Here is a 57,671-nt window from a genome sequence, read left to right as displayed (position 1 = left end):
AATAAAGTTTTTCTTTGCCTACGGTTACACTTTTAAGAAATCCTTTTTCTTCCAAACTTTTTAAATAAGATCCCGAGGTTTTGATATTACCCAGCCCTGCGGTTTCTATAAAATTTCGTTTTGTGTAGGGCAGCCGAAATAGTATTTCCAAAAGATCTTTTGAATATATTTTAGGCAGTTTTTTTTGAATCTTGCCGCCCATTGATTTCATTAATGTTTTCGTTTCCTCAATCCGTTCTCTTCCTTTTTGAGAAGTCACCTCTATCATATCAAGCATGTAAAGGATCCAGCTTTCCCAATCATTTTTTTCGGTTACATTTCTTAAGTTGACATAATATGTATTTTTGTTTTTCAAAATATAACTACTTAAATAGAGCGCCGGCAAGTCCATTAACCCGCAAATTTTTAGATAGAGCAAAAGAATGATCCTGCCGGTTCTTCCATTTCCATCAAAAAAAGGGTGAATCGCTTCAAACTGATAGTGAATCAAGGCCAATTTAATCATAGGGTCCATACCGTTTTCGGTATTAATGAATGTTTCCAACGCTTTTAGTTTATCTCTTATAATGCCTTCTCCTTCGGGCGGCGTATAAATTATCAGGCCGGTAACCGGGTTTTTTAATTGTGTTCCCGGTATATTTCGTATGCCAGACCTGTTTTCCTTTATGATCCGCATGATCTCAATGAAAAGATTGGTAGTCAGGAGCGGTTTTTTTTTAAGCTGCTCTATGCCAAACCATAAAGCGTCTTTATAATGAATGACTTCTTTTGTCGCAGGGTTTTCAATTTGTTTGTCTGCGACGGAGGCTTGAAAAAGCGCGTCCTGAGTCGTAATGATATTTTCAATAGCTGAACTGGCCCGGGCTTCCTGCAAGTGGATAGTGTCAACAAACAAAAGGGGATTAGGTAAATTAGTGATGGCTCCCTTTAATTCAGAAAGTGATCTGCTTGCCGACAGGGCTTTCTTAAGGATTGCTTTTGTTTCAACCTCTGCCTTCGGGGGCAAATCAGGTAATGTATTGTGTGGTTTTAACGGATGATACTTCATTTTTTTCAATTTTCAACGAGGGTAACATTTACACTCGTTCGTCAAACGAGGGTAAAAAGAACGATAAATTGCCTTTGTCATAAAGTCGCGGGCAAAACTTACCTCTCTTCAAAAAACAACACCTAATTCTGTCACGCCACATTCTGTGGTATTTCATACGGCGCGAGCTGATTGGCCATTTCCATTTTGATGCGCGCATATTCTAGGATCTCGTGATTCTCCAGCGCCTGTTCCTTCAAACCGTCAGCGGCGACCACATATTTATTCTTTGCAAGGGCTTCTCTGATAAAGGTCAATGACGTGAAGGTTTCGCTGATGATGCTCTGCAGTGTGAAAGAATAAAATGTTCTATAAAGCTGTTTTTTATCCATACGCTCGATCTCCTCGCGCGCCGGAATAAGATAGTCGGGAAATTTTTCCGGCGTGATCGTGTAGGTCTTTTCTGCTTCTTCGCCTGTTTCCTGATCGATGAGGGGCTTACCGCTCTTGTCCTTCTTTATGACCTTTATGTCGATCTTTCCATATTGACCGGCGAAGGCATTATTAAGGATAGTAGAGAGAGCGAGCGGCTCGCGCGATGCCTGTAAGCCCAGGTCGGCTTTGAGTCTTTCGACCAGTTGTTTCACGCCGAGTTCGACCTTGAGTTCATTCGAGCGCAGTTTGGTCGAGGAATAACTCAACAGCGCAATAGCTTCATCGGAAAGCCCGTTAAGTTTTTGAACGGTTCGCGCTTCTTCTTTCACGGAACCATTAATGAAGCCGAGCAACTGTTCGCGCGCCTCGGCCTGTTTGCTAAGCGTATTGACGTCGATGTTTTCACGCGCTTCTTTGTATTCGTACTGTTCCAGCACGCGTTTGACGTCGATGTTCTTGATACTGCGCAGCAGTTCCGTCTGGGTCATGCGGATCAGCGGTTTCTTGCCTTTGCGTTTGAGTTCGTATACTTCTACGTCCCACGTGGAGGCTAGAAACTGCGCTATGAGCAGACTGCGAACTTTTTCGTATTTCCCGTAATAGGCTGCGGGAAATTCTCCGCGCGACTCCGCAACGCGTTTATCGTGCTCTTCTTCATTACTGATCAGATCGAGAAATTTATCATCGAGTATTTTATATACCTTTCCGCGTAATTCCATTCGCGCTTCTTCAAGCTCTTCAGCCGTGTGCTTTGGATTGGAATAGATGTAATCGAAGAGAACTTGTTCGTCGATAAGGCGCAACGCCTGCTGAAGTTCTTTGTTGTTGATAAAATGGTAGAGCATGATCCACTGTTCGTCGAAAGGCCGGTCTTTAAGCGGCGTATGTTTTTCTTTTTCAGGTATTTCAACATGTTGTTTATCAAATCCGTTATAATACAACGTTTCTCTGTCGCCGTGCGTACCGTCAAATTCGTACCGCAGTTTCTTTATCTCAAAAAACAAATTAATCCGACGCGTAAAACTGTACGTCAGGGAAAGGCGTCCCGCCAGAACTTTGATCAGCGGATCAGGGAATACATCGCCAATGTCATGCGCGAGCCAGGCGAGAATATAAAATGACATGAGCGCCGAGGCGTGGCGTTTTTCGGCTGCGCGTTCGATATACATTTCGTGAATCAACGGGAAATCCTGCTGATTGGTCAGGTACTGGCGAAACTGATCCTGCAGTTCTTCAAATCTTTCCAACGTTACGGTGCTCGTCATCATGCGGTTCATGAGAAACCGCACTTCCAGATCCGGAACGCGCTGACGGTACTGTGCAGGCAGATTATTCATCACCGCATCGCTGTTGATAGTTTCCAGACACATCTTTGTTTCCTTGCAGAACATCTTAAGCGACGATTCGTCCATCTTGACCTTGGATTTCGGAGCAAGCAAAAGTTTCCCCAGCGCGTACATGACGAAATGTTTGATCTTCGGGCTGTAATCTTTCATGATACGGAGCGCCGATTCGTACAAATCAGCCGTGTTGGTATCTTTCATGGCTTTATGCAAACGTCGGTCGTCAAAATAGAAATAGATGATGCCTTCCAGTTTTTCATAGGCGGTCAGCTCCTTAACGATTGCGCTCTGGGCAAACGCGCTGAGCGCTTCGCCTTTCTGTTCCTGAACAAGCTGTATCGTTTTTGAAATTTCAGTGGCGAGCATTTCGTCAGCGGCTTTGATCTCATCGCGCAACTGGGCGCCACTTGCAAGGGATTTGGAAAACTCATACAGATCGGGCAAAACAGTTTCCGCCTCGCCGACTTCTTTTAACCGGTCATATAGAAAATGAACGACGTATTCAGAATATTTATACGGCTCGACTTCTTCACGAATGATCTGTTCAAAAAAAACAGGATAAACCTCGTTATCCAGATCGAGTTTTCCGCCCCAGCCGTCGTTGGTTTTTTTGTAACCGGCCATGTAGATTTTGTCGGCGAAGCCTGAGAATTGATGGATCAGCGTCACCATTGCGCCAACGTCGTTTTGAGTTTTCAGGAATTGGGTATATAAGGCGATGACCCGGTTAAACCGGTCGGCGTCATCGTCTGCATCGAGAAAAGGCTGCAACGTCTCAAATACGCGCGATATAGCGTCATTACAAAAAGTCAGGAATTCTTCATTTGACGGCAGAGCCAAGGGCTGGTCATTAAACAGAAAATTATCAATGTCCTCCGGCGAGAATTTATTCTCGGTCAGGAAGTCGAATAATTTCATGTACAACATACGGTGCGTGATGAAGAAGGACGGAAGCGAATCGTAGCCTTTACGGATATTCTTATTTTCCTCGAGAGAAATGAGAATATTCATCAATCCTTTGAACGCCGTTTTGGCATTGGCCGGAGAAATACTGATTTTTTGATTCAGGTTGTCAATATACTCGTCGTAAATGGCCTTGGTATCGTCGTCAACTCCGACCGTTAGGATATGTTTAGTATCGATCATGTTCTTTCAATGGTTAGTTGGTGCTGTCACCTTCGTTTAATTTTTCGGTTTCTTTATTGTAAAGCGATTCAATAATGCTCACAAAGTTCTGTGTGATCACGTTACGTTTGATCTTTAATGTCGGCGTGAGTTCGCCGCTCTCGATAGTGAAAGCTTTCGGCAGGAACGCAAATTTACGAACCTTCTCATACCGCGCAATACCTGCATGATCCTGGGCTTCCTGGATTAGCTTGTCAACCATGTTATAAACATCTTTGTTGCTGATCAACTGCTCATCGCTGTTAAAAGCAATCTGGTGGTCGTTGGCGTACTTCCGCAGTTGATCGAGATTAGGTACTACCAGCGCGCTGATGAAATTGCGGTTATCGCCGATGACCATAACCTGTTCAATGTAGGGAATCGTAACGAGAAGCGTCTCGATCGGCTGCGGCGCAATATTCTTTCCGCCGGATGTTACGATCAGATTCTTCTTCCGGTCGGTAATGACGAGATAATTATCATGATCGAAATAGCCGATATCTCCGGTATGCAGCCATCCGTCCTTGTCGATCATTTCGCGTGTTGCTTCTTCATTTTTATAATAACCCATCATGACGTGAGGGCCGCGTGTCAGAATTTCTCCGTCCGGAGCGATACGCGCCTCCACTCCGTCAATTATGCATCCGACGGTACCGAGCTTAAATAATTCCGGTCGATTGACCGTAATGATAGGAGAGGTTTCCGTCAGTCCGTATCCTTCAAGGATCATCATGCCCATGTGAGCAAAGAACTCTCCGACCTCTTTGGATAACGGCGCTCCGCCGGAAACGAAAATCCGCAAACGTCCGCCAAATCGCGCATGAAGCTTAGAATAGACGAGTTTGTGCGCCAGTTTATAGCTAAACCCTTTTTTGCCGGTATCGCGCGCTTCTTTGCCGACCTTGATCGCCCAGCCGAAAATTTTCTTCCGCAATGCCGGAGCCGTTAAAAGCCCCTCCTGCACCCGGTTATAGATTTTCTCATATAATCGGGGAACGGCCGTCATAATGGTTGGTCGAACTTCGCCCATATTTTGCGGTACTTTTTCAATACTCTCGGCATAGGCGATAGCGCAGCCTTGGGAGATCGGCATAAAATGTCCTGCCATACGCTCAAACACATGCGCCAAAGGCAAAAAAGACAGGAAAATATCGTCCGGCCCGATCTTCGCAACCGTCACCGCCGTCTGAGAATTGGTCAGAAGATTATTATGCGACAGCATAACGCCTTTGGGTGTGCCGGTAGTTCCGGATGTGTAAATAATCGTCGCCAGATCTTTCGCAGATATTTTTTTGAGACACTCTTCGATATAATTCGGGTGGGAGGCGCCGAATTTTTTTCCAGCTTCCTGCAATTCACTGAAATGCATCACATAATCTTTTTTCTTGTCGTCTGCAGTCACCAGTACGGCATGCGTCAGCGAAGGACAATTATTTTTTATCTCGATAATTTTAGCTAATTGTTCCTGATCCGAAACGAAAACCGCTTTTGCATCGGAGTTCTGTATAATGTACTCAACTTGTTTTGCGGGCAGGTTTGGATAGATCGGAACGGTGACTGCGCCGAGGGAGAGAATGGCGAAGTCTGCAATTGCCCATTCTTCCTGTGTCGGGCATAAGATAGAAACTTTATCATCTTTCTTGACTCCAAGTGACGCAAGGCCCAGAGCAAGGTTACGGATGATGACCCCGGCTTCGTTATAAGTCAGAGTGCGGTAGGCGTCATTACGTTTACTCATGTACATTGCTTTGCTTCCGAAATTGGCCTCGCTCCTGTAAAACAATTGCGCCAATGAAGTGACGGCGGCTTGCGTTGATGCATTCATCACATAACTCCTGTTAATGAAATTAATAGATAGGTAAATAGCTTGCTAAAAAGTGAGTGATATGTAAAAGAGATGATAATCTCGGTAATTCAAAGAGTTATATCAGATAGGAACTATCAATCAAAGTAGGCAAAATCAAAAAAAAATGCAAAGGTTTTAGCAGGAAATCATAATTCCACGATCTGATGACCGATGGCAGAAACGTCCATGTTTTCATGTAGGGTGTTGAGAAAATCGAAGCCGTATTTGTTAACGTAGTACAAGGCATTGATCTCTCTTTCCTGAAATTGATCCTGGGGCAAAATATGACGTATGGCCTTGGTCAGTTGGCTGTGCGTGAGTTCATTTTTTCTTTTTTCAGCATCGCCCGTTTTTTCCTTTAGAACTTTTATAGCTTTTTCAATTTTATCCAGCGCCGTTTCGGAAGCGCCTTTCAGGCTGGCATCAACGGACACGAGGCTTTTTTCAAGCGTGGAAAATTGGCTGTGAATCTGGGTCAGCAATGAGTCAAGTTGACCTGAAGCAGATGATTGCGAGTCTCCTGTCGCCGCTTCATCTACAATACGGCTTTTCTTATTAAAGATATCCGTTACGCTTATGCCGTATTTGTCTGTCACTTTCTTGATTTTCTTTTCGAGGATCGTTATAAAAGGACGCGGAATGATCATCGGTTGCGGAATTTCGAAAAATTCGTAAATGGTTTTAAACTGTGCAAAATAAGCAATCTCCGATGGCCCGCCGACATACGCGAAGGTGGGTAACAGGTGATCTTGAACGATCGGGCGCAGAATTACATTAGGAATGAAACGCCCCGGTTCGGTTTCTATCAATGTCATCAGACTGTCCCGATGAGACACGGCGTCTTCGGAGCGAATCTTAAATTTGTTAAGTCCGTTTTTGTTAAGCGGATGCTTAGAATTTACTTCGTCTCGCAAAAACAAATTCGTCGGCTCGTTTTCAACCTGCACATCATAACCGCTTGACTTGAGAGATGCATTTTGTGCCATAAGCAGGTTGTGTATGGCAGCGGAATTTTCTAATTCTTTTTTAAATACGGGAATCGCCATTTTTTTGAATACAGCGTCGGATGGATCCATCAGAACAAGTCCGTATTTACCAAGCAATGCAGCCATCCAGAGGCCAAACGCCTCGGAGATGCTTTTCCCGTTTTGATAGGCGGATTCTAATTTTAAAAATAATTCACCTGAAAAATCGGTCGGATTAAGTGTAGATTTTATTTCCTGCATCATGCGCTGAATGTCTTCATTCAGGACTATCGAATTGACCGGGCTTCTTGATTTGTTCTCTGCGTCATCGCCGTCATATGCAATGGATTTGATCTCGTTGTCAATGTTAAATAGTTGAATAGAACGAATTTCCTCGAAATCGTGATCTTCCAGTTCCATCCAAAAAACAGGAATGAAATTATAATCCGGAAATTGCTGCTGAAACGATTCACACAGTTTGACCGTTCCCATGGCCTTGTATATTGTGTATAATGGACCGCCGAAAACACCCATTTGCTGGCCCGTGACGATAGCCACCGTATTGGCTTGTTTTAGCAATTCAATATTCTGTAACGATTTTTCTGAGTTTCCAAATAACTTATTTTGCTTAACCAGCGTCTCTGTTAATAATAGCCGGTTTACATGGTTTTTTGAACTGATCTCGCTGAGTTTACTCTGAATCGAATCCGTATTTCTGAAATCACCGGAATAAAAATTTTGGACTTTAGAAAAATAGTACAGATAATCCAGAAATAATTTAGACGTCATTTTCGGCATGTCTTTAAAAGATATCGTCATAGGGTTTCCTTAAATAACTAAAATGGATAATTACACACGAAACACACACAAAAAATCTATTTCGGAATTCCCCAACTCAAAAAGTTATTCGTGTCATTCGTGGCTTAATATACGCTTTTAAGCATATGATACTATTCTTTCAATATCGTCCGAACATTTATTGAGATAGCCAAATTGAACATGAGGGAATTGATCGCGAATTTTATTCATCAGCGCGTGAACGCCAATGGGTTTTGAGTAATAATCGTAACAAACGTCTGTGAGGTAACATTCCGGGTCGATATTAAAATTACGCCATTGAATAAGATGAACCTGCGTCCGGTTTATTAAATTCAAAAGCGCATCCGATTCTTTTTCACTGTCCGTGATGCCTGGAAAAACAAAATAATTAATGGATGCAAATTTGCCGGATGAACGCGCAGCTTTAAGGGACGTTACTATGTCTTCGAAACGGTAATTATTGGGTTTGTAATAACGATGGTATAATTCCGCCTGCGCGCTATTCGTGCTGACGCGAATGCTGTCCAGCCCGGCTTCGAACAGCCGTTCGATCACATCCGGCTTGCTGCCGTTGGTATTGATATGCAGAATGCCCCGCGCAGTTTGTTTACGAATTTCACGAATGGATTTTTCTATCAGCGCGCCCTGAAGCAAAGGTTCGCCTTCACAACCCTGGCCGAAACTAATGATCGCCCTCTCGGCTGTCTCAAGATGAGGTACAGCTAACTCGACGATCTCTTCCACGGTCGGAACAAAATTGAGACGTTGCTGCGGAGATGAAACGGATTCCTTCGGCTGGAAGGAAATACATCCGATGCAATTTGCATTACATGCCGATGCGACGGCAATAGGCGCTTCCCACCGGTTAAGAAAAAAATTTTTGGCATTGGGACATCCGTATTCGATCGCACACACCCGCCCATGATGGGCGATAAGCCGGTTGCCTGGAAATGAACGAATGGTATTATTTACTTTTTCTTTCACATCGTCATCATCAAACGACGTTGGGAGCTGTTTGATGTCTTGGTCGACATGAACGGCCGGAACATAAAATTTTCCGTTGAGCCAACCCACGGCGGTATAGGAGTGAAGCGGAAGACGCGGAGCTTCCGGAGTCATCACATACGCGGCCATAAGAAAATGAGTGTACGACGGCGGAATATAGGCCGCAACGGCGAAGTGATCGTCAATCACCGTTTTACGTCTGGTCTTGGAATGGTATCCGACGGCCTTTCGTCCGGGCAGAAAAAACAATTGCGATCCCTGCGGTAATTCGATCAATCCGTTTGGATCAATTTCAACTGTGTCGCGCGCGCTTCGTCCCGCCATCCGGTAATTCGGAAGATCAAAAATATTTCCTTGATCATCGCTGACCAGAATTTGAGGTGTTTTCATACTCTAATGGTGGGAAAAAACGTGGTCAAGTTTTTTTATTCAACTGTTCGAGTTGTGTTTGAACCCGTTTGAGTTCTTCCATGGTTTGTGTGAGCCGGTTAGCTACTTCGCGGTTACGTTCAATGAGGTGTTTGTTTTCGTCGACGAGTTTAGCATGGGATATGTTCTCTTTATACTTTGCTACGGCCAGTTGGAGTGTGTCAAGCAGATCCTGAAGCTCCCACGGCTTGCTGATATAACGGAATATTTCGCCGTCATTCACCGAACTGATCAGCGCGTTCATATCCGAATAACCGGACATAATGATCCGCACGACGTTCGGATGCTTCTCTCGAACACTTTTAAAAAACTCCGATCCCGTCATCTCCGGCATACGTTGGTCCGAAAGAATGACCTGCACTGCATCGTCGATCAAGTCCAAGGCTTCTTTGGCGCGCGCGGTCGTGACCACTTCATAATCGTCTTCCAGCGTTTTGACAAGAACTTTTAGAATTTCGACTTCGTCGTCAACGATCAATATTTTTGGTTTTTCCATAACATTATTCTAACTCAATTGAATTCGTCCCGGATTAACCGCATTTTATTTATATTTAATTATAAAATCAATCATTTTTGAGATACCGCGGGTGTCACTATTATTTACACAAACGTTTTAACCCTAAAAAAAAATTGACTTTCAAGACTTCAGTCTCTATATTTTTGACCGACTTTTCAAAATCTCATTTCTTGTTGATTACTGCATTAAACAACCCGCCTCTGGGTTATTCCAGTAATGAAAATTTGCAACAAAATACCAATCTAATTGAAGGAGATGAACATGTCTGATAGTCAATCATCGGGAGGGCAGGGAGTCAAATTTAAACCATTTGTCGCAGCGGAAACTTCGATGGCGGAGTTTACACTGCGCGCGTTGATCATCGGTCTGGTGATGAGCGTTGTTTTGGGCGCGGCAAATGCCTATCTCGGTCTGAAGGCCGGCATGACGATCGCGGCAACGTATCCCGCGGCCGTTATCGGTATGGCCCTTCTGCGTATTATGAAAGGAACGATCTTAGAAGAAAACTTTGCCCGAACCGTAGGATCGATCGGTGAATCGATTGCGGCTGGAGCAATTTTTACGATCCCGGCATTTTTTATTGCAGGTATCTGGCTGGAATTTGACACCGTTCAAAATTACCTGATTGCTTCCGCGATTATGTTTGCAGGCGGTGTACTAGGTATTATGTTTGTTGCACTGCTGCGCCGGGTCATGGTGGAGGATGTGGAGCTGCCATTTCCGGAATCAGTTGCAGCGGCGGAAATTCACAAAGCGGGCCGCAGCGGCGGCACCGGCGCGAAGTTTCTTTTTGGCGCCATGGGTGTCGGCGCGCTTGTCCAGGTTTTGGGACAACTGAAGTTTTTTGCTACGTCGTGGGAACACTTTCTTTCTTTCGCTAAGACGGCGATACCTTTGCGCGCGAGCGGAAATGCCACTGCAGAGGGCGGTATGGTATTGAGTTCGCCCGGCGTAAGCCCGGCATACATCGGCGTGGGATATATCATAGGGCCGAAACTCGCATCGCTTAACTTCAGCGGCGGACTACTTGCATGGGGGCTTCTGGTTCCGATCATTACCTACTTTTTGGCTCCGTCACTTATGCCTGCGTTATTTCAGGCGGGTCAATTGCCGGACGAAGCTTCCTGGATCACGATGTCAACCAATGTTTGGAAATTTATCGTTCGTCCGATTGCGATCGGCGGCATGTTGGTCGGCGCCGGTTATACGCTGTTTAGAATGCGTAACAGCCTTATCACCGGTATTAAACGTTCCGTCAGCGACGTGAAAAAGGCGGCCACCGGCGGACAAACGGCGATCCGTACTGAACAGGACATTAAATTTAACTGGATCATTTTTGGAATATTAGCCTCCGCGGTTGCGACCTTTTTCATTTATTATTATTTTGCACAAGATGTTGTTGCCGCATTAGTCGCAACGGTTGTTATGATCGTTGCCGGATTCTTCTTTGCCGCCGTGTCAGGTTATTTAGTTGGAATTATCGGTTCCAGCAATAATCCGATTAGCGGATTGACATTATCCACACTGCTGGTTGCCGCGATCCTGATGGTCGCGCTCGGAATGAAAGGCATGACCGGCGTTGCAGCCGTGTTGGGCGTTGCGGCAGTCGTTTGCGTATCTGCAGCCGTTGCAGGCGAAATGTTGCAGGATCTCAAGGTGGGGCACATCCTCGGCGGCACGCCATGGAAAATGCAGATGGGCGACCTCTTGGGCGTTCTTCTTTCTTCGTTTGTAATGTTCCTGCCGTTGGTTGTGTTACAGCAAGGCGATATTAATGCCGGAAGAATGGCCGATCCGCCATATGAAGGCGGATTTGGCGGCGCTAAATTACCCGCTCCTCAGGCAAGTTTGATGGCTCTGCTGTCGCAGGGAATCGTTCGCGGTGATATGGCTTGGCCGTTGATCATCGTCGGTATGCTTATGGGCGCTGCGTTCATTCTGATGCAGGTCAAAAGCCCGATGCTGGTCAGCGTCGGTATGTATCTGCCATTGGAAACAACGTTTGCGATTTTCATCGGCGGCCTTATCAAAGGCGGCGTGGAAAAGTTTAACGTGAAGAGAAACCATAACGACGCGCAGAAAGCGCGCGTTGAAAATACGGGCGTATTGCTCGCTGCAGGACTCATTGCAGGAGAGGCGCTGGTTGGGCTGGTCTTTGCGACGCTCGCGTTTCTCGAAATTCCGCTGTTTGCGATATTCCAGCAGCCGTCATTTATTACCAGTCTGGCTGTGTTTGCGTTTATTACATTCATACTTATTCAGATTCCGATAAAGAATGCAGGTAAACCGGATGAACCTGCGCCACCTTCGGCCGTATTTTAGTACTTCATAATTTAATGAATATATTTTTATAATTATTTTGCTACGTGTCTGAATGCAAATTCAGGCGCGTAGCAATTCTTTTTATAGGTTATGACAGAATCACAAGAAAAAACAAATTTGCTGGAACTTACGCCGACGCGTAACGTTCAATGGGAGTTCGATGAAAATCAGCTGGTGGTTTTATTGATTCCTAAATTCAAGAACCGATTTACCGTAAAATACTTTGAGCCCTTGCTTGCCAAAAAACATTTTCGGCTTAAGCTGGACACCTTCGGCAGTTTCGTATGGAATCAAGCGGACGGCAATGCCACGGTGATGGCTATTGGCGACAAGATGAAAACACACTTTGGAGATTCGGTCGAACCGGTATATGAAAGAGTCGGGAAGTTTATCCACATGCTTCAAAGGGAAAAATTCATAACGCTTAATCATCCGAAATAAATAAAAGTTGTTATGTGGAAAGAATGAATGCCACAAAGACATAAAGCCACGAAGCTTCCACGAAGCCTATAGTTTTCTTTATAAAATACTTTGTGCCTTAGTGACTTCGTGGCAAGAACTTGTATCCTCCGTAACCTGAGCACCTTAATTATCATTATAACTAAAGGAATAAAATATGTCAGCAGCAATTGAAGGTTTAAAACCGGAACTGGTTTGGAAATATTTTGCAGAAATTTCCCGCATACCTCGTCCGTCAAAGCATGAAGAAGCGATGACCAAGTACGTTGTCGATACGGCAAAAAAACTCGGTCTCGCGGCTAAAACGGATTCTTTCGGGAACGTAGTCGTGAAAAAGCCCGCGACTTCCGGCCGGGAAAACGTTAAGAGCATTGCATTACAAGGGCATTTAGATATGGTGCCGGAAAAAAATTCGGATAAAGTCCATGATTTTCTGAAAGACCCGATCGAACTCGTTCGCAAGGGCAATGCGCTCATGGCTAACGGTACAACCCTCGGCGCAGATAACGGTATTGCCGTAGCAACCCATCTTGCGATCATGGAAGATCGAACGCTCGAACACGGCCCGTTGGAATTTTTGTTTACGGTTGATGAAGAAACGGGTTTGACGGGCGCGAACAATCTCGGCCCCGGCTTTCTTGAAAGTAAGACGCTGATGAATTTGGATTCCGAAGAAGAAGGCGCCGTATATGTCGGGTGTTCCGGCGGTAAGAATACGGTCGGAACATGGAAAGTGGAATTTGACAACACGCCTGCCAATGTGCAGTTTTTTGATCTCAAAGTCAGAGGCCTGCGCGGCGGACATTCAGGATTGGAAATTGACAAAGGAAGAGGAAATTCACTTAAAGTAATAACGCGCGTGTTATTGGCTTTGACAGATATCGGCGCGAGAATGTCGTTCATTCAGGGCGGCAATAAAAGCAATGCGATTCCGCGTGAAGCCGATGCCGTCGTAGCGATCCCGAAAAAGGCCGTTGACGAAGCTAAAAAGATTGTCGCGCATTTTTGTGAAGTGATCAAGCCGGAAATGGCAACCGTCGATCCGGATCTGTCCATCACACTTTCCGAGATCAAATCGAAAAAAGCGAAAGTATTAAAAAAAGGGTACCAGAAGAAAATTCTGCAAACGCTTTCAGCGCTGCCGCACGGCGTGACCAAGATGAGCGCGGATATTCCCGGATTAATAGAAACATCAACCAATGTTGCCATCATTGAAACCAAAGGAAAAAAAGTAAGCATCATCACCAGCCAGAGGAGCTCCGTTGCATCGGAAATCAATGAAATATGCGAAACGGTAAGAAATATTTTTGATCTTGCCGGCGCGGAACATGAAACGCAGGAAGGGTATCCGGGATGGAAGCCTAACCTGAATTCTGAAATCCTGAAAACGGCTAAAGCAACCTACCAATCGCTGTACGGCAAAGAGGTTTTAGTCAAAGCCATTCATGCAGGTTTGGAATGCGGTATCATCGGTGAGAAATATCCCGGGATGGACATGATCTCTTTCGGCCCGACGTTGGAAGGCGTTCATTCACCGGATGAGAAAATATATATCGATACCGTCGAGAAATTCTGGAATTTTTTACTCGCCATATTGAAGAACGCGCGTTAACAAGTTAGCCAAAAAGGAATTCATGACCTCTGAATTAAAAAAACAAACAGAAAAACCGTTACCGCCGCGCCTTTTCCGTTGGGCTGTTCTGGTGTTTATCAGCCTGGCGATGTTTGGCAACTATTACGTCTACGATTGCATCAGCCCGTTGGCCGACCTCTTAAGTAGTCAACTCGGGTTTTCAGACTCCGATATCGGTTTGCTGCAGGCGATTTACAGTATTCCAAACATTTTTATGGTATTGATCGGCGGCGTGATCATTGACCGCATCGGCACGCGCAAAGCGACTTTCTTGTTCGCCGTTCTGTGTCTTCTGGGCGCCGTGATCACCGCGGTGTCGGGGGAACTTTGGATCATGGCGTCAGGGCGGCTTGTATTCGGCCTTGGCGCGGAATCACTCATCGTAGCCGTTACTACCGCGATTGCGAAATGGTTTAAAGGAAAAGAACTCAGTTTTGCGTTTGGCGTTAATCTGACCATTGCACGTATGGGTTCGTTTGCCGCGTTGAATTCTCCGTCATGGGCGTCGGATTATTATTCGAGTTGGCAATGGCCGCTGATCATTTCCGTTTTCTTCGGCGTGTTTTGTGTGGTAGGCGCTTTGTTATATTGGATCATGGAAGTCAAATCGGAAAAAGATTATTCTTTGGGCGAGGCAGGGGCAACGGATAAACTGGTATTCGCCGACCTTTTTAAATTCAGCACTTCCTATTGGTTCATTGTCGCGCTTTGCATTACGTTTTATTCCGGAATTTTTCCGTTTCAGACGTTTGCCGTTAAATTCTTTATGGATGCGCACGGAACCACACGGGAATTGGGCGGATTTCTTTCCAGCATGCTTACTTTATTTGCCATGATCGCAACGCCCTTGTTTGGCCTGTTGGTGGACAAAGTCGGCAAACGGGCGCTGTTTATGATGTTTGGATCGCTCTTATTAATTCCGGTCTACCTGATCATGGCTTACACGCATGTGTCATTATACGTCCCGATGGCTATGATGGGCATTGCATTTTCGCTGATCCCGGCAGTGATGTGGCCCTCGGTTGCGTACATCGTAGACCAATCGAAACTCGGAACGGCATATGGCCTCATGACCTTGATCCAGAATATCGGATTGGCGGGTTTTAATCTTATGATAGGTTGGGCAAATGACTTTTCAGGCGCCGGAGCGGCAAATCCGGGAGGCTACACTCTCGGTATGTTGATATTTTCGTGTCTTGGGTTCTTCGGATTATTATTTGCCTTCTTACTTCGCCGGAATGAGATGGGGCCTAATGCGCATGGATTGGAAACTATCACCACGAGTCATAAGTAGAAGTACGGATTTCAAACGCTTATAATTAGTAACAAAAAAAGCCTGCTGTTCAGATTAACAGCAGGCTTTTATTATATAAAAAAAACTCAATTTATAATAATATCGATGATCTTATCTTCATTCAGATCAAAGTGTTTTTCTTCTTTTTCACCTTCCGGCGTGGTGTATTCGATGGCAAACACTTTGTTGTATTCGTCTTTCAGCGTGATAATGCCCTTCTTTGACACGCCTTTTCCTTTGTAGGGATCATAATACGATACGGATATCGTGTCGCTGTGATCAAGGGCTTCAAGGATTTCTACGATCGCATCGATGGACATATAACTTTCCGTTTGCGTTTCGTCGATATCGATACTGATGGCAATGCGCTTGATATGTGCAATGTCTCCGTCTTCGACCGAGAATTCCATCGACTCGCCGGAACCCTCATCCACAACACCGAAGAGGTCATTATTACTGCTCACATGGCTGACGCGGCCGGAAACCGTGCTGGTTGAGCCGTCCCAATTAATACGGTCAACGGTAACGCCGTCATTTACCACGAGTGTCTTAATCGATTCCATAATCGATGCGTCATCCAGTGCGCCTTCTCGTCTTTTCTTATTTTTTCCGAAGAACATATATGCGGTCCCTTAATGTTGGTTACTTTAATTCGTCCGGCGCCGGCTCGTCCACCGCTTCACTAAATTCGAGTTCTTCCCCTTTTAACTCGACTGAAATATGGCTTCCGTCCGTAAAGACTCCTTTTAATAAATCTTCTGCGACGGGATCTTCTAGATATTTCTGAATAGCCCTGCGCAATGGCCGCGCGCCATATACAGGATCAAAACCTTTATCGGCAATAAATTCTTTCGCCTCTTTAGTCAGCGTGATCAGAAGATTGCGCTCTTTAAGTTTTTGTTCGACTTCACTCATAGATACGTCAATGATCTTCAGCACGGCTTCTTTGTCGAGCGACTTGAATACAATGATTTCGTCGATTCGGTTAATAAATTCCGGATTGAATAATTTTTTTGCCGATTCTTCCACCTTGGATTTCATCCGGGTATATTCATCTTCACTTTCATTTTTTGCAGAGAAGCCGAATGCGCCGGTCTTATTCATATCCCGTGCGCCGATATTGGACGTCATGATTATCACGACATTTTTAAAGCTGACCTTGCGGCCTAAACTGTCCGTCAGGATGCCGTCGTCCAGAACTTGGAGAAGAATATTGAACACGTCCGGATGCGCCTTTTCTATTTCGTCAAGAAGTACCACGCTGTACGGCTTACGGCGAATTTTTTCGGTGAGCTGGCCGCCTTCTTCGTAACCGACATATCCTGGGGGCGGGCCGACCAAGCGGCTCACGGAGAATTTTTCCATGTATTCCGACATGTCGATGCGAACTAGCGCATCCTGGCTTTCAAATAAATAATGGGCAAGTTCTTTTGCAAATTGCGTTTTGCCGACGCCGGTTGGCCCTAAGAAAATGAACGAACCTATAGGGCGATTGGGGTCTTTTAATCCGGCGCGGGTTCTGCGGATTGCGCGCGTAACGGACTGGATAGCTTCGTCTTGCGCAATGATACGTTTCTTCAAAACTTCATCCATGCGCAGTAATTTATCCGATTCGGATTGCGCCACGCGGCTGACGGGAATACTGGTCATCATCGAAACCACATGCGCGATCTGTTCTTCGCCGACTTCTACAACCTGATTTTCTTCGCGCTTTTCCCAGTCTTCTTTCGCGGCGCGCAATTGTTCGTTTAGTTTTTTCTCCACATCGCGTAATTCGGCGGCTTTTTCAAATTTTTGGTTCTTGATAACGGAATCTTTTTCGATCCTTACTTTTTCGATCTCGGTCTCAATATCGAGAATACGCTGAGGAACAACAATATTCATAATATGCGTACGTGAGCCCGCTTCGTCCATTACATCAATGGCCTTATCCGGCAGATACCGGTCGGTGATATATCGATCAGAAAGTTTGACTGCCTGAACGAGCGCTTCGTCCGTGTACTGAACATGGTGATGTTCTTCATATTTAGATTTGATCTGCCGCAGAATTTCAATCGTCTCTTCAACGGTCGGCGGATCAATAATCACTTTTTGAAAACGGCGTTCTAATGCCCCGTCTTTTTCAATATACTGACGGTATTCGTCGAGCGTCGTCGCGCCGATGCATTGCAGTTCGCCGCGAGAAAGCGCCGGTTTGAACATATTCGAGGCGTCAAGTGAGCCGCTTGCGCCGCCCGCGCCGACGATGGTATGGAGTTCGTCTATGAACAAAATAACATCGTCCGTTTTTTCCAATTCCGTCATGATCGCTTTGACGCGTTCCTCGAATTGTCCGCGGTATTTAGTACCGGCAACGAGAGCGCCGACGTCAAGGGTTACCACACGTTTCCCGTGAAGCACGCGGGGAACTTTCTTCTGGACAATGCGCAAAGCCAACCCCTCTGCGATCGCTGTTTTGCCGACGCCCGGTTCGCCGATGAGAACAGGATTATTTTTCTTGCGGCGGGATAATATCTGAGCCACGCGTTCGATTTCACCTTCACGGCCGATGATCGGATCGAGTTTTCCTTCTTCGGCATATTGCGTCAGATCGCGTCCGAAATGATCCAGCGCGGGAGTTTTGCTTTTGCGCGGTTCTGTTTTTTTATTAGTGGAACTACTTGGTGTAAATGTACCACTCATAATATTCGTCAACTCCCTTTTGATAGTTTCGTAATCAATATTGAACATGCTCAATACTTGCGCGGCCAGACAATCTTTTTCTTTTACGAGAGACAGCAGTAAGTGTTCGGTGCCGATCACATCGGATTTATAATTTTTGGCCTCGAGATACGTTGACTTCAGAATTTTTTCGGCGCGTTTGGTTAACGGCGGATTTCCAATGATGGTGTTTTCCGTTGTCGGCTTAACCATGTCTTCAATAGTGCGCTTAAGTTTTTCAAGTTCAACGCCTAAGTTCTTTAGAACTTTTACCGCAACCCCTTCACCCTCACGGATCAAACCCAGCAACAGATGTTCCGTTCCGATATAATCGTGCCCTAGCCGAATCGCTTCTTCTTGAGAAAGTTTTACAACAAGCTGGACACGGCTTGAAAAATTATTCTTCATATATGCTCCGGAGTGCGCCTGCGGAATAAAACAGCAGAACGTAAATTCAAAAAATCGATCATCTTTATGTCATATAGAACAATAAAGATACCTAACTACGTAAAAAAAATATAGATAATTAACCAACGATAGTCAAGATATTTAATAGCCCACAAAACCTATACTTACAATGTTTAGCCGTTGTTCTTGTAACGCGGGGGCCCATAATAAATTCGTCATGATATTGTACAAAAAAACAAGACAAGCGTTTAACTATTTAAAATTTATTGCTTTTATGGGGCTATCATTTTACCTTTACCGTCAATTGGTCATGTATACGGCTTATTGAATAATTAATTTTGGGAGGAATTATGTTCAAATGTTCAGGTTTTATTGCGTTTGCGATGTTGTTTTTATTTGGTTTCTCATTACATGCGCAGGGATTTGGTGAGAATATGGGTGGAAATCAGGTGACAGTACCGATCGGGACGACAATCATTGGAGGAAAAACTTACATAAGCATGCGATTACAGCCCGAGTTGGCCTTTGGGAAATTCGGCGTTGGATTGGACGTACCGCTGACATTCAGTACGGACGGTAAATTTCGTAAAGACGAATACCAAGGCGGTATCGGCGCCTTACGCGTGATTCGTTACGTTCGTTATGGAGTCAAACACGAAGATCCCGTGTACGTTCGTATCGGAGATATCACCGGCACATCGCTCGGCTACGGATTGATCATGTATAATTTTACCAATGCAGTCAGTTTTGATAAAAGAAAAATCGGCGCCAATATTGACCTGAACTACGATTTACGTTTTGGCTTGGAGGCAGTCTACAGTGATTTCAATCGATTTGCCGTTTTTGGTATGCGTCCGTACGTGCGTCCCCTCAAAACAACCGATATGCCTATTTTGAAAACGACGGAATTCGGCGTCACCTACATCACCGACCGGGATAAGGACGCGTTGTATAACATTACCGAAGTTGGCGCAGACGTAGGCGTGAGCGTGGTCGAGACCTCATTTCTCAAAATCACTCCCTATATGGAGTATGCCGCAATATTAAAAAACGATAAGCTGGCCCAATACGCTGAGGATACATTAAACTCTTCCTACGGCGGCGGTAAAGGATTCGCGATGGGCGTGAATTTCAAATTTAATTTCGTCGCCGATGTGTTCACACTGAACGCAAAGATCGAGAGACGTTTTTACAGCGACAATTTCCTGCCGCAATATTTTGATGCAACTTATGAAATCGGCAAATTAAACGGTTCCCCCAAAGCGCTCGGTTTGGTCGCGTCAAAAGGCGTTCAGGGAACGTATGGCGAACTCTTGGCTAACCTGATCGGAAAGATTCAGGTGATCGGCGGAATGTCCATTCCGGACAAACTAAAAAGCACCGACGGCGCGATTGTGCATTTAGGAATGGCGGCGCCGGATTTGATTCCAAAGGTTACCATCAGCGGAACGTATGATAAATCCAATCTGGATAAATTGGGCGACGCGTTCAAATTGGATCAGCGCTCCATTGCGCACATGATTCTGGCGTATCAAGCTTATCAAACGGGTCCGTTCGTTGTTCAGGCAGGAGTGGACTATAAGTGGACTTTTGTTGAAAATAAGAATAACGACGGCTTCAAAGCTAAACGTTATGTGACCCCGTTTGTGGGAATGACCCTGCAATTACCGACAGGCTCGAAATAATTTTAACATCTAATTTTGCTTTCAAAGGCTATTCCTGAATCAGGAGTAGCCTTCTTTTTTGAGTTTGAATATGAAAAAAACATCACTTCAAAAAAAGGAAACGGCAGCCAATGAAAAGCCGGAGGAATCGTTACGCTGGGTTGACCGCGGATGGTACTTGGTAGTGGAATTTGAACTGGTTCACTCGCCTAAACTGGACGCCGCGCTGGAGTTGGCTCAAAAAAACGCGTATTATGCGGAACTCGTAGACGAACGCGGAGTGACATTCTACCGTGCAATTTATTTCAAAACGGATTTTCCAAAATTTCTGGAGATCTACGACATCGTCGGGATGTGGAAAAACACAAAATTGAATTTCAAAGGCGACGATATTGCAAAAAATGATTTTGAGATTTGGTATACATCCTACAAACAATATTGGGGACACCGTAAGACGCTTAATTCTGCCGATTACTGCGGAGTGAATAAGATGAGCCATTATCCCGATTTTTTGGGATGTTATGACCGCTGCATCGAGTTTCGCTGGCGGGATCCGCTGTTTACTCATTACCAATTCTCATCAAAAGTCTGGTACAGCTTCGGTAAACGGGTAGGGCATGTGTACGTGCTGGATAAACAAGCTATACTTAATCACCTGAATAAGGTCAACAAAGAGTATCATGCCTGCCCCTGTTACGGGCACAGTTTGATTGATTTGTATGTCAATAAACTTCCGAAAGAAATGGATCCGGTGCTTCACAAGGAATGGCAGTTTAAGGAAGATTATCTTAAACTCAGCGCCAACAAATCTTTTTTTAATTATGATATCGCGCTGTCGACGATGACGGAAATATGTCCTGTAAATGAAAAAGCGTATTACAAGTTTATGGACCGAATTTTCAGCAGTTGAGAAACATTTTAACTAAACAAATCTTTAATTTTTGACCATCGTGGTGTAGGCGCTAAAAGGGGACATTTCGAATTCCACTTTGAGGAATGGAAACGGCGGCTCTGCGCCGATCCAAAAATAGAGACGGGTTTTGCTGGTGGCAACACGGCGAGTGAGAATATCTGTGTGTTTTCGCTTAAATTCTTCCTTGGTTGGGATAAACTGAAATGAAACTTTGTATGCATCATATGTTGAATCAGCTACATTGACTTTTTCTTTCGCTTCAACATACGTTCCAACGTTCCAGGGCTCCGACTCCACATCCAGATTGAAATTAAATTTCTGACCAACTTGTAATTTATCCCGCCGCAAAAAAAAGATCATTGAAAAAAGATTATGCGTATTTTCCTGTATGGACATTTTTACTTCGGAAGTAAACCGGCCGCCGTCATACACAGCCTGCCGGTTTGCCTGATCATAAGAAATTTGGCCTTGCTGTTCCAGCGTGCGCTGACGAATGGTTTTGTTAAATTTTACCGGGAGGCCGGTTTCCTGGTCAATATATGTATGGTAGCGGTTTTCAAGCGTATAAAAAGTTGAGAACAGCGAACTAGTACGCGCAATTGCCAAGAGATGGAATGTTTTTTTCCCGTCGACATTGAGGGTTTCAGGAACGGATAGGTAAATATTTACAGCAGGGATGCTTAAATAAGTTAGTTTGTACGCATATTGTTCACCCAGGAATTTTTCCTGAGCGAATAGACATACAACAGAGTTTATAAAAAAAAGAAAACAAAACGACTGTAAAAAATTCAATTAATAGTCCCTTACTTGCTTTTGCGATAATACACGCCGCTTCGCCCGCCGGTTTTTTTCATTAAATAGATATCAGAAATTTCGATACGTTTATCAACGGCCTTGCACATATCATATAATGTCAATGCAGCAACGGTTACCGCCGTCAGCGCTTCCATTTCGACGCCGGTTTTTCCGCTAAGTTCACAAACGGCAATGATTTCAATGCTGCAGGAACCATTATCAGGAAGAAATTTTAATTCAACGTGTGACAGGTTCAGCGGATGACAAAGAGGAATAAGTTCGGAAGTTTTTTTTGCGGCCATTATTCCCGCCAGATTTGCCGCACTGAGAACGTCCCCCTTTTTATTTTTATTTTCCATTACTTGCGAAAAAGCGACGGCGTTCATCGTAATGCGGGCATGGGCAATGGCGGTTCGAAACGTTTCTTTCTTGGAAGTCACGTTTACCATACTCGCTTTGCCTTTTGGATCGACGTGTGAAAACCGCTTTTTTGATGTTTTCAAAGTACATGCTTTCAATAAATTATTTTTCAACAAGATATTTTAATTTGTTCTGCAAACGGATCCGCGCGCGGCTGATGCGAGAGCGCACCGTCCCGAGCGGAAGTCTGGTCACTTCGGCGATTTCTTCATAGGACATATTATCAATCTCGCGCATTCGAATCACCAACTGATAATGGTCCGGCAGTGTTCGTATCGCTTTTTTGATCAGTTCTTTTTTTACGGCGGAATCGGTCATTTCATCGGAATTGATTCGCGTTTCCACAGCTTCAAATTCCTTATCTCCATTATTTAAACTGGAGATCGGATATAATTGCTGGCGTTTGCGTTTGCGCAATTCGCTTTTGGCCAGATTCCCAGCGACGGTATAGATCCATGTTGAAAACTTGGCAATATTTTTATACGATTGCCGGAAACGGTAAATTTTTACAAACGTATCCTGAACGATATCTTCCGCGTCGGATTTGTCGCCAACAAATGTGTAGACATAATTGATCAATTGTTCTTTATACCGCGCAACGATCACGTCAAACGCCACAAGGTCGCCTTGCTGAAATTTTTTAATTACGACTTCATCCGCCAGTTTTTGATAACTTTTAAGCGCCCGTTTGACGAGATGCGGCGTGCGAACGAGTTCGCGCAAGTTCTCTTTTTTTATCACGCCTTTGGATTTAGGTTCGTCTGACCTCATGTGGCGTTTCCACGGATAAGCTGGAAAATAAGTTTCTGCATAATCAAATCGTTCTTAACGGAACTGGATTTCAATTGAACATCCGCATCGAGGAGATAAGAAAAACAACTTTGTATTTCGGATGTCGAATAATTCTGCGCCTGCGGCCAATAATCATTTTGAAAAAAGTTGGGATAAATGCGGTAGTTCGTCATCATGTAATTTTCAATTTCCTTAAATGGACGTCCGGCTTCGCGTTTATCGCAGATCTGCCAAAGTAGAATAAACTGCCTGTGCAGCATCACGATCATGCCCACAGGCTGCTCGCCGACATAATACATTTGATTAAAAATGGAAATAGCGCGAGCCGCGTCTTTCATGCCGATGGCATTGGATAATTCAAAAATATTGTACTGACGCGAAATGCCGATCACGGACTCGATATCTTCTTCGTTGATCGTATCGCGAACGCCGATATAGGTACACAATTTCTCAATCTGGTTGTACAGATCGCGCATAGAGACATCGCTGCGCGCGGCCATCAACATGGCGGCACGCGGCTCGATTTTTTTTTCCTTTTGCATCACGCCGGCTTCGATCCAGTCCGGTATGTCTCGGTCATTGAGTTTCTCGAGTTTAACGCACACGGCTTTCTGTTCAAGTATCTTAAAAGGATTTTTACGAAAATCGGCTTTCCCGCTTACCGCAACAAAGATGGTGGAATCGTGCGGATTTTTGAAATAGTCCGTCAGCGATTCGACGCTGTTCTTATCAAGTTGCTCAATGTCCTTTAGGATAATTACTTTCTTCTCTGCCATAATGGGAAAGCTCATCGCCGCGTTCAGAATGTCTTCACCACGGGATTCTTTTCCGTAAAATATGTGCAGATTAAAATCGTCCTTTTCGGCATTAAAGACCTTGAAAATAATCGTATCAATTAGATCGTCGGCCAAAAATAAATCGTCGCCGTAGAACAAATAAGTAGAACCGATGTCCCCTTTTTTTATATTCTTCAGCACCGTCTGATAGGGAATCCCTTTCTCCTGTCGCGCCATTAGGCTTTTGTCTCCTCGAATATCGCGCGGAGGCGCAGCATATCTTCCCAGGCGGGTTGTTTCCAGTTAGGATTACGCAAAAGCGCCGCCGGATGATAGGTTACTAGCAACGGTGTCCCGTGATAATCATAGGTCTGCCCGCGCATCGCGCCCATGGATAATGTATTATTCAGAAGGGTATTTGCCGCGGTCGCGCCGAGCGCGCAAATGATCCGTGGTTTGATATTTTCAATTTGCGCGATAAGATACGGTTCGCACTGAGTTATTTCCTGAGATTGAGGTTTGCGGTTTTCCGGAGGGCGGCACTTGAGTATATTGGCTATATATACCTCACTGCGCGGCAGGCCCAACGAACGAGGCTCTTCGATCATTTTCGTAAGCAACTGTCCTGCGCGTCCGACGAATGGCAATCCCTGCGCATCTTCGTCTGCGCCGGGCGCTTCGCCAACAAAGAGAATGGCAGCTTTTGTACTACCGGATCCGAACACGGTTTGAGTTCGGGTTTTACATAACGAACATTTTGTGCATGCAGAAACAGATTTTTTTAATTCGTCCAGGCTTGGTATTGAATCATATTTCATAGTTCCCGGTTCGCCAACAGTGGAATGATCTTTTTTTGTTTTTTTCTTCACATCCGCTTTCGGTTGAGTATTTGGAAGAAGTGACTTTCTTTCGATCACTACTTCGCTGCCGTACAGTTCTTCCTGTTGATTTAGAAAGGCCTTCGCTTCCGATAATATGTTCTGCCTATTGCTCATTATAAAACTATGCTTAGCATCATAATTCCGTGTCCTCCAGCGGCATGATCGGCATCGGTTCGCCGTTATGATCGAGACGGAATTTTATGTGCTCGATCACTTTATCCTTTTGGAATTCGACGCCAAAAAGTTTTGGCATGAATATATTCGGATCAAAAACATCCGGTTTCGGCATTTCGATGATTTGAACAGACTCTTTCGTAAGTCCTGCACGGTCTTTGGCAATTTGAATTGCCGTTTCTAATCCGCCGAGCACGTCAACCAGCCCGTTCCGTTTCCCGTCAACACCCGACCAAACGCGCCCTTGGGCGATCGCATGGATATCGTCATACGATCTTTTTCGTCCGTCCGCAACTTTGGTGACAAATTCTTTGTAAAATGAAGTGATAAAATATTCCGCTTTGGCTCGTTCCTCCGACGTCATGTTGCGGTCGGGAAGGCCGAGCCCGATAAACGGCATCCTAAATCCAAATCCGAGGTCGGCGTGTTTTCCAACTTTTACAAAATCGGTGGTCATGCCTAGTTTTTCTTTGAAGCCGTTATTATAAAGCCATCCGCCGATGACGCCGATGGAGCCTGTGATAGTTTGCGGCGCGGCGACAATCGTATCGGCATACATGGAGAGCCAGTACCCGCCCGACGCGGCAACAAACCCTTGTGAAACGATCACCGGCTTTTTTGATTTAGCGTTGCGCAAAGCCTCGGCCACAATGTCCGATGCCATGCCGTCACCGCCGGGAGAATCTACGCGAAATACAATTGCTTTGACCCGCGCGTCCTTAGCGGCTTTCTCAATTACTTTCACTAATTTCCGCGCTTTAATTCCCTGATCCATCGCACATTCGCCAAGCGCATAAATGACTGCGATCTGCGGTTTCTCACCCCAGTAATTATCCTTTGGCAACATGAAGGCTTCGAGCATGCGTGATCGCATGAACGTTTTTTCTTCGCCTTCGATTTTTTTGATCATATTTTTAACTTCGTCCCAACGTCCAAGGGCATCAACCAGGCCGATCGACAAAGCTTCTTTGGGCATGAATAGGAATGATTCGTTTACTAACTCGTCAAATTTTTCCGGCGCGATCTTCCGAGAATCGCAAATTTCGGATTTGATAAGCTCATACAGATCGTTCATTAATTTCTGGCGCTGCTCGCGGTCGCCTTCGGACATACTATCACGCGTGAGCGTTTCGTTCGCCGACTTGTATTTGAAAAAACGCCATTCGTCATACCCGATACCGAGTTTCTCTAACGTACCTCTCAGAAATGTTCGCCCCATAATGAATCCTTCAAGGGCGATTATTCCCGCGGGGTCCATAACGATCTTGTCGGCGATCGATGCAAAATGATATTCGATAATACCTCCACGGTCTATATACACGATCACATGTTTTCCGGAGGTTTTAAAATCTTTCAGTTTTTCGCGAAGTTCCCATGAAAGTTCACGATTAACATCCATACCGGAAGTATTGATGGCAAGGCCCGCAACAGCAGGATCGTTCTTTGCCGCTTCGATGGTTTTGAGCAGCCCTGCAAGCGTATTGGATTTATCAAACCACAAAAATTTCTGATATCGTACCGGGCCAAGCAAATTCATCTCCACGTATTTTTTCTTTTCCTGAGCGGTTTTTCTCAACACATTTCGGTCATATGCGCCGAGCCGTACGGCATAAGTTCTGTAATTCTGTCCACCGGACTTATCGTAATTCGATTGAGCACTAAATCCCGTATGACCCAAACTTATCTGTACGCCTACCGTAAATACTTTGCTGTCGAAATATCTTCCCGTAAACCGTATGCCAGGCAAAGCTTCGACCGCAGCGCCGGCGCTCCATGTACTTTTGTCATAAGGTTTTTTGTTTTGAATGGCATAATCGGAGAAAAGCGTGATCAATTCTGTTCCAAACGGACGAATGGCGAGGTCAACAACGCCCTCTTTCACTCCGCCTGATGTAGCCCACGAACCGGCCAATCCTAACGATGCATACCGTATCGGCCGGATGAGCATGCCGGACGTGAACACATTTTGCCTTTTGAAAATGCTGCGGTCTCCGGTTGACCAGCCGTAACCGAATCCGCTGCTAAACGACTTGTTGCCGAATCCCAGAGAAATTCGGTAATCGCTGACGGCAGAAACTGAATTCGGAAGTTTTGTGTGAATGACTCCGAAACCAAGATGCGGTACAGCCATGAATAGGCCCCATTGATCCGGACTATTCCAAGGCGCCTGAACGTAACCGGCATTTGAATTCCATGTGAACATAAGATCGGGCTGATGAAGATAATTCAGCATGGCCGGATTTTCATATCCATAAAGGCCTACGCCCATAGCCCCGGGAGATGCAAGTTGAAAATTATTTTGCGTATGATAAGGGGCTATCGCTCCGATTTGTCCGTAAACGGAATTTATCTTCACTATGGAAAATAACAGCAGCATGATTAAACGTTTCATATTCTCACCGAAAGAAGTTGGATCTGGTAAAGACAAAAATTTATTTAAAATAAAGTTATAACTGAAGATTATCAAGCTAAAGTTCTCTGGAGGATATAGCACAACTAGAAATCATCAATTTTTTTCTCTTCTAGAAAACACCTCAATTGTATTTTTGAATAACACCAATTCAGCTCTATATTAATTAAAAAACTTGAATTTCCGACCTGACTTAACTATATTTTTGCCCTTTTGAAAAAATGCGGGATTGGCGAAATTGGCAGACGCGCCAGACTTAGGATCTGGTGGGTAACACCGTGTGGGTTCAAGTCCCTCATCCCGCACTCTTTTAATTATTAATCTATTAATTAAGAAGGAGTTAAGTTTGTTAGCACAGGTTGTAAGCGAGGACGCGAATCAGCGAAAATTGCACGTGGAAATTTCGGCTGCGGAAATGCTTCCGTTTTTTGATGAGGCATTGGAAATGTATCGTGAGGAAGCCCAAATACAAGGTTTTCGTAAAGGCAAAGCGCCACGAGACGTCGTATTGAAAAAATTTGGTGAACAGATCAATTCAGAAGCGCTTCCCGTGATCGTTGAGGAATTTTACAAACAAGCTATTAAGGACACCAAAACCGAAGCGATCGCCATAGGGCAGATTGATAATGTTAGTTTCAAGAAAGACCAGCCGATGACGTTTGATGTGACCGTAGAAGTCATGCCGACGTATGAAGTTCCGAATTATAAGAACTTGAAAGTTCAGAAAGAAATTCACGATCTAAAAGACGACGAGGTTTCTTCTACGGTAGAGCGCCTTCGTGAAAATTACTCAACGATGAAGATAGCGGAAACCGTTGCAACCGGAAATTTTGTTACCTGTGACATTCAAATGCTTGATCATTCCGATTTGCCGATCATCGGGAAGAAGTTTACCGATCGTCGGATTCCGTTGACCACGCAGTACGTCGGTCAGGATTTTATCGACGGATTGATCGGAGCGAAACAGGGTGAATCGCGCAATCTGCACGTATCGAAAGGGCCGGAAGCAAAAGAAGGAGAACACGAACACATGACGGTCACTGTGCGCAAGATCGAAGAAGTGCAGTTGCCGGAACTAGATGATGAATTTGCCAAAGACCTCGGTTTTGAAAGCCTCGAAAAATTCATAGCCGATGTAAAAGAGAACTTGAAGAAACGTTGGGAAGATGATTCGGCGAAACAGTTGAACGAACGTATCATAGACGAGATTATTAAGAATAACGAAATTCCATCTCCGGAACCTCTGGTGGATAATGCGATTCAGCGTATCGGGGACATGGTAAAACAGCGTCTGAAAGGGCAAAAAGTAGAAGATCAATACATCATTGACAGGTATCGTCCAGCGGCGATCCGAGACGTAAAGTGGATGCTGGCGAGGAAAAAGATCATTGAAGCCGAAAAAATGACGGTGACGCCGGAAGATATTGAAGCATACCGCGACCGCATGGCAGAACATAATAAAGTGAGCAGAGATCAGATCAATATTGATTTTAAAACTGAGACGGAGCAAAAAAACTTCGAAGATTATTTGATCGAAGAAAAACTGATGAAATTTTTGGAATCTAATTCCGTTATTGAGGAAGTGCCGGACACGTTATCGGCGCCGCAGGAAGAAAAGAAGTCCGATCTAATTGTTTAAAAACTAATTCAAGGTAGAACATGAAACGTCATAAAGAGTTTGTACAAAAGGAATTTTCGAAACTGGATGATACGCAGTTTTCCAATCTGAATGCCGTCGCATCGCAGATCCCGTTCCCGTATGTAGTTGAACAAAAAGGGCAGATCGAGCGATCCTACGATATCTATTCCCGCCTTTTGATGGAACGCATTATCTTTTTGGGAACGCCGATCGACGATACGGTGTCCAATCTGATCATCGCACAATTACTTTTTCTTGAAGCCAACGATCCCGACAAAGACATCATTATGTATATCAACAGCCCCGGCGGAAGCGTCACTTCAGGTTTGGCGATCTTTGACACGATGACCTACATCAAACCCGACGTGCAGACCACTTGTATGGGATTGGCTGCGAGCATGGGCGCGATTCTTCTCATGGCCGGCACCAAAGGCAAAAGGTATGCTTTACCTCATGCGCGGGTCATGGTGCATCAGCCGATGGGCGAAACTCAGGGACAATCTTCAGATATTGAAATATATATGAATGAGATTGTGACGCTGAAACAGCACCTCAATCTGATCATTACGGAAAAAACCGGACAGAAGTTGGACCAAATCGAAAAAGATACCGATAGGAATTTCTTCATGTCGGCCGCTCAGGCCAAAGAATACGGTATTATTGACGAAATTCTGGTACGTGCGAAGAAATAAATCGTTTGCTTACACGAATGGTTTTTAGTAAGATGGTACATTATGAAAGATCATAGCCACATGTCCCGAATAGTCTATTGTTCATTTTGCGGAAAGTCCGCCGATGAGGTAGACAGTATTATCAGCGGGCCCAATGGGGTTCACATCTGCAACGAATGCGTACGCAATGCATTCGATATGATCAAGTCGCACTCCTCCAAGGAATCCATCGTTCCGCTTGCTGACATCACGCCCGAAAAACTCAAATCCAAGCTTGACGAATATATCATCGGCCAGGATCAGGCGAAAAAATCTTTGTCCGTCGCGGTGTATAATCATTACAAACGTATTAATTCCATGAATGACATCGATAACGATGTCGAATTGGAAAAAAATAATATCCTTCTGATCGGCCCGACCGGAACCGGTAAAACGCTTCTCGCGCAAACGTTGGCAAAGTTTTTGAACGTGCCTTTCACGATCGCGGATGCAACGACGCTGACGGAAGCCGGATATGTCGGAGAAGACGTCGAAAACATCCTGGTACGCTTATTACAATCGGCCAATTATGATGTCACGGCTGCCGAAAAGGGAATTATTTATGTTGACGAAATTGATAAAATAGCACGCAAGGGCGGTAATCCGTCCATCACCCGCGACGTTTCCGGTGAAGGCGTTCAACAGGCTCTGCTAAAGATTCTGGAAGGTACCGTTGCCAACGTTCCTCCAAAAGGCGGCCGAAAACATCCGGAACAAAATCTTATCAGCATTAACACCAAAAATATTTTGTTCATCTGCGGAGGGGCATTTGAGGGAATTGACAAGATCATTCAAACGCGTATCGGCAAAAAGAATATCGGGTTTACCGCAGAAATTCAAAGCAAGGATCATCACAACATCAGCCACGTTCTGCAAATGACGGAACCGGATGATCTTTTGTCATTTGGGTTAATTCCCGAACTTATCGGACGTCTGCCGTTATTGTGTTCGCTCGAAGAGCTTTCCGAAGAAGCGCTGTTCGCTATCCTCACGCAGCCGAAAAACGCCATCGTCAAACAATATCAAAAATTATTCAACTTGGAAGAAGTCGAGCTTCAATTTGAAGAAGAAGCGCTGCATGAAGTTGTAACGCTGGCCATGCGTCGTAAAACGGGCGCCCGCGGACTGCGTGCGATCATGGAAAAATTTATGATCGATATCATGTACCGCCTTCCATCTATAGCGAACGTCAAATCGTGCGTGATCAGCAAAGAGTGTGTTACTCAAGGCGCTTTGCCCGTTATGCTCCTGCGTGACGCGGGTGATGATGAAATCAAACAAACCGCATAAGTAATCCTGTCTGTAATAATCATTTGCTATTTTTTATATGAAACATCCGGAGAATAACCCTTCTATGCCCAATGAAGCGGATTCATCGCAAGAAAAAATTCCAGCTGATCTGGTGGACGAAACGATAGTCACTCAGCTCAAAGAAAAAATGCTGGAACTAGAACAATCTTTTCTTCAGGTGAAAGACGAAAACCGGCTGCTCAGCGAACGGCTAGAAGAAACGAGCATCCTGTACAAGATTGCCGCCTTACTCAATTCGACATACGATACCCACCGGCTGTATCCGATCATTCAAAACATGCTCAGTGAAATATCTTTTATTGACCAATTTGTGTTATTTGAAAAGGATCCGCAAGGCCAGATGATCGTCGATTTTATGACAGAAAAAACAAAAGATAAGAATAATAAAAATATCCTAGATGTTGAAAAAGAGATCGCCGAGACTGTGATGCGCACTCAAAAAGAAGAATATGTTCCAAAAGTGTCCCATGAAAAAAATTATCAGAAATTTTTTGAGAAAAAAAATGACGCGTGCGTGCTCGGCGTACCGTTTGTTTCCAATAAAAAAGTGAATAAGGTGTTGTGCTTCCATTCGTCCAGAGATCTGCGGGAGAACGAAAAAGAATTTTTAAGGCTGATCTCTAATGAAACGGCAACCGCCGTGGAGCGTGCAAAGATCTATCAACACACGCTTGAAATATCCATAAAAGATGAATTGACCAAAGTATTTAACCGGCGTTATTTCAATGACCGGGTTTTCCGGGAGCTTCACCGAGCGAAACGATATAAGCGTGAATTGTCGCTGATCATGATCGATATTGATCACTTCAAAGACTTCAACGATACCTATGGCCACCATATAGGCGATGAGGTGTTGAGATGGGTTGCGAAGAATATAGGAGAAAGCATCAGGGATTCGGACATTCTGGCCAGATACGGCGGAGAGGAATTTGTAATCATTCTGACGGAAACGGATAAGCGCGGCGCTTTTTCTGTCGGCGAAAAAGTGCGCAAAAATGTAGAAGATTTATCAACGAATCTTACGCATATGTTTAAGTCCAGTATCCCGATTTCCCGTAACATAACAATTTCTCTCGGCGTATCGCACTTTCCCGGCGATGGCATTTCCGTCGAAGAACTGATCGGCCGCGCAGATCAGAATTTATATAAAGCAAAGGCGGGCGGACGTAACCAAGTCAATTTTGAATGATATTTTTCCGGATAGAACAAAAAAATCCCGCGAAACATCAGTTTGCGGGATTTTTTTTGTGAGCCAGGTAGGGATCGAACCTACGACCTTCGCCTTAAAAGGGCGCTGCTCTACCAGCTGAGCTACTAGCTCGACCACTGCTTCTTTCAAAGCGAAGCCATGATAAAGAAAAAAACCCGTACAAGCAAGAAAAAAATCGTTAATAACCGCCTGTAATAAAATTTTTTATTATTTTTTTTCCTTCTGTCGTCAATATCGATTCCGGATGAAATTGAACGCCCTCAGCGAACGAATCTTTTATTCGAAGCCCCATAATCTGACCGTCTTTTGTCCATGCCGATATCTCAATATTTTCAGTAACAGAATTCCGATCCACGATCAACGAATGATAACGTGTCGCTTCAAAAGGGCTGGGTAATCCCCTGAAAAGGGTCTTCCCGTCGTGATAGACCGGGGATGTTTTTCCGTGGGTTGGTTTCTCGGATCGAACAATTCGTCCACCATATATTTCACCCATGCATTGATGTCCGAGGCACACGCCTAAGATTGGAACACGGTTCGCATATTTCCTGACCGTTTCATTCGATATTCCGGCCTGCGCCGGGTACCCGGGACCTGGTGAAATGACGATTTTGGTCGGCTGGAACGCGCTCAATTCATCAATCGACACCTCATCGTTACGGACAACTCGCACCTCATCGTTGAGTCCCGCCACAAGAACCGCCTCATGTAAATACTGAACAAGGTTGTAAGTAAAAGAATCGTAATTATCGATCACGATGATCATAAGATGCCCAATAATAAATGTGCTTATCGGGTTTACTCACATACGTCATGGTGAGCCCTTTGGCGGGGCTCAGGACAAGCTTGTCGAACCATGACCAAGTTTAGTAAAATCAGTCTTCGACGTTGCTCAGACTGAAGGGTTCTCTTCCATTTGTGAGCCAACCCGATAAGCACGATAATAAAAGCCGCACGATCAAGTCATACGGCTTTTTTAATGACAAAAAATATATTGTCCCTTTATCTTCTTATTTCAACTTAAAAGCTTTCTTGACTTTTGATACGTAATCAAGTTTCTCCCAAGTAAACAGTTCAACATTCAGTTTCTTTACCTTTCCGTCGGGCGTTGTAAATATTTTCCTGACGGTTTTGTTTTTACGGCCCATGTGTCCGTAGGCAGCAGTTTCACTGTACATCGGTTGGCGCAATTTCAAACGCTGTTCAATAAAATACGGACGCATATCGAACAGGTTTTCCACAATTTTGGCAATATCGCTGTCATTCATATTCACTTTAGCTGTGCCATACGTGTTGACATAAATGCCCATCGGCCGGGCAACTCCGATAGCATAGGACACCTGTACCAGGACTTCATTACATACACCCGCAGCAACAAGATTTTTGGCAATGTGCCGTGTGGCATAAGCGGCCGAGCGGTCAACTTTTGAAGGATCCTTACCCGAGAACGCGCCGCCGCCATGTGCGCCTTTTCCGCCATAGGTGTCTACGATTATTTTCCGCCCGGTTAGTCCCGTGTCGCCGTGCGGCCCGCCAATGACGAATTTACCGGTTGGATTAATATGGTATTTTATTTTATGATCAAACAAATGATCAAATTTAGAATACTTCCCTTTCACACGCGGAATTAAAATATGTACGATATCATCATGAATTTTCTTCTGCATGTTGGATTCTGAGTCGAAATCATCGTGTTGCGTCGAAACAACAATAGTATCAATCCGCACCGGGCGGTTATTTTCGTCATACTCCAGTGTTACCTGGCTTTTCGAATCCGGGCGCAAATATTTTATTTGATGATGTTCACGTCTTAACTCTGCCAGTTCAATCAGTATCGTATGCGCGAGGTCCAGAGGCAAAGGCATATAATCGTCGGTTTCATTGACCGCATATCCAAACATCATTCCTTGATCTCCGGCTCCCTGCTCTTCTTTCTTTTTGCGCACAACGCCTTGGTTAATATCGGATGACTGCTCGTGTATAGCTGATAATATTCCGCAAGAATTAGCTTCAAACATATATTCGCTCTTCGTATAACCTATTTTACGAATGACCTGCCGCGCAATTTCCTGAACGTCCAAATACGCTTTGGATTTTACCTCGCCGGCAAGTACAACCTGACCCGTAGTTACAAGCGTTTCGCAGGCTACTTTTGAGGTTGAGTCAAACGCTAAGAAGTTGTCAATAAGAGCATCGGAAATCTGATCGGCAACTTTATCAGGATGGCATTCTGAGACGGATTCCGACGTAAACAAATAACGTGACATAATATCTCCTTTTATATTAGATGATCATGAAAATGCATATAAATAAAAAACCTCTTCATTTAGATTAAAGAAGAGGTAAGATAACAATTAAGCTTATCTCATCTTCTCCCGAACCCAATGGTATATCCGGGACAGGAATTAGCACCTCGACCCTCCGCCGAAACGGAAACGGTTGCTGCGGGTTCATCGTGCCTGTCACTCGCCCGCTCTTGATAAGATGTGATACTATGTCAAATAACGATCAATTTTCGTGCGCGAAATATAAAGAAAAACTTATGGCCTGTCAAGTATTAATTGACGATTTCCCAGCCTCGCGGATCGGTCAGTTCACCCGTGCACGCCGCGATGCCCGCAACAAAGGGGGAGACAAGGAACACGTCGCCGCTCCCACCCATGCGCCCGCTGAAATTTCGGTTACTGGTTGAAGCTGTCACGGAACCGTTTATTGAAATACCCGGGCCGTTGCCTATGCATGAACCGCAGCCGGGTTCGGTAATGACGGCGCCAAATTTTTCAAACAAATTCAAAAGACCTTCCTCTTTTGCATCGTCATACACCTGTTGGCTGCTCGGCGTTACGACCATATGAATACGGTCGAGCTTTTTCCGTCCGCGAACCGCAAACGCGACCTGGCGGAGATCTTCTAACGACGCACCCGTACATGATACAATAACCACGTTGTCGATTTTCGTTCCTTTAACCTGTGTTATCGGCTTGCGGTTTCGGCTGTCGCCGGGAGTCGCTACCGTTACTGGAATGTCGGCTATGTTGACCTTATAAACGGATTCGTAATGAGCGTTTTCGTCAGGATACACCATCATATCTCGAACTTCCGACTCCGGCATTCCGCGTTTTTCAACCAGAAATTTTATTACGGGTTCGCACGGCTCGACCACACCTGTTGTTGCACTGCCTTCCACCGTCATATTGGTTAAAACGGATAATTCATCTACAGTAAAATGCTCCAGAGCCGGCCCGCCAAATTGCATAATCACCGTATCGCCCGGATTAATTTTCCATTTTTGTTCACGGAAATAAGGGTCGCCTATAATATGCAAAATAAGATCTTTTGGAGTCACGAGGTGCAGAGGATCTTCACCTTCTATCCAGATGCGAACCGTTTTCGGGACAGTAACCGGAATCATGCCGGTTCCAAGTCCCATAGCAATGGCTGTCGAGCCAAGTCCATATGCGAAGCAATTCATCACACCGGCGGTCGGCGTGTGTGAGTCAGTCAAAGCAATCACATCACCCGGTTTTGCATAACTTTCCACAACAAGACGATGACAAACGCCGGCGGGCATGGTGCCGCCGGGGCCATGCATGGGAATATTTTTTTCCTTGCAAAATAACGTCAATTCCTTGGCAAGTTCCTGAGCGGAGAGGAAACGTTTTTTCTTCACATCGCCGGGTACATCATCATGACCGATAAGTACGAAATGGTCATTAAATCCACGTACGGTGGTACCGGAATGAATCGTCGTATTGCCGAATGCTTTTGAAAAAAGACTGCGCACATGTCCTCCGGTATATTCATGCATTCCCAAAAAGTCGGCGTTAACAAAAAGCTGTTCGCCGGGTTCTACAAACGACAAGCCTTTGCGATCAGACTTTTCCATAACCACCGCTTTTGCAGAAAGTATTTTTTCGGCGATAGTCATCGGTTTCTTTTTACGTCCGGATTCAGTGTAAGGTAACGTAGCGTTGCCGGAAACAATTTTTTTACCGAATTCCAATAAACCGCCTCCGAAGAACACCGCTTTGTACAATGGCGAGAGGTTTTGCATCAACTCATCGAGATCAATTGTCTTTCCGGCGTGCAATTGATCTAAGACCGTAAAATCTGTAGTAAAATACAGACGGTCGAATGTCATATTTTCTCTAAATATCCGTTCAAGACTCTTCGCGACAACCAATCGAATACCTGCTCCGCGATGCGCAACGACTGCAACTTCCCGCGACGATCCGCTGCCGTAGCTTTCTCCGCCAACCACCACTGCAAAATTTCCATTGGCAATGTCATTCTCTCCAATAAGGTCGCCTTTACCGACTAAAAAATGCGGACCCAGAATGTCTTCCGTATAACCGAGCGTACAGGCTGCGCCGTTGATAATCGTATCCGTGCTGACGCCGAACACAAGCGGTTCGCCGTTATAATGAAACGGCTTGCCATCTATTTGCCCACGTACCTTATCGGGGTTTTCTGTATAGTAAAAAATTTTCTTGTCACCTAGAGTAAAAGGCGTCATTCCTATTCCTTAACTAAGAATAAAAAAAGGCAGATAAAAGCAGTCAAAAAGCGGAGGTTATGGTTTAATATTAGTTTGAACATCCAAGCCGGCAGTGATTTCAGCCCAAGTCAATTTTATTTTTGTATTGGGCTTCCATTGTAACGGTATCCCATAATTTCCTTTTTTCGTTACCACCGTCGGGTTATTACGGGAGATGAGTTCCAACGATGTATACAAAGCTTCATTGCTGATGCCGTACAAAGTTTTCTTATTCACGTTCTCGTAATATATTTCCATCAGCAGTTTTACTTCCGCGCGCATATTGTCGGAATTGGTAATATAAAATCCTGAATTTACATCATTGATAATACGGTTGTTTCGCTCGGCTATAAATTTCTTTTGCCGCTTTTGTTCCTCTGCGCGTTGCTCCTCCAAAATACGCGCGCGGGCAAGAGAGTCTACGTTGTGCGTAGTATCGCGTTCTATGTTAAATACAGCCGGAGAAGATTTTTCGAGAGGGTTCTCATACTCAAAAGTAAAAATTTTGTAAAGCCAGAAACCTAACGCTAAACCGCCTAACACGAATACACCTAACAAAACGCGGCGTTCACGCATCGTCATACCGGAGCGGCTTCCCCAATATCGCGATTCTTCGAATCCCCAGCTTTCAGGCGCAAAACGCCATGAGCGGAAAATCTTCTTCTTCTTAAACCAAATGCGGTAATTTTCAGGCATGCGGTAGACAAAATCCCGTTTGGCGTCCAACAGCATTTGATCGCGGTTCTTTTTCGCTTCTTCCAGTTCTTCAGGCGAAATATTGATCGATTTGGTTGTTTCTTTATATTCATGCTCGATTTCCTGAAGAAGGTTTTTATAACCTGAAAGAGCAGATTTAAACGCAGTATTATCGCATCCTAAATACTTCTCAAAACCCCAAAGATCCAGACTTTCCTTTTTTGCGCGCCACCATTCTTTGGGCCGAACAAAAAGTGGCGTTTCTACCAGATCTTCACTGTCGTCAGGAAAATGCTGTGGTTTTTCTTCTTTATTCATAATCCACCCTCAGGTTATTCACACATAAATTAGCGAAAAATGCAGGTTAAATATAATGAATTAAAGTCTATAATTCAAGTAGTTTGAATAGTCAATTCTTTCAAATTTATTTCTTTAAAAATCTGGTTTTTGTTATGGCAGTACGGCGTAGATGAAGTCTATGATGGTTTAGCTATCGCTTTTTATGACTGTATCGGCTATATAACAGATACCTTGTTTCTGCCGGTGTGTTTAGAAACGTATAATTGTTCATCTGCCTTTTGAACAAGTTCATCCCATGTTTGCGCATCGTCCGGGAATGTTGCCACACCCAGGCTAACTGTCAGATCGCCGTTTGGCTGAGTTTTTTCGTGTGGAAAAATTTCTTCCTGAATAAGCGCACGAATTTTTTCGGCCAATTTAATGGCTGACGGTTTAGGTGTTTCCGGCAAAATGAGAGAGAATTCCTCGCCCCCATAGCGCGCCAGGATGTCGCTGGTGCGAATGCAGGAATTGAGAATTTCCGCAAGCCGCTTAAGCACCTGATCGCCTGCCGGGTGCCCGTTCTGGTCGTTGTAAGACTTAAAAAAGTCAATATCCATCATGATCAGAGACGCCTTTGCCCAATGGCGCTTGGAGCGTTTGATCTCTCGCTCAAGCTGGTGTTGGAAATAACGGTAATTAAATACCCCGGTAAGCCCGTCTGTAACTGCCTGCTTCTCGGCTTGCAGATAAGAATCCTTTACATCGTCGTATAATTGGATATTTTCAATCGTTAACCCGACCGTTCGCACAAACGACTGAACTATCTGGCGAAACGTTTCATCCAGCCGATCATCTTGGATACCGAGAACCAGTACACCCTTAAGCCGGTAGAGGCAGCAATTAAAATAGAATTCGCTTATCTGCTTAAGTTGGGTTTCAAAATACAAACCTTGCCGGTCCAGGTTATGAATTTGTTTATTCCACCAATTCAAATCCTGGTTGGAAAAAGCCTGACAATCCTGATTTTGGCAGTCGAAACCGTTGTGTCCTGCGGGACGGCCGATGATCGGCAAAAAATAAACGGCCTGAGATTGAAAAGCTTCCTTGATCGGCGCGAGTTTACCGATCATCAATTCATCCACTTTTTGTGCGGCCTGGCTCCAGTGCTTGTCAAACAAGTAAGGTTCCTGATAGTAGACAATATCGAAAAACGGAGGATGAATAAAACTGATATGATCGGAATCGGGGTGCGTTTTCACATGGGAATGCGAATAGATGTCCAAAGTCATGTGTCTTTCGTTAACCACGTATACCGCCGCGCTGAGCATGTTAAGCTGATCGCATATGAGATTAGGGAGATATTGATATACTTTTTCACGCGCCGACAGGGTCAGGATTTGATTGGCCGCATAATTAAATTGCAACAAATCTGAATTGTTATCGCGAACGTCCTTAACCAATTTGTCCAGCGTCCGGTTAGCTATTTCCAGTTCAGCATTGGCGTGAGAGAGTTCGTGGATCTTATTCGTTAGCCGCTGAACGAGCCGATGGGAGAATTTTTTTAATCCGATATTTTCTTCCTGCGGATCGAATTTGTTGCGAATTTGCACTTTTCCTTCAAGATGTTCCGTGATATAATTGACAAAACGATTCACGTCAACCGGTTTCTTTAGAAAGCCGTCGCATCCGGCGGCCATGGCCAACTCCTGATCGCCTGGGCTTTGTCCGGCAGTGATCGCAATCACCGGAATGTGGCTGAGTTTATCGGAACTGCGGATGTGCATCGTAGTCTCAAGACCGTCAACACCGGGCAGAAAGATATCCATGAGAATAAGATCAGGTTTATACGCATAGGCCTTGGCGATACCTTCTTCGCTGTTAAGCGCAGGAATAATCTGATGGCCCATCTTTTCTACGATCTTGGTTATGAGCACCATAGATACGGGATCATCTTCGATATATAGAATTTTTTTCATAATGTTTTTATCACGGAACAACGAAGACGCAGTGTCTTCAAAAAAATAAATGTCCGCATCGATGCGGCTGAAAGTGTTATTAAACTTCTTCGACGTTCACTGAAGTTTGAATAAGTTTCTTTGGAATGAGCGTCGGAAAGAACGCGACGATTTCCTGCGGTTTCGGACGCCCGCCCGCAAATCCGGTCACGCCCGGAGGCCCGCTCGTGACCAATGGCGCAATTTCTTTTCCGAAACGGTCCACTTTTTTCTGATCTTTATCTTTTACTCCAACACGTAGAACTACTTCATTGATTTGCGAAGGAACCGATACGATGCCTTCATGACAACTATTGATCCCAAGAAATTCTGTATTGGTTTCTTCATACGTCATTCCCGTGCGCGCGAGGCGTTTCCATAACATTTCTCCGCACAGGTTTGCTTTATCATACGCATCCGGCCCGGAAACAGTCAGTTGCCCGGAAGCTTTGTATCCCTTAAGATAACTTGCGCTAACCTTGAAAAATTCAGTCGACGGTTTGCCTTTGACGTCAAAGACTTTTACGCGGTGAGGCCCTGCCTGTTCCAGCCGGATCGATGTAAAATCCGCTATCACATCGGGAGTAATATAATTATTAGGATCGCCCATTTCATACACCAGTTGTTCGGAAACAGTATCCACCGTCACAAGGCCGCCGGTGTTTTCGTGTTTGGTGACGAAGAACGTTCCGTCCGGATGCGCTTCTACTACCGGGTAACCGACGTTCCACAGGTCGGGAACATCGCGCCAACGCGTGAAATTGCCGCCGGTGCATTGCGCGCCGCATTCGATGATATGTCCTGCGACGGTTCCCGCCGCAAGTTTATTCCAATCGTCCCATGCCCAGCCGAATTCATGCACCATCGGCGCCATGGCCAAACCTGTATCTGTGGTGCGTCCGGCAATAATGATTTGCGCGCCTTGCGCCAGCGCGTCGGCCAGAGGTTTTGAACTGATATATACATTCGCACTGAGAATATCATTCCCCTGTTTCATCAGGTCATACAAACTCTCGCCGCTGTCCATGCTATTCATGGTGATTTTCTGCGATTCAAATTCTTTGATACGATCGAGAATATTATCCCCATGGACGACGCCTATCTTGAGGCCTTTGATTCCCAGTTTTTTCGCAACGTTAAAAACCGCCGCACGGCACGCTTCAGGATTCACGCCGCCGGCATTGGCGATAACCTTGATGTTCTTATCCATGATCGTCGGGAGAATACGTTCGATCAATTGAACGAAGTCGGTGGCATAGCCAAGATCAGGTTTTTTTAGTTTCTGTCTCTGCATGATCGACATTGTGACTTCGGCAAGATAGTCCAGCGTCAGATAGTCCAGTTTTCCGCCATTGACCAGCTGAACCGGCGCATCAATACTGTCGCCCCAGAACCCCTGGCCGTTGGCAATGTAAATTTTATCCTTCATTCCTGCTCCATATTAACCGCCGATGCCTAAAGTCGTCATGGGTCATTTCATCTGCGTAATAGTTTTTACTTCCGGTTCTTTTTCGAAGTACTCGGTTGTTTTCTTTGACGCGGTCACGGTACCCAGTTCCTCAAATATTTTAGAAAGGTCTTCACAAGAACCGCCTTTGATACCTTTAATAGTGTATTCGACAGAACCGTCTTTCTTAATAGTAAATTCAATTTCCTGAACATTTTCAGACATCATTATTCCTTTTCAACAAGACACTAATCATCAATCGTCAATCCAAAATCGGAGATCGTAAATCGTAAATTCTTAACTCCATTTCCTCAACACCAGCCTGACCGACTGATCCGTATCGGAAGTTTCTTTCACAAGCTGGAATCCCGCTTTTTTAGCTTCAGTGAGCACTTTATTATATGCGTATTTTTGTGTAAGTTGTTCTATGAACTTCGAGTTCTTTTTTAAAATCATATCATCGCCTGCGAGTTCGAATTCGCCGTTTTTATTTTTAATGAATCCGACAATGCCAAACGGCGTTTTCACGGCGAAATCGACGTCGTACACGCGATGGAGCAGGGTTTTAACTTTTTTAGTTTTAAGCATTTCGCAGTGCATCTGTTTAAGCGCCGAAATCAGAAAAACACGTTCTTTCAGGGTCGTTTGTATGGAAACAAATTTGGACATGATAATCTTTCAATGAGTACAGGAGTAATTATCAAAGAAATTATATAAATTCCGACAGTCATGCAAACTTAATTTATATAAGATTAGAGATGCCGGAAGTGTGTTGGGAAAAAGTTAAAATGAGAGAAGAATGAAGAAAATATTGAAATGGGTATTAATTGCAGTAACAGCCGTTTGCGGAGCCGTGGTTTATTTTCAGCCAGCCGGTATGGAATGGCCATTACAAAAAGCGGAAATGGCACAAATTGTAAAAGTCGTTGACGGCGATACTTTTGAAATACAATACTTGGGGAAGATCGAAAAAGTTCGCCTGATCGGGATCGATACACCTGAGGCGCACGCCAATGCAAAAGCCGTCAAAGATGCGGCGCGAACAGGCGCCGACATCCATGTCCTTGTGGAACAAGGTAACGACGCGAAAAATTTTGTGAAACAGTTTGTTCCAGGCGGAACGCAAGTTCGTGTGGAAGTGGATGTTAATGATCGCGACAAATACGGGCGGTTGCTTGCGTATCTTTTTTTTGAAGACGGACGTATGATCAACGAAGAAATTGTAAAAGCCGGCTATGCAAATCTGATGACGTATCCGCCGAATGTGAGATACAAAGAACGGTTCTTATCGGCTTACCGTTTTGCGCGGGAGAATAAGAAAGGACTGTGGAAAGAGGACAAATAAAAAAACCTGTACGAAGGGTTCGTACAGGTTTACTTTTATTATGCAATACTATTACTGCGCCGGTTTCGCCAGCCATTGATCGAACCACTTATGAACTTCTTGATACCACAGTTGCCCGTTCTGCGGCTTTAAGATCCAGTGGCCTTCATCGGGATAATACAAAAATTTTGAAGGCACGCCTTTGCGCTGCAGCACTTGGAATAAATTGATACCCTCCATCACGGGAACGCGGAAATCAAGTTCGCCGTGAATAACCAGCGTCGGCGTCTTGAAATGTTGCGCGTAATTCATCGGCGACCATTTTTCGAATTGTTCTTTATTATTGCCTTCCCAGTAAGGCCCGCCCATTTCCCATTCTTCGAACCACATTTCTTCCGTACCGCCGTACATATTATATTTGTTCATAATGCCGGAATGCGAAACGAAACATTTAAACCGATCCGTGTGCCCGTTCATCCAATTCATCATGTATCCGCCATAACTGCCGCCGGCCGCGCCGATGCGGTCTTTATCGATGAATTTGTAATTAGCCATGACGTAATCGAGGCCGTTCATAAGATCTTCATAAACTTTGCCGCCCCAGTCTTTATTGATCCCGTCGGTGAATTCCTGCCCGTAACCGGTTGATCCTCGCGGATTGATCATCACTGCAACATATCCCGGCGCCGCAAATAACTGTGGATTCCACCGGTAATGCCAATTATTGCTCCATGCGCCTTGCGGACCGCCGTGAACGAGGAAGACCAACGGGTATTTTTTAGCGGGATCAAATTTAGGCGGTTTGAGTATAAAGCCGTGAACCTTATCTTTTCCCGCGCCTTCGAACCAAAATTCTTCCGGCAAATTCATTTCGATTCCTGCAAGTTTACCTGTGTTTAAGTTTGTAATTTGTTTCGCGTTTTTTCCGTCAAGATCCGTAGTAAGAAGTTCCGCCGGCATATTCATCGTCTGTCGGCGCAGGATTAATTTCCCGTTTCCGACTCCGGATAGTTGATCATAATTCTTATCGGTGAGTTTCTTGGGTGTTCCGCCGCTGGCGCTGATTTGATACACAGGATGGTAGCCCTGATCTTCGGAATCAAAATAAAGCGTCTTGCTGTCTTTTGCCCAGATAACTGCACCAACAGAGCGATCCCATTTTTCGGTAAGGTTGGTCAGTTTGCCGCTCGTGGTCTCGTACAAAACCAGATCCTGTTTATCCGCTTCATATCCGGCGCGCTTCATGGAACGAAACGCAATATATTTTCCATCGGGTGAATACACCGGCTGATTATCAGAACCTAAACTTGTTGAAATCTTTTTTACTTCGCCGCCGCTGACGGGCATCACAAAAATATCATTATTAGTGGACCACGCAATATTCGGTTCCGTATTCATCGTAAAAGCGAGGAATTTACTGTCAGGTGAAAAACAAAAATCGGTACTTCCGCCCAGATCAATCGGCGGGACATCGTAATCGCCTTTCGTCATGTCGGTAGTTTTGCCCGTAGTAACTTCAGCGAGGAATAACTGACTGCGTTTGCCGTTCTTCCATGAATCCCATACGCGGAAAGGGAGTTTGTCAATGGTCTGCGCCTTGACTTTGCTTGATTCTTTGGCTTCATTTTTCAGTGAGTTGCAATCGTCGGTGTCGCAATCGGAATAAACATCGGAGGTAAACGCGATATATTTTCCATCCGGAGACCACACCAGATTATTTCCCGCAGAAACGCCTGTAGAAATATTAGTGACGCGCCGGGGTTCGCCGCCGTCCGGCGCCATCATATAAATTTGATAGCTTCCGCCGCGGTTGGATACAAAAGCGATCATCTTACTGTCCGGCGACCATGTAGGTGCCAGGTCCTTGGAAGGGGACGCCGTCATTTGCTTGATCGTAAGTCCGTCGATGGATTGAATAAAAATATTGGAAACGTACGTGTTGGATTTCAGGTTATACTGTCTAACATTGTACACTATCCATTTTCCGTCGGGGGAAACTGCCGGTGCATCGATCCGTTTCAGATCAATCAGATCTTCATACGTAAAAATCTTTTTCTCCTGGGCATGCACACGGGGTGACACGAATAAAGCGATTATCAATAATACGTGTTTCATAAAGGAGTCCTTTCAAAAATGCAGTATTATAATTCGAAAAAAACGCGTTCAAACTTAGTTAAGTGGTCAGGAAATGTCAAGCAAATCTCCGAGCAAAATGAAACCCATTGACTACGATTCCATTAATATATATTATTTACGAATCATAACACCTGCTTTTTAATGACCCATCATCCGAAAAAATACTTTCTTTTCAGCGTCGACCTGGAAGACGTCAGGCATCGCATGTTCGACGGACACCGTTATGAGGAACGCGTTCCGCCCATGACGGAAAGATATCTGCAGTTTCTCGACCGGAACAAAATGAAAGCAACTTTTTTTATTGTGGGCGATGTGGCAAAAAGATATCCGCAGTTAGTGCGATCGATTGTTCAAGCGGGGCATGAAGTAGGATGCCATACGAATACGCATATTCCTTTGACGCAGCAAACCAGGGAATCATTCCGGGCGGATCTGGATGAAAATATGGAACTATTATTTAATGCCGGTGTAAAGGCGTTGTATGGATTCCGCGCGCCGGTTTTTTCGTTAACAGAAAAGACCGAATGGGCGTACGATGTTTTGATCGAACTCGGATTTACATATTCCAGTTCCGTTTTACCCGCGAAAAATCCCTTGCACGGTTGGGAAAAATTCGGGAGAGATTTCAAGTTGATTCAAAATACGTTGTGGGAATTACCCATCACGTTGTATCCCAAATATTTTTCTCTACCTTGTGCGGGCGGCGTCTATCTTCGCATGCTGCCGTTTTGGATGACCAAAAAAGCTTTTGCGTATTACGGCAACCGGGGCCTGCCGGTGTTGAGTTATTTTCATCCGTACGATATCGACAGCGAAGAGAAGCCGTTCATGTTTCCGGACGCGAATAACAGCCGCATATTCAATCAACTAATGTATATCAACCGGAAAAGCGTTTTGAAGAAGTTAGAAAAAATTATCCGGACGGGATGGGAGATCATTCCTTATCACGACTACGTCATGCAACATTTAGAGGTTAATACAGTCAAGACCATTTAAAATTCATAATTTCGAATTTAGCATTTCTGTTTACAGATCATCCGAATCTATCCACATCAAATGCCACTTTGATTCATCAAACAAAGCCGCGTCGTCCATCGAAGGATCTAGTTTCTTAATGATCAGCGAGAATTCAAACGGCGATTTAAGAAAGCCCATGCGTTTGAGGTTGTAATTCTGCGCCCAACGCTTGCTCATCATAGTGATAATGGCTTCTGCATTATATCTGTCGGCAATATCAACTAACGCACTGTACAAAGCACTCAAACCGTTCTTGTCTTCATTCAAAATCATTAGATCCAGAACCGCGATCGAAGGAATTTCTTTGAGTTCCACAAAACGTGTTATAGCAATTCCGGCAACGTCGCGGTCTTTTCGAATTACTACGAACTTGTATTCCGTTTGCGGTGCGCCGGTTCGCCATGCCAAAAACTCTTTTGTTTTGATCAGAATATTTTGCTGTTGCAATTTCCATTTTTCAAAAAAAGTTTTATACTCCTCCAGCTCAAGAAACTCATTACGAGTGTGAACTACATATGTGTAATCCCGGTTTTTTCTATTCAGCAGACGGAATGTATTATTAGCTATAAACAACCCAACATTAACCAACGGGGCGGCGAAACCAATTTTTTTTGATTTCAAAACGGAGTTTGAGCGTAATAATTTAATGTACATCGGAAGATTAAAAACGATTTTCCAGCCGACCTTGAGGTGGCCGGGAATCACTTCGGGCCGGATCGGGTAACCGGTTGTAAAACCCACACCATTTTTATGTAAGTCATCGGTGGCGTACCGGCCTATGCCGGTGAAAATACCCTTGCCCTGCTTTTTCGGATGCGTCATCACGTCGCACACCATTCCGCAGGCCGTCAGTTGGCCGTCAATCCGGTAGGAATAGGGGATTGCCGCATAGTAGCCTACAAGTTCCTTGTCCGAATATGCAGCATATTCATACGAAAAAGGGGTAGCGGGAAAGCTTTGAAATTTCCAAAAATAATGTTCTTCGGACTCCGAAGATGTACCGACGTTTTCAGGAAACGCGGCGCGAAAGAGAATTCGTTGCTGCGAAAGATCTTCGGTGTGGATAAAGGTTTGGTAAGTGATATTCATGTCAGACGGTAAAATCGTCGTCGACATCAATTTCCATTTCCAGCAAACCCATGCCGTGCGTTTTGCCCTGGGCGTCGGTTTTTAAACTTTCTGTGCCGCCGCCGCCGAGGGAATCGTGCAGAATGAAATTAAGCGCGAGCAAATTAGGCACTTCATACCGGTCGACCTCGCCGCGGCAGATATCTTTAAAATGGCGCTTCACTGCCGCCGTCGTGACTTTAGTACGCAGAAGTTCAAAGTGCTCTTTTTTGAACGCAATAAGACCGACATTGGAACTGTCGCCCTTATCGCCGCTGCGGGCATGTGCAATCTGATTGAGCTTTATTTTTTTCATAATGTTCCGTTAGAGTGTGTAAGAATCATTCTTCGTCTTTGAGTGAAAAGGAGCCGTTTTTGTCTTTGACGAGGATTTTTAATTTTTTTTCGGCCTCGTTTAGTTTGCCGTGGCAAAAATGCACCAATTTCATTCCTTCTTCGAATTTCTGCAGGGTTTCATCTAACGGGGTTTCGCCGCTTTCCAGCGTCCGGACAATATCTTCGAGCTTTTTAAGCGAACGTTCAAACGACTCTGTTTTTTCTGTCTTGGTTTTTTTTGGCATAAGATGTTTTTTTGCTGCAATTATTTTTAATTAAGATAATCATCGGATGTTACTTTTTCAATCATTAAAAAATGTGCTTATCGGGTTTACTCACATACGTCATGGTGAGCCCTTCGGCGGGGCTCAAGACAAGCTTGTCGAACCATGACCAAGTTTAGTAAAATCAGTCTTCGACTTTGCTCAGACTGAAGTGTTCTCTTCCATTTGTGAGCCAACCCGATAAGCGCGTTAAAAATAGATATGCTAATGACTATCTGAAAAACATCAGCCTGCGAAACACACAAAATAACACGAAAGAAGCGCAAGAAAAAAACCCCAGTCATTAACAAGAAAAGCGTTTAATCAAACGCTTAAAATACCTTCCCAAAGGAATTCCGTGTCTTTTCGCGTGTTTCGTGGGGAACTAATCATTCGCATTAGATATCTAATGTCGACGAAAGCTACCGTTGCATTTTGCAAAAATTGAAGATATTATTCAAGAAAACGGAATATCCGCATGTCTAAAAAATTGACCGTCACGCACATTGTTTCTTACGACGAAGGGACGGAACAGAAATTTCCTATGTACGGAAATAAACTCTCCGCCGGTTTTCCTTCGCCGGCGGACGACTTTCTCGATAAAAAGATCGACCTTAACGAGCATCTTATCAAACATCCCGCTGCGACGTTTTTTATTCGCGTCGAGGGAGACTCGATGATTCATGCCGGGATTTTTTCCGGTGACACACTCATCGTGGACCGTTCCCTCCAGGCGGCGAATGGTAAAGTGGTGGTTGCGGTACTGAACGGAGAGTTTCTTGTAAAACGGCTGAAAAAGATCAGAAACAAAATTTTTCTCGAAGCTGAAAACCCAAAATATGATCCTATCGAGATCACGGAATCCACGCCGTTTGAGATCTGGGGTGTTGTGACTACGGTGATTCATCCTCTATAACCATGGCAGCAACTGACCACATTTTTGCATTGATCGATTGTAATAATTTTTACGCTTCCTGTGAACGTATTTTTAATCCTGCATTGGAAAAAAAACCGGTGGTCGTTTTGTCCAATAACGACGGATGCATCATTTCGCGCTCCAATGAGGCCAAAGCGCTCGGCATACCCATGGGCGCGCCGCTTTTTGAAATGCAGGCGCTGATAAAAAAACAGGAAGTGAAAGTACTTTCCTCCAATTACGCCCTATACGGCGATATGTCCCAACGCGTCATGGCCACGTTGATGGAGTTTTCACCGGACATAGAAATTTATTCCATCGACGAAGCTTTTCTATCGCTCAATGGGTTTGAACATAAAAATCTGACCGATTATGCCAAGACTATTCGCGCGACAGTTAAACAACGTACGGGCATCCCTGTATCCATAGGTATTGGCGCCACTAAGACACTGGCAAAAGTTGCAAACAAAACGGCTAAAAAAAATTCGGCTTTGCAGAGTGTGTTTGATCTTGTGAATTATCCCTCCGTAGATGAAGTTTTAGAAAAAATGCAGGTGGAAAATGTATGGGGCATCGGACGAAGTTTATCCAAGATGCTCAACAGGCACGGCGTGTTGAATGCATTGCAGTTAAAAAATTTACCCGACACATGGATTCGTAAGAACATGACTGTAGTCGGACACAGGCTGGTGTGGGAGTTGCGGGGCATTTCCTGCCTCCCGTTGGATATGGTCGTTCCGCCAAAAAAAGGAATCATGTGTTCGCGCTCGTTCGGTAAGCCGGTGACGAAACTCGATGGATTGAAAGAGGCGCTCTCAACATATACCACACGTGCTGCAGAAAAACTGCGAGCGCAAAACTCTCTCGCCGGCCTGATCATGGTGTATATCACGACCAATCCATTTAATGATATGCCGTATTACAGTAATGCCGTGACATTCAGTTTACCATTTCCTTCGGCCAATACGGCCGTGCTGATCCGCCATGCGCATCAAATCATGGAAAAGATATATAAAGACGGCTACGCGTATAAGAAAACGGGCGTTTTTCTTTCGGGGATCGTTCCGGATAATCAAATGCAAAGAGACATGTTTGTAAAGGAACCCGATCTTGTGCGTGAAAAAAAATTACTGCGTGCGGTCGATGCGATCAATTATCAGTTCGGTTCTGATACCATTCAATACGCGTCTTCCGGTATGATCAAGCCTTGGCGAATGAAGCAAGCCTATCGCAGTCCGCGGTTTACCACCAGGTGGGATGAGATTTTAACGGTGAAGATATAATTACTTCTTCCCCCGGTACACCATAGTTGTAGATGCCTGCGCTTTCGGCATGACGATAACCTCGTTAATATTCACATGCGCGGGACGTGAAGCGATAAAAATAATGATATCGGCGATATCCGCTCCGACTAGCGGCTGGATATTTTCATAAGGTTTCTTTGCTTTTTCAGTATCCCCTTTAAAACGCACAATCCCGAAATCCGTTTCCACTAAACCTGGGTCTACCGTGCTCACGCGAACCGCCGTCTCAATCAGATCCATGCGCATAGCTTTGGTGAGCGCATCCACGGCGTGTTTGGTTGCGCAGTACACATTGCCGCCGGGATACACCTCATGGCCTGCAGCAGAACCTAAATTGATCACATGTCCGCTATTTCGTTTGACCATTCCGGGAATGACGGCTCGGCTGACGTAGAGTAATCCTTTGATATTCGTGTCGATCATTTCTTCCCAGTCTTCGATACGGGCTTCGTGAATTTTATCCACTCCGCGCCCAAGGCCGGCATTGTTAATGAGTATATCAATTTCCGACCATGCGGCCGGCAAACTATCGATGGTTTTTTGGACGTCTTTTTGGCGCGTGACATCAAGTGACATGCACAAAGACTCCGTGTTAAATTTTTCTTTCAACGATTTGGCAAGCATATCCAGTTTATCTTTTCGCCGTGCCGTGAGAATGAGCCGGACGCCCAGCTCCGCAAAAGCGATGGCCGTGGCTTCGCCGATACCCGCGCTTGCGCCGGTGATCAATACGGTTTTCTTTTTAAGGGATTCCATAAGATCCTTTCTCCTTCAGTTTTAAATCGCGCCAATCTAAAAAAAAATAACGGTTGATACAAGAGAGGAGTGCTTGTTAAACGAAAATTAGCGTATGAATTTCTCCGCGTTTTAAAGGTTGCTTTTTTTGGGTAATGTGGATATATTCGCCCTTGACGAAAAAACCTATTTTTTGGATATAATGATGGTTGAAGCAAAATTTTATAGAGTCGAGGCCGACCACGTGGTCTGCGAACTTTGTCCGCGCGCATGCAAATTAAAAAACGGCGAAGAAGGCGACTGCTGGGGCTACACCAACGTAGACGGTAAACTCTATGCGACCAGTTACGGCCGGATCGTGACCGCGGTCTACGACCCGATGGAAAAGAAGCCTTTCTTTCATTATTATCCCAACTCTACCGTTCTGTCCGTTGCGGCCAACGGCTGTAATATGCGCTGCCAGTTCTGTCAGAATCATGAAATTTCACTTGAGCGAAAAGAACACAAAGAAATTTCTCTTCAAACGCTCCTGGATTATTCCGGTAAAAGCCACTCCATTGGCGTTGCATATAGTTTTACGGAACCGCTGACTTGGTTTGAATTTCTGCTGGACGCCACACGTAAACTTAAAGGCATCGGCCAGAAGAATATTTTGATTTCTAATGGTTATGCGAATGAAAAACCGTTTACGGAAATATTGCCGTATATCGACGGAATAAATATCAGCGTCAAATCCATGCGCCAGGAAGTATATGATAAATACGTCGAAGGTAATCTGGATGTGGTTCTGAATTCCATCAAGTTGGCCAACGACGAAACGCATTTGGAACTGACCTATCTGATGATTCCCGGTGAAAGCGACAGCGAAAAAAAAGTCGGCGATTTTGTAGATTTTGTAGCGGGCGTCGGCAAAGATATTCCCGTGCATTTTAAGCGGTTTTTTCCGCATCACAAGATGAGTCATTTTGCAATGACGCCGAACGAAAGCATGGTCAAGGCGTATAAGATAGCAAGTCAGAAATTAAATTATACTTACCTGACCGACACAGATATTGACGGCGTGTCGGATACATTTTGTCCAAATTGCAAACGTCTGATCATCAAACGCAGGGACTATCAAGCCAATTTGGGAGGCATGCGCGGCCCTAACTGCAAGTTCTGCGGCCATCGAATTAATATTAAGTTTTAAATTTACCTCCACGGCGCACGTGATATTCTTTGCCCGTAAGGAATACGAACAAGATAAGGAGATTTTGGTTTTTGAACATACACGGATTTTTCATGAATGCGCATACGCGTTCTTTTGAGGCCTTCATAACAATTTTTTTAATTGTTCTTTTCAGTATTACGGGATGCGAGGATGACGGCGCCAATGCGATTGGGCTGGCCGGAATTGATACCGGAGAATTAGCGGGCAATATCCGGACTGATACTTTGTACGTTGATGATATTGTGCGCGACACGTCTTTTATGGATTCGACCGGTACAAGCGCATCCGACAGATTGTATTTAGGATCAATTGATAATTACGATTTCAGCATCGCCATGCGTTTTACTATGCCGGCGGAAATTGAAAGCGTTATCGTCACCAGCGCAAAACTGCAATTTATTACTTCTGCTTCTTACGGGCCGGCCGGCACATTTACGGCGAACGTTCGCACCATAAAAAAAGTTTGGACGTCTGACGACCTCAAATGGAATCGACTCACGGGCGCAGGAGATAATGGCGACATTATCGCTCAGGCCACGATAACGAATACACCGACGAGCGGTACTTTCATTACGATCAATATGCCCCGCGATACCGTTCAAAATTGGGTCTGGGCAATTAACGATACCAACCGTTCTAAAATTAATAACGGGATTATCATCGAATTTTCAGGAGCCAACTTCGTTCAGCAATTCTATGGAGCAAATGTATTAACCTCGTTAGGTTCTTTAGACACGAATGCTGTGCCGAGACTGGACGTAACATATCAAAAATTTGATCCAAAAACGCAGACGAATACCGTGGATCATATTCCAGTCATTCCCGTTAATTTATCCAGCGGGATTTATAATCAGGGATATAGCGGATATATTTTCCAGGACCGTGCGCCACAGCCGCCAAATACGCTTACCGTGGGAGGCGGATTGCCCTATCATTCTATAATACAATTCAGTACGGCAAAAATACCGACGAACGCGACGATCAATCTCGCAACACTTGTAATGAAATTGGATCCGGTGTACAATTATCAGTTTAGTACGGGAGATTCGCTTCTGCTACAGGCTTTGCGTGTGCAAAGTTCCGACTGGGTCTCAGGGACGCTCGTGCCCCAGAGAATTGACGTGTTGTATATCGATCCGCTGTCGCGTTTCCGCGGCAGACTTACCGACAATCTTGAGGACGATTCTTTGAAGTTTAATATTACGCGGCAAATGCAGGACTGGGTGACTTTTCCTTCGCAAAACTACGGTTTACAGATTTCACATGGAGATGAAGTGAGAGGGAATTTCAGAAAACTGTATCGTGCAAGATTTCTTAATAATCCATTGGATCGCGAACATTCTTCGAAAATAATAATTTATTACACTTTGCCTCCGGAAAATTAATTATGCCGATACGATTTAGATTTTTTTTGTTTTTTCTCATTGCCCTTTATCCAGCGTCATTGTATGCTGGCGGATCTTCCTATTCCTATTCCAGCTATGGGCTGGTCGAATTTCGCCCGAATATCCGCGCGCTCGGAATGGGCGGAGTTAATATTGCCGTGCCCAGCGGTTATACGATCAACTATAATAATCCGGCCGGGCTGATCGGATTGCGGATGACGAGATTTGAAGGCAGTTTTTATTATGAGGGCGTTAAGGTGAGTAATTCATCCCAATCGGCTTTCTCAAATTCCGTCAACCTGAACCACATTGCGTTTGCTATTCCGTTTGGAAAAAATGTTGCAGCCGCATTCAGCCTTGCCCGGTATGCGAAAGTGGAATATAATTACAAATCATTTTCTTCTTTTGAAGGAACGGATTACACGGAAAAATTTATCGGCGACGGCGGGATACGTCAATTAGCCTTTACCGTTGCGGGGAAAGTTCACCCGCAGTGGACGGTGGGTATTTCCGCACAATATTTACTGGGTTCCGTACAGCGCAATTGGCAAGTAGCTTGGGATTCTCCGGATTTTTCAAATACAAACGACAGCCGCACAGAAAATTTTGCGGGTTTACGTTGGGTCGCCGGAGGAATATATGAATACCAAAAGTATCACTTCGGCGCTTATGTTGCATTCGGCAGCGATATGACAAAAAAAGTTCTACAAATAGACGCGCTCGGCGACACGACCTTTCAAAGCTACGGACAAGCGGTTTCACCATTTGAAATTGGGCTGGGCGGCACGTATGAATTAAATACAAGATATATAGTAGGGATGGACATGGTTTATTCCGGATGGAACGGGGTTAAAGCGTTCGGAAATACCCAAGATAACAGAAATACGATACGGGTTTCACTCGGAGCAGAGCGGTCACCTTCCGAAGCAATCTCAGCAAGTTATTTTGATAAATGGCACTACCGCGGCGGTTTTTATTTTCAGAATATGTACGCCAGTAGCGCAGGCGGAAAATTTGCCAACGAGTATTTTTTGACGACCGGATTTGGAATGCCGTTCAACAAAGGAAGAAATGTTTTTGATGTAACGTTTGAGTTAGGACTAAGAGGAACCGTATCAACAAACGCAGTAAGCGACAGAATTTTTAGAATCAATTTTTCTGTTTCCGGCGGAGAGCGCTGGTTTCAGAATCGTCAACGAAGATAATACGTTTCATATGTGTTACTGAGATAAGGAAGGAAGGCTACCATGAACATAAGAAGTAAAGTATTGAGCATCACTCTGATTTTGATGCTTGCGCAGGCCGGTTATACGCAAAGCGCTCAGGATGGGTCTGCGGAATTCGAATGCTTAAAGACCTGGAGTACCGGAAGTGAATATTGGAAGAATATGGAATACCCCAACGCGATACCGTATTTTTGGAAAGCCATGGATTGCGACAATGCGCTGCATCCCAAAGACAGTTTGAAATTTACCAGCGTATACGAAAAACTGGCAGATAGTTATTATCAGATCAAAAAATTTGACAGTGCAATCTATGTGCGGAAGAAAGGATATGCGTTCTTAAACGTTCCAGAACACGTTTACGCGATCGGTGAAATTTATCATCACGGGATGCTGAATTTTGACTCAGCCGCTTATTATTACCGTAAATATTACGAGATTTCAGGAAATCTGGAGGAACTCAAACGTATCGCCGGCATGTGGATGGAAGCGGCGAAGTATAAAGAAGCGGTCATAGTGTATGACGAATTTCTGGATAAAGATACAAAAGATGAAGCGACGTGGGTTTACGTTTTGGATCCGTTGAAGAGATCGTATATCAAAGTTGTGGGTAAGGATAAGTGGCTGGAAAGATGCAAGAGATACACGGAACTTTTTCCGAAAGGCCCCAAAGATTTTTATATAAGCGACCTTCTGGACGTGCAACTCCAACAAGGGGATTACGATGGTGCGATCTCGAATGCATTGGAAATCCTGCAAAAAGATCCCAATAGTAAGAGCGCATTGGTCAAATTAGGCGAAGCCTATGATGCAAAGATTCAACATAAGGAAGCGATAGATGCTTATGAGCGCGCATACAAATTGGATGATAAAGATGCAGATTTGATTTGTAAATTAGCGCGCGTATATCTGGACGCAGGAAACCGTCCTAAAACGTGGAGCCTTTCTCTCAAGGCGATGGAAATAAAAAAATTCGGGCAACCGTATTTCCTCATCGGCCTGGCAATTATTGACGGCATTAAAATTTGTTCAGGCAACGTGCTGACCATCGAAGCGAAAGAAGCGAATATGGTGGCTTTGAAATATTTTGATCAGGCATCCGGTTTTCCTGATACAGAAAAAAATGCGAAATCGTACGCATCTGTTTGCCGCCAAAACGGCGTGACGAAATCGGACAGTTTCATGGGCAGTCTTGGCAAGCTCCAGTCGGCATCGTGCTACAGCTGGATGCTTGACAGGGATTACGTTAATCCGTATAAATAATTCTCTGTTTAAATTCGACCCAAGCCTTCGGTATCGTTGTAGCAAGACAATTGTACCGAAGGCTTTTTCATTGTACGAAACGCAAGGTGATTAAAAAAATAGCTTTTCATTTTAGTTTTTTTGTATATTTAAACGGGTTTACACTGAACTCTTGAAACGGATATACCAACAATCATATAATAATAAGTACACACATCACTCTATCAAGGAGGGTATCTTGAAACGATTTATCATTTTTTCATGTCTTGCGCTCGCCATGGGCATCCAAAGTTTTGCGCAAGAGAATGTGACACAGCAAAAACGAAGTTTGGTGAACGTGCCAACCGCCGGTGTTCTTCAAAAAGGCCAATATGACGTTGGGATGCGTTTGTTTGACAACGGCGGTGTGCTGACCAGTATTGGTGTGGGCATTACCGATCGGTTTATGTTCGGCATTGCCTTCGGCGGAGAGAATATTATCGGTTCGGGCAAAGTTAAATTCAATCCTCTGCCGGGTGTAGAGGCGCGATATCGAATGATCGATGAAAGTACACCGGGTCCCGCAGTCACAGTCGGCTTTGATAATCAGGGTTTTGGGCCGTTTATTAAAAAAGTTGGTGTAGATTCTGCCTCGCAAAAAGTGAATCGATATACGCAAAAATCACGCGGACTTTTTGTTGTTGCAAGTAAGAACTATGCATTCATGGGTAATCTCGGTTTCCATGGAGGAATTAGTTGGTCGGTCACGGAGAAGAAAGATAAAGATGACGGGCCGGCATTTTTCATCGGAATGGACAAAAGTCTTAATGATGAATTATCCTTCGTCGGAGAATACGATTTGGCACTAAATGATAACAAAGGTTTGATAGGAAATAAACGCGGTTATCTTAATATGGGCGTAAAGTTTAATTTCGGCAACCGTGTCATGATCGACTTCATTATGACGGATATGCTTAATAATTCAAAAAGTTTCGGGAAATTCTCAAGAGAACTCCGGTTGTCTTTGGTTACCACATTTTAATAGAATTTTCTAAGAACCACTATTTGTCAAAAAAATAAAACAAATTTGTTGACAAACCTGAATTATTAATGTATATTAATTGTGTCAGGAGTCATGTTGTTTTTTGGCCTTCTAGAAAGGAAGAGGTGGTTTTATGAAAACAATCACAGTAATCAAAGGCGGCGCTGCACTTATTGCCTTTATATTTTTTACGTTTTTTTTGTCGAGCTGCTACACTGTCCTGAAACAATCCGGGGAGTATTATTCGGAGTTTGACCAGGAACCATCCGATAAATCCAAAGAAACCAATGCAGATATTATCCAATCGGATAGTCTGGATGCCGAAGACGATTCTGCTTCGGATCAAGATGAATATGCCGAAACGGTTGTCATTAATAGGTATTATTATGATTCGCCATGGTGGGCTGGTTACCGCTACGGGTATCCGGGAAGCTACTGGAGTGTCAGCCTAGGCTATACATGGTATCCGGCGGGGTATTATTATCCCTACGACTATTATTATTGGGGAGGCTGCTATTATCCTTCTTATCCGGGCTATTATCCATATTATTCAGACCCATGGTATTCTCCAGGAACTTCCTATACCGCTTACTCGTCACGCAGAAATTACGGTCTGCGCCATGATGCGCTGAATACAACCGGATCGGGACAGAACAGGATAAACGCGATTAACTCTACAGCCGTTATTTCACAAAGACAATACCGTTCCGGAACCACCGCAAAATCCGATATGACTGCGGTCTCGAAAAACAAAAAAGAAGCAAAAGCGACAAAGAAAAACCGCAGGCGATTTAACACCAATTCAGCAACAACGGCATCCAAGCCTGTAGAAAAGAAAACAGGAAATTCCGGCCAGCGTAATTACAGAGAAGTAGACGTTCCTAAGAACAATAATAAAACGTTTCAGCAGGGTTTTGAAAGCGTTAAGACTCATTTTTCGCGGAATGAATATCAATCTTCAAGAACTTTCAATTCCAATGAATCTTCTGACAGAAGAAGTGCATCCCGTTCATCCGGTGAACGCTCCAGTTCGCCCAATGTGAACAGCCGTACCTACAAGAAGTAGGCAGCCATGTTCAGGAAACTACATTTGCTGGATACGGCGTTCTTATTATTTAGTATCAGTATGATCAGTGGTTGTTATACAGTCGTATGGCACCAAAAAAACATAATGCTGCCATCGGAAGAACAAACCGGTTCAGAGCCGGAATACTATTCACATTCTATCGATATTTCCAATCAAAATTCCTGCATATCTTGTCACGTGAATAATTTGGACTATAATGAATTTGGCGCGACGGATAGCCCTTTTGGAGCGTCATCGCTCTGGGTTTATTATTATAATTCCAATATACCGTGGTGGATTTCGCATGCGCAGAATGATGATGAATCGGCAGAAGAGAACAGCTCAGAGCTGGGTGATACGGGGATGCGG

The 57,671-nt window shown here is 44.6% G+C and carries 48 protein-coding genes, 2 tRNA genes and 1 riboswitch (1 of these 51 running past the window's edge); of the genes, 22 read left to right on the top strand and 28 right to left on the bottom strand.

The window, feature by feature from the left end:
* The 6 genes from F9K33_06965 to F9K33_06940 form a co-directional block, all read right to left on the bottom strand.
* Positions 1–1,048, bottom strand: partial view of a Fic family protein gene (locus F9K33_06965; GenBank protein KAB2880044.1) — the 5' portion only. 38 nt of this gene lie to the left of the window's left edge; the window shows 1,048 of its 1,086 coding nt (coding positions 1–1,048); it begins with the start codon at positions 1,046–1,048; the stop codon falls past the left edge of the window.
* Positions 1,049–1,179: 131 nt separating this feature from the next.
* Entirely contained in the window at positions 1,180–3,951 is a 2,772-nt protein-coding gene (locus tag F9K33_06960; GenBank protein ID KAB2880043.1) for a hypothetical protein, read from the bottom strand.
* Between the two features lie 13 nt (positions 3,952–3,964).
* Positions 3,965–5,794 carry a long-chain fatty acid--CoA ligase gene (locus tag F9K33_06955; GenBank protein KAB2880042.1) on the bottom strand — a complete coding sequence of 610 codons (1,830 nt, stop codon included), beginning with the start codon at positions 5,792–5,794 and terminating at the stop codon, positions 3,965–3,967.
* Between the two features lie 167 nt (positions 5,795–5,961).
* On the bottom strand, positions 5,962–7,599 hold the full coding sequence (gene bshC, locus F9K33_06950; GenBank protein ID KAB2880041.1) for a bacillithiol biosynthesis cysteine-adding enzyme BshC: 1,638 nt from the start codon (positions 7,597–7,599) through the stop codon (positions 5,962–5,964).
* Between the two features lie 117 nt (positions 7,600–7,716).
* The gene (locus F9K33_06945; GenBank protein KAB2880040.1) at positions 7,717–8,994 is read right to left on the bottom strand and encodes a radical SAM protein; all 1,278 of its coding nucleotides are present in this window, start codon (positions 8,992–8,994) and stop codon (positions 7,717–7,719) included.
* A 25-nt stretch (positions 8,995–9,019) separates the two neighbouring features.
* Positions 9,020–9,529 carry a response regulator gene (locus F9K33_06940; protein KAB2880039.1) on the bottom strand — a complete coding sequence of 170 codons (510 nt, stop codon included), beginning with the start codon at positions 9,527–9,529 and terminating at the stop codon, positions 9,020–9,022.
* Between the two features lie 351 nt (positions 9,530–9,880).
* Here F9K33_06940 and F9K33_06935 point away from each other — a divergent pair, with 351 nt between their 5' ends.
* The 4 genes from F9K33_06935 (at position 9,881) to F9K33_06920 (ending at position 15,258) form a co-directional block, all read left to right on the top strand.
* Positions 9,881–11,872, top strand: a complete 1,992-nt coding sequence (locus F9K33_06935) for an oligopeptide transporter, OPT family (protein ID KAB2880066.1) — start codon at positions 9,881–9,883, stop codon at positions 11,870–11,872.
* A gap of 90 nt (positions 11,873–11,962) precedes the next feature.
* Entirely contained in the window at positions 11,963–12,313 is a 351-nt protein-coding gene (locus F9K33_06930) for a PqqD family protein (protein ID KAB2880038.1), read from the top strand.
* Between the two features lie 175 nt (positions 12,314–12,488).
* The gene (locus F9K33_06925) at positions 12,489–13,943 is read left to right on the top strand and encodes an aminoacyl-histidine dipeptidase (protein KAB2880037.1); all 1,455 of its coding nucleotides are present in this window, start codon (positions 12,489–12,491) and stop codon (positions 13,941–13,943) included.
* A 22-nt stretch (positions 13,944–13,965) separates the two neighbouring features.
* Positions 13,966–15,258: a major facilitator superfamily domain-containing protein 1 gene (locus F9K33_06920; protein KAB2880036.1), complete on the top strand. Its 1,293-nt coding sequence runs from the start codon at positions 13,966–13,968 to the stop codon at positions 15,256–15,258.
* Positions 15,259–15,344: 86 nt separating this feature from the next.
* On the opposite strand, the gene F9K33_06915 is transcribed toward F9K33_06920, so the two are convergent.
* Together F9K33_06915 and F9K33_06910 are read right to left on the bottom strand one after the other, a co-directional pair.
* On the bottom strand, positions 15,345–15,878 hold the full coding sequence (locus F9K33_06915; protein ID KAB2880035.1) for a hypothetical protein: 534 nt from the start codon (positions 15,876–15,878) through the stop codon (positions 15,345–15,347).
* A 22-nt stretch (positions 15,879–15,900) separates the two neighbouring features.
* Positions 15,901–18,366 (bottom strand): ATP-dependent Clp protease ATP-binding subunit, encoded by a 2,466-nt coding sequence (locus F9K33_06910; protein ID KAB2880034.1) that lies wholly within the window; start codon positions 18,364–18,366, stop codon positions 15,901–15,903.
* A gap of 350 nt (positions 18,367–18,716) precedes the next feature.
* Here F9K33_06910 and F9K33_06905 point away from each other — a divergent pair, with 350 nt between their 5' ends.
* Both F9K33_06905 and F9K33_06900 read left to right on the top strand, forming a co-directional pair.
* A complete protein-coding gene (locus tag F9K33_06905) occupies positions 18,717–20,051 on the top strand; it encodes a hypothetical protein (protein KAB2880033.1) in 1,335 nt (444 codons plus the stop codon).
* 70 nt (positions 20,052–20,121) lie between these two features.
* Positions 20,122–20,940 (top strand): hypothetical protein, encoded by an 819-nt coding sequence (locus F9K33_06900; GenBank protein ID KAB2880032.1) that lies wholly within the window; start codon positions 20,122–20,124, stop codon positions 20,938–20,940.
* Positions 20,941–20,964: 24 nt separating this feature from the next.
* Here F9K33_06900 and F9K33_06895 read toward each other — a convergent pair whose 3' ends face one another.
* The 6 genes from F9K33_06895 to F9K33_06870 form a co-directional block, all read right to left on the bottom strand.
* Entirely contained in the window at positions 20,965–21,735 is a 771-nt protein-coding gene (locus tag F9K33_06895) for a DUF3108 domain-containing protein (protein ID KAB2880031.1), read from the bottom strand.
* Between the two features lie 11 nt (positions 21,736–21,746).
* Entirely contained in the window at positions 21,747–22,241 is a 495-nt protein-coding gene (moaC, locus tag F9K33_06890) for a cyclic pyranopterin monophosphate synthase MoaC (GenBank protein KAB2880030.1), read from the bottom strand.
* 19 nt (positions 22,242–22,260) lie between these two features.
* Positions 22,261–22,929 carry a sigma-70 family RNA polymerase sigma factor gene (locus F9K33_06885; protein KAB2880029.1) on the bottom strand — a complete coding sequence of 223 codons (669 nt, stop codon included), beginning with the start codon at positions 22,927–22,929 and terminating at the stop codon, positions 22,261–22,263.
* On the bottom strand, positions 22,926–23,963 hold the full coding sequence (holA, locus tag F9K33_06880) for a DNA polymerase III subunit delta (protein KAB2880028.1): 1,038 nt from the start codon (positions 23,961–23,963) through the stop codon (positions 22,926–22,928). Before holA ends, F9K33_06885 begins: the two co-directional genes overlap by 4 nt.
* Positions 23,963–24,544, bottom strand: a complete 582-nt coding sequence (locus tag F9K33_06875) for a uracil-DNA glycosylase (protein ID KAB2880065.1) — start codon at positions 24,542–24,544, stop codon at positions 23,963–23,965. Before F9K33_06875 ends, holA begins: the two co-directional genes overlap by 1 nt.
* Positions 24,545–24,740: 196 nt before the next feature.
* Positions 24,741–27,173 (bottom strand): hypothetical protein, encoded by a 2,433-nt coding sequence (locus F9K33_06870; GenBank protein KAB2880027.1) that lies wholly within the window; start codon positions 27,171–27,173, stop codon positions 24,741–24,743.
* Positions 27,174–27,414: 241 nt separating this feature from the next.
* Between F9K33_06870 and F9K33_06865 the strand changes: the two genes are divergently transcribed.
* The 5 genes from F9K33_06865 (at position 27,415) to F9K33_06845 (ending at position 32,040) form a co-directional block, all read left to right on the top strand.
* Positions 27,415–27,496 (top strand) — tRNA-Leu (locus F9K33_06865).
* Positions 27,472–28,830 (top strand): trigger factor, encoded by a 1,359-nt coding sequence (gene tig, locus F9K33_06860; protein KAB2880026.1) that lies wholly within the window; start codon positions 27,472–27,474, stop codon positions 28,828–28,830. The genes F9K33_06865 and tig overlap by 25 nt, the downstream gene beginning before the upstream one ends.
* Before the next feature lie 20 nt (positions 28,831–28,850).
* Positions 28,851–29,522: an ATP-dependent Clp protease proteolytic subunit gene (locus F9K33_06855; protein KAB2880025.1), complete on the top strand. Its 672-nt coding sequence runs from the start codon at positions 28,851–28,853 to the stop codon at positions 29,520–29,522.
* Between the two features lie 42 nt (positions 29,523–29,564).
* Positions 29,565–30,830 (top strand): ATP-dependent Clp protease ATP-binding subunit ClpX, encoded by a 1,266-nt coding sequence (gene clpX, locus F9K33_06850; GenBank protein KAB2880024.1) that lies wholly within the window; start codon positions 29,565–29,567, stop codon positions 30,828–30,830.
* Between the two features lie 37 nt (positions 30,831–30,867).
* Positions 30,868–32,040 (top strand): sensor domain-containing diguanylate cyclase, encoded by a 1,173-nt coding sequence (locus tag F9K33_06845; protein ID KAB2880023.1) that lies wholly within the window; start codon positions 30,868–30,870, stop codon positions 32,038–32,040.
* A gap of 59 nt (positions 32,041–32,099) precedes the next feature.
* On the opposite strand, the gene F9K33_06840 is transcribed toward F9K33_06845, so the two are convergent.
* The 9 genes from F9K33_06840 to F9K33_06800 all read right to left on the bottom strand — a co-directional run bounded on the left by F9K33_06840 (position 32,100) and on the right by F9K33_06800 (position 41,686).
* A tRNA-Lys gene (locus F9K33_06840) sits at positions 32,100–32,172 on the bottom strand.
* Between the two features lie 67 nt (positions 32,173–32,239).
* Positions 32,240–32,827 carry an aminodeoxychorismate/anthranilate synthase component II gene (locus F9K33_06835; protein KAB2880022.1) on the bottom strand — a complete coding sequence of 196 codons (588 nt, stop codon included), beginning with the start codon at positions 32,825–32,827 and terminating at the stop codon, positions 32,240–32,242.
* Between the two features lie 244 nt (positions 32,828–33,071).
* Positions 33,072–34,328 (bottom strand): methionine adenosyltransferase, encoded by a 1,257-nt coding sequence (locus F9K33_06830; protein KAB2880021.1) that lies wholly within the window; start codon positions 34,326–34,328, stop codon positions 33,072–33,074.
* A gap of 95 nt (positions 34,329–34,423) precedes the next feature.
* Positions 34,424–34,547: riboswitch (SAM riboswitch) on the bottom strand.
* Positions 34,548–34,618: 71 nt separating this feature from the next.
* Positions 34,619–36,577 carry a hypothetical protein gene (locus F9K33_06825; GenBank protein ID KAB2880020.1) on the bottom strand — a complete coding sequence of 653 codons (1,959 nt, stop codon included), beginning with the start codon at positions 36,575–36,577 and terminating at the stop codon, positions 34,619–34,621.
* Positions 36,578–36,634: 57 nt separating this feature from the next.
* Positions 36,635–37,612 carry a hypothetical protein gene (locus F9K33_06820; GenBank protein KAB2880019.1) on the bottom strand — a complete coding sequence of 326 codons (978 nt, stop codon included), beginning with the start codon at positions 37,610–37,612 and terminating at the stop codon, positions 36,635–36,637.
* A gap of 197 nt (positions 37,613–37,809) precedes the next feature.
* Positions 37,810–39,552 carry a diguanylate cyclase gene (locus F9K33_06815; GenBank protein ID KAB2880018.1) on the bottom strand — a complete coding sequence of 581 codons (1,743 nt, stop codon included), beginning with the start codon at positions 39,550–39,552 and terminating at the stop codon, positions 37,810–37,812.
* 79 nt (positions 39,553–39,631) lie between these two features.
* Positions 39,632–40,999, bottom strand: a complete 1,368-nt coding sequence (locus F9K33_06810) for a DUF1446 domain-containing protein (protein KAB2880017.1) — start codon at positions 40,997–40,999, stop codon at positions 39,632–39,634.
* Between the two features lie 42 nt (positions 41,000–41,041).
* Complete coding sequence (locus F9K33_06805; protein ID KAB2880016.1) at positions 41,042–41,242, bottom strand: DUF2997 domain-containing protein; 201 nt, start codon at positions 41,240–41,242, stop codon at positions 41,042–41,044.
* 72 nt (positions 41,243–41,314) lie between these two features.
* Positions 41,315–41,686, bottom strand: a complete 372-nt coding sequence (locus F9K33_06800) for a DUF1257 domain-containing protein (GenBank protein ID KAB2880015.1) — start codon at positions 41,684–41,686, stop codon at positions 41,315–41,317.
* A 130-nt stretch (positions 41,687–41,816) separates the two neighbouring features.
* Here F9K33_06800 and F9K33_06795 point away from each other — a divergent pair, with 130 nt between their 5' ends.
* A complete protein-coding gene (locus F9K33_06795) occupies positions 41,817–42,362 on the top strand; it encodes a thermonuclease (protein KAB2880014.1) in 546 nt (181 codons plus the stop codon).
* Between the two features lie 51 nt (positions 42,363–42,413).
* Here F9K33_06795 and F9K33_06790 read toward each other — a convergent pair whose 3' ends face one another.
* Entirely contained in the window at positions 42,414–44,456 is a 2,043-nt protein-coding gene (locus F9K33_06790) for a S9 family peptidase (protein ID KAB2880013.1), read from the bottom strand.
* A 162-nt stretch (positions 44,457–44,618) separates the two neighbouring features.
* On the opposite strand from F9K33_06790, the gene F9K33_06785 reads away from it, so the two are divergent.
* Positions 44,619–45,473: a polysaccharide deacetylase family protein gene (locus F9K33_06785; protein KAB2880012.1), complete on the top strand. Its 855-nt coding sequence runs from the start codon at positions 44,619–44,621 to the stop codon at positions 45,471–45,473.
* Between the two features lie 30 nt (positions 45,474–45,503).
* Here F9K33_06785 and F9K33_06780 read toward each other — a convergent pair whose 3' ends face one another.
* The 3 genes from F9K33_06780 to xseB are packed head-to-tail and all read right to left on the bottom strand — an operon-like array spanning position 45,504 to position 47,182.
* Complete coding sequence (locus F9K33_06780) at positions 45,504–46,610, bottom strand: GNAT family N-acetyltransferase (GenBank protein ID KAB2880011.1); 1,107 nt, start codon at positions 46,608–46,610, stop codon at positions 45,504–45,506.
* Positions 46,585–46,917, bottom strand: a complete 333-nt coding sequence (locus F9K33_06775) for a hypothetical protein (protein KAB2880010.1) — start codon at positions 46,915–46,917, stop codon at positions 46,585–46,587. Before F9K33_06775 ends, F9K33_06780 begins: the two co-directional genes overlap by 26 nt.
* 25 nt (positions 46,918–46,942) lie before the next feature.
* Positions 46,943–47,182, bottom strand: a complete 240-nt coding sequence (xseB, locus tag F9K33_06770) for an exodeoxyribonuclease VII small subunit (GenBank protein KAB2880009.1) — start codon at positions 47,180–47,182, stop codon at positions 46,943–46,945.
* Between the two features lie 496 nt (positions 47,183–47,678).
* On the opposite strand from xseB, the gene umuD reads away from it, so the two are divergent.
* Entirely contained in the window at positions 47,679–48,116 is a 438-nt protein-coding gene (umuD, locus tag F9K33_06765; GenBank protein ID KAB2880008.1) for a translesion error-prone DNA polymerase V autoproteolytic subunit, read from the top strand.
* A gap of 2 nt (positions 48,117–48,118) precedes the next feature.
* Complete coding sequence (locus F9K33_06760; protein ID KAB2880007.1) at positions 48,119–49,399, top strand: Y-family DNA polymerase; 1,281 nt, start codon at positions 48,119–48,121, stop codon at positions 49,397–49,399.
* Here F9K33_06760 and F9K33_06755 read toward each other — a convergent pair whose 3' ends face one another.
* Positions 49,400–50,176: an SDR family NAD(P)-dependent oxidoreductase gene (locus tag F9K33_06755; GenBank protein KAB2880006.1), complete on the bottom strand. Its 777-nt coding sequence runs from the start codon at positions 50,174–50,176 to the stop codon at positions 49,400–49,402.
* A gap of 181 nt (positions 50,177–50,357) precedes the next feature.
* Between F9K33_06755 and amrS the strand changes: the two genes are divergently transcribed.
* The 7 genes from amrS to F9K33_06720 all read left to right on the top strand — a co-directional run.
* Entirely contained in the window at positions 50,358–51,344 is a 987-nt protein-coding gene (gene amrS, locus F9K33_06750) for an AmmeMemoRadiSam system radical SAM enzyme (protein ID KAB2880005.1), read from the top strand.
* Positions 51,345–51,436: 92 nt separating this feature from the next.
* Positions 51,437–52,750, top strand: a complete 1,314-nt coding sequence (locus F9K33_06745) for a hypothetical protein (GenBank protein ID KAB2880004.1) — start codon at positions 51,437–51,439, stop codon at positions 52,748–52,750.
* A 2-nt stretch (positions 52,751–52,752) separates the two neighbouring features.
* Positions 52,753–53,955 (top strand): hypothetical protein, encoded by a 1,203-nt coding sequence (locus tag F9K33_06740; protein ID KAB2880003.1) that lies wholly within the window; start codon positions 52,753–52,755, stop codon positions 53,953–53,955.
* Positions 53,956–53,997: 42 nt separating this feature from the next.
* Entirely contained in the window at positions 53,998–55,236 is a 1,239-nt protein-coding gene (locus F9K33_06735) for a tetratricopeptide repeat protein (protein KAB2880002.1), read from the top strand.
* A gap of 217 nt (positions 55,237–55,453) precedes the next feature.
* Positions 55,454–56,236, top strand: coding sequence for a YjbH domain-containing protein (locus F9K33_06730; GenBank protein ID KAB2880001.1), 783 nt, complete (start codon positions 55,454–55,456; stop codon positions 56,234–56,236).
* A 133-nt stretch (positions 56,237–56,369) separates the two neighbouring features.
* A complete protein-coding gene (locus F9K33_06725) occupies positions 56,370–57,302 on the top strand; it encodes a hypothetical protein (GenBank protein KAB2880000.1) in 933 nt (310 codons plus the stop codon).
* Positions 57,303–57,308: 6 nt separating this feature from the next.
* The coding region (locus F9K33_06720) for a hypothetical protein (GenBank protein KAB2879999.1) at positions 57,309–57,671 on the top strand (363 nt) is incomplete at its 3' end.

The organism is bacterium, from assembly GCA_008933615.1.
Classification (GTDB): Bacteria; CLD3; CLD3; order SB21; family SB21; genus SB21.
Note: the sequence above shows the minus strand (reverse complement) of the source record. Positions and strands in the feature narration are given on the sequence as shown.

Bases quoted from the DNA above. Each gene is read 5' to 3' on its own strand.
- F9K33_06870 (KAB2880027.1), bottom strand. From the start codon at position 27,173: ATGAAACGTTTAATCATGCTGCTGTTATTTTCCATAGTGAAGATAAAT.
- F9K33_06815 (KAB2880018.1), bottom strand. From the start codon at position 39,552: ATGAAAAAAATTCTATATATCGAAGATGATCCCGTATCTATGGTGCTC.
- F9K33_06835 (KAB2880022.1), bottom strand. From the start codon at position 32,827: ATGATCATCGTGATCGATAATTACGATTCTTTTACTTACAACCTTGTT.
- F9K33_06875 (KAB2880065.1), bottom strand. From the start codon at position 24,544: ATGAAATATGATTCAATACCAAGCCTGGACGAATTAAAAAAATCTGTT.
- clpX (KAB2880024.1), top strand. From the start codon at position 29,565: ATGAAAGATCATAGCCACATGTCCCGAATAGTCTATTGTTCATTTTGC.
- F9K33_06900 (KAB2880032.1), top strand. From the start codon at position 20,122: ATGAAAAAAACATCACTTCAAAAAAAGGAAACGGCAGCCAATGAAAAG.
- F9K33_06775 (KAB2880010.1), bottom strand. From the start codon at position 46,917: ATGAAAAAAATAAAGCTCAATCAGATTGCACATGCCCGCAGCGGCGAT.
- F9K33_06790 (KAB2880013.1), bottom strand. From the start codon at position 44,456: ATGAAACACGTATTATTGATAATCGCTTTATTCGTGTCACCCCGTGTG.
- umuD (KAB2880008.1), top strand. From the start codon at position 47,679: ATGTCTAAAAAATTGACCGTCACGCACATTGTTTCTTACGACGAAGGG.
- F9K33_06960 (KAB2880043.1), bottom strand. From the start codon at position 3,951: ATGATCGATACTAAACATATCCTAACGGTCGGAGTTGACGACGATACC.
- F9K33_06920 (KAB2880036.1), top strand. From the start codon at position 13,966: ATGACCTCTGAATTAAAAAAACAAACAGAAAAACCGTTACCGCCGCGC.
- F9K33_06905 (KAB2880033.1), top strand. From the start codon at position 18,717: ATGTTCAAATGTTCAGGTTTTATTGCGTTTGCGATGTTGTTTTTATTT.
- F9K33_06925 (KAB2880037.1), top strand. From the start codon at position 12,489: ATGTCAGCAGCAATTGAAGGTTTAAAACCGGAACTGGTTTGGAAATAT.
- F9K33_06845 (KAB2880023.1), top strand. From the start codon at position 30,868: ATGAAACATCCGGAGAATAACCCTTCTATGCCCAATGAAGCGGATTCA.
- F9K33_06725 (KAB2880000.1), top strand. From the start codon at position 56,370: ATGAAAACAATCACAGTAATCAAAGGCGGCGCTGCACTTATTGCCTTT.
- F9K33_06810 (KAB2880017.1), bottom strand. From the start codon at position 40,999: ATGAAGGATAAAATTTACATTGCCAACGGCCAGGGGTTCTGGGGCGAC.
- bshC (KAB2880041.1), bottom strand. From the start codon at position 7,599: ATGACGATATCTTTTAAAGACATGCCGAAAATGACGTCTAAATTATTT.
- F9K33_06820 (KAB2880019.1), bottom strand. From the start codon at position 37,612: ATGAATAAAGAAGAAAAACCACAGCATTTTCCTGACGACAGTGAAGAT.
- F9K33_06755 (KAB2880006.1), bottom strand. From the start codon at position 50,176: ATGGAATCCCTTAAAAAGAAAACCGTATTGATCACCGGCGCAAGCGCG.
- F9K33_06825 (KAB2880020.1), bottom strand. From the start codon at position 36,577: ATGACGCCTTTTACTCTAGGTGACAAGAAAATTTTTTACTATACAGAA.
- F9K33_06915 (KAB2880035.1), bottom strand. From the start codon at position 15,878: ATGTTCTTCGGAAAAAATAAGAAAAGACGAGAAGGCGCACTGGATGAC.
- F9K33_06910 (KAB2880034.1), bottom strand. From the start codon at position 18,366: ATGAAGAATAATTTTTCAAGCCGTGTCCAGCTTGTTGTAAAACTTTCT.
- F9K33_06740 (KAB2880003.1), top strand. From the start codon at position 52,753: ATGCCGATACGATTTAGATTTTTTTTGTTTTTTCTCATTGCCCTTTAT.
- amrS (KAB2880005.1), top strand. From the start codon at position 50,358: ATGATGGTTGAAGCAAAATTTTATAGAGTCGAGGCCGACCACGTGGTC.
- F9K33_06885 (KAB2880029.1), bottom strand. From the start codon at position 22,929: ATGAGGTCAGACGAACCTAAATCCAAAGGCGTGATAAAAAAAGAGAAC.
- F9K33_06800 (KAB2880015.1), bottom strand. From the start codon at position 41,686: ATGTCCAAATTTGTTTCCATACAAACGACCCTGAAAGAACGTGTTTTT.
- F9K33_06855 (KAB2880025.1), top strand. From the start codon at position 28,851: ATGAAACGTCATAAAGAGTTTGTACAAAAGGAATTTTCGAAACTGGAT.
- F9K33_06780 (KAB2880011.1), bottom strand. From the start codon at position 46,610: ATGTCGACGACGATTTTACCGTCTGACATGAATATCACTTACCAAACC.
- F9K33_06795 (KAB2880014.1), top strand. From the start codon at position 41,817: ATGAAGAAAATATTGAAATGGGTATTAATTGCAGTAACAGCCGTTTGC.
- F9K33_06955 (KAB2880042.1), bottom strand. From the start codon at position 5,794: ATGAATGCATCAACGCAAGCCGCCGTCACTTCATTGGCGCAATTGTTT.
- F9K33_06735 (KAB2880002.1), top strand. From the start codon at position 53,998: ATGAACATAAGAAGTAAAGTATTGAGCATCACTCTGATTTTGATGCTT.
- F9K33_06945 (KAB2880040.1), bottom strand. From the start codon at position 8,994: ATGAAAACACCTCAAATTCTGGTCAGCGATGATCAAGGAAATATTTTT.
- F9K33_06935 (KAB2880066.1), top strand. From the start codon at position 9,881: ATGGCGGAGTTTACACTGCGCGCGTTGATCATCGGTCTGGTGATGAGC.
- F9K33_06940 (KAB2880039.1), bottom strand. From the start codon at position 9,529: ATGGAAAAACCAAAAATATTGATCGTTGACGACGAAGTCGAAATTCTA.
- holA (KAB2880028.1), bottom strand. From the start codon at position 23,963: ATGGCGCGACAGGAGAAAGGGATTCCCTATCAGACGGTGCTGAAGAAT.
- xseB (KAB2880009.1), bottom strand. From the start codon at position 47,182: ATGCCAAAAAAAACCAAGACAGAAAAAACAGAGTCGTTTGAACGTTCG.
- F9K33_06760 (KAB2880007.1), top strand. From the start codon at position 48,119: ATGGCAGCAACTGACCACATTTTTGCATTGATCGATTGTAATAATTTT.
- F9K33_06930 (KAB2880038.1), top strand. From the start codon at position 11,963: ATGACAGAATCACAAGAAAAAACAAATTTGCTGGAACTTACGCCGACG.
- F9K33_06805 (KAB2880016.1), bottom strand. From the start codon at position 41,242: ATGTCTGAAAATGTTCAGGAAATTGAATTTACTATTAAGAAAGACGGT.
- F9K33_06745 (KAB2880004.1), top strand. From the start codon at position 51,437: ATGAATGCGCATACGCGTTCTTTTGAGGCCTTCATAACAATTTTTTTA.
- F9K33_06830 (KAB2880021.1), bottom strand. From the start codon at position 34,328: ATGTCACGTTATTTGTTTACGTCGGAATCCGTCTCAGAATGCCATCCT.
- F9K33_06785 (KAB2880012.1), top strand. From the start codon at position 44,619: ATGACCCATCATCCGAAAAAATACTTTCTTTTCAGCGTCGACCTGGAA.